This window comes from Candidatus Eisenbacteria bacterium (assembly GCA_005893305.1).
Lineage (GTDB): Bacteria > Eisenbacteria > RBG-16-71-46 > SZUA-252 > SZUA-252 > WS-9.
Window position 1 is genome coordinate 76,040 of record VBOZ01000033.1, and the last position, 57,671, is coordinate 133,710.

46 protein-coding genes and 1 pseudogene (2 of these 47 running past the window's edge) are annotated in these 57,671 nt (G+C 66.6%); 29 read left to right on the forward strand and 18 right to left on the reverse strand.

Going from position 1 to position 57,671, the window contains the following annotated elements; genetic code table 11:
* Positions 1–137: pseudogene (locus E6K79_10815) on the reverse strand (PadR family transcriptional regulator); it reaches 469 nt to the left of the window's first position.
* 153 nt (positions 138–290) lie between these two features.
* Here E6K79_10815 and E6K79_10820 point away from each other — a divergent pair.
* The 5 genes from E6K79_10820 to E6K79_10840 all read left to right on the forward strand — a co-directional run bounded on the left by E6K79_10820 (position 291) and on the right by E6K79_10840 (position 4,654).
* The gene (locus E6K79_10820) at positions 291–713 is read left to right on the forward strand and encodes a GNAT family N-acetyltransferase (GenBank protein TMQ63130.1); all 423 of its coding nucleotides are present in this window, start codon (positions 291–293) and stop codon (positions 711–713) included.
* A gap of 58 nt (positions 714–771) precedes the next feature.
* Entirely contained in the window at positions 772–2,058 is a 1,287-nt protein-coding gene (locus E6K79_10825; GenBank protein TMQ63131.1) for a glutamine synthetase, read from the forward strand.
* Positions 2,027–2,575, forward strand: coding sequence for a TlpA family protein disulfide reductase (locus E6K79_10830; protein ID TMQ63132.1), 549 nt, complete (start codon positions 2,027–2,029; stop codon positions 2,573–2,575). The genes E6K79_10825 and E6K79_10830 overlap by 32 nt, the downstream gene beginning before the upstream one ends.
* Before the next feature lie 28 nt (positions 2,576–2,603).
* Positions 2,604–3,344 carry a cytochrome c biogenesis protein CcdA gene (locus E6K79_10835; protein TMQ63133.1) on the forward strand — a complete coding sequence of 247 codons (741 nt, stop codon included), beginning with the start codon at positions 2,604–2,606 and terminating at the stop codon, positions 3,342–3,344.
* Between the two features lie 140 nt (positions 3,345–3,484).
* Positions 3,485–4,654 carry an HD-GYP domain-containing protein gene (locus E6K79_10840; protein ID TMQ63134.1) on the forward strand — a complete coding sequence of 390 codons (1,170 nt, stop codon included), beginning with the start codon at positions 3,485–3,487 and terminating at the stop codon, positions 4,652–4,654.
* Here E6K79_10840 and E6K79_10845 read toward each other — a convergent pair.
* The 5 genes from E6K79_10845 to E6K79_10865 all read right to left on the reverse strand — a co-directional run bounded on the left by E6K79_10845 (position 4,638) and on the right by E6K79_10865 (position 12,893).
* Positions 4,638–5,096, reverse strand: coding sequence for an ATP-binding protein (locus tag E6K79_10845; GenBank protein ID TMQ63135.1), 459 nt, complete (start codon positions 5,094–5,096; stop codon positions 4,638–4,640). The two genes, E6K79_10840 and E6K79_10845, sit on opposite strands and share 17 nt — an antisense overlap.
* 87 nt (positions 5,097–5,183) lie before the next feature.
* Positions 5,184–7,421, reverse strand: coding sequence for a hypothetical protein (locus E6K79_10850; protein TMQ63136.1), 2,238 nt, complete (start codon positions 7,419–7,421; stop codon positions 5,184–5,186).
* On the reverse strand, positions 7,418–9,934 hold the full coding sequence (locus E6K79_10855) for a hypothetical protein (protein ID TMQ63137.1): 2,517 nt from the start codon (positions 9,932–9,934) through the stop codon (positions 7,418–7,420). The genes E6K79_10850 and E6K79_10855 overlap by 4 nt, the downstream gene beginning before the upstream one ends.
* Positions 9,931–10,662 (reverse strand): hypothetical protein, encoded by a 732-nt coding sequence (locus tag E6K79_10860; GenBank protein TMQ63138.1) that lies wholly within the window; start codon positions 10,660–10,662, stop codon positions 9,931–9,933. Before E6K79_10860 ends, E6K79_10855 begins: the two co-directional genes overlap by 4 nt.
* A gap of 95 nt (positions 10,663–10,757) precedes the next feature.
* Positions 10,758–12,893, reverse strand: coding sequence for a glycosyltransferase family 1 protein (locus tag E6K79_10865; GenBank protein TMQ63187.1), 2,136 nt, complete (start codon positions 12,891–12,893; stop codon positions 10,758–10,760).
* Positions 12,894–12,945: 52 nt separating this feature from the next.
* Between E6K79_10865 and malQ the strand changes: the two genes are divergently transcribed.
* On the forward strand, positions 12,946–14,454 hold the full coding sequence (gene malQ / locus E6K79_10870; protein TMQ63139.1) for a 4-alpha-glucanotransferase: 1,509 nt from the start codon (positions 12,946–12,948) through the stop codon (positions 14,452–14,454).
* Positions 14,455–14,789: 335 nt separating this feature from the next.
* A complete protein-coding gene (locus E6K79_10875) occupies positions 14,790–16,175 on the forward strand; it encodes an HNH endonuclease (GenBank protein ID TMQ63140.1) in 1,386 nt (461 codons plus the stop codon).
* A gap of 1 nt (position 16,176) precedes the next feature.
* Here E6K79_10875 and E6K79_10880 read toward each other — a convergent pair whose 3' ends face one another.
* The 4 genes from E6K79_10880 to E6K79_10895 all read right to left on the reverse strand — a co-directional run bounded on the left by E6K79_10880 (position 16,177) and on the right by E6K79_10895 (position 21,078).
* Complete coding sequence (locus tag E6K79_10880; GenBank protein TMQ63141.1) at positions 16,177–17,241, reverse strand: ABC transporter permease; 1,065 nt, start codon at positions 17,239–17,241, stop codon at positions 16,177–16,179.
* Complete coding sequence (locus E6K79_10885) at positions 17,241–18,176, reverse strand: ABC transporter permease (protein TMQ63188.1); 936 nt, start codon at positions 18,174–18,176, stop codon at positions 17,241–17,243. The genes E6K79_10880 and E6K79_10885 overlap by 1 nt, the downstream gene beginning before the upstream one ends.
* A gap of 135 nt (positions 18,177–18,311) precedes the next feature.
* On the reverse strand, positions 18,312–19,922 hold the full coding sequence (locus E6K79_10890) for a sugar ABC transporter ATP-binding protein (protein ID TMQ63142.1): 1,611 nt from the start codon (positions 19,920–19,922) through the stop codon (positions 18,312–18,314).
* Complete coding sequence (locus E6K79_10895; GenBank protein TMQ63143.1) at positions 19,900–21,078, reverse strand: DUF3798 domain-containing protein; 1,179 nt, start codon at positions 21,076–21,078, stop codon at positions 19,900–19,902. The genes E6K79_10890 and E6K79_10895 overlap by 23 nt, the downstream gene beginning before the upstream one ends.
* Positions 21,079–21,111: 33 nt before the next feature.
* On the opposite strand from E6K79_10895, the gene E6K79_10900 reads away from it, so the two are divergent.
* From E6K79_10900 to E6K79_10910, 3 genes are all read left to right on the forward strand, one after another.
* The gene (locus tag E6K79_10900; GenBank protein TMQ63144.1) at positions 21,112–22,431 is read left to right on the forward strand and encodes an MFS transporter; all 1,320 of its coding nucleotides are present in this window, start codon (positions 21,112–21,114) and stop codon (positions 22,429–22,431) included.
* A 93-nt stretch (positions 22,432–22,524) separates the two neighbouring features.
* Positions 22,525–23,082: a DUF255 domain-containing protein gene (locus tag E6K79_10905; GenBank protein ID TMQ63145.1), complete on the forward strand. Its 558-nt coding sequence runs from the start codon at positions 22,525–22,527 to the stop codon at positions 23,080–23,082.
* 87 nt (positions 23,083–23,169) lie between these two features.
* Positions 23,170–24,105 carry an FAD-dependent thymidylate synthase gene (locus E6K79_10910; protein TMQ63189.1) on the forward strand — a complete coding sequence of 312 codons (936 nt, stop codon included), beginning with the start codon at positions 23,170–23,172 and terminating at the stop codon, positions 24,103–24,105.
* Positions 24,106–24,150: 45 nt separating this feature from the next.
* Here the strand turns inward: E6K79_10910 and E6K79_10915 are convergent, their stop codons facing one another.
* Positions 24,151–24,951 (reverse strand): HAD family hydrolase, encoded by an 801-nt coding sequence (locus tag E6K79_10915; protein ID TMQ63146.1) that lies wholly within the window; start codon positions 24,949–24,951, stop codon positions 24,151–24,153.
* A 24-nt stretch (positions 24,952–24,975) separates the two neighbouring features.
* Entirely contained in the window at positions 24,976–26,544 is a 1,569-nt protein-coding gene (murJ, locus tag E6K79_10920) for a murein biosynthesis integral membrane protein MurJ (protein ID TMQ63147.1), read from the reverse strand.
* 140 nt (positions 26,545–26,684) lie between these two features.
* On the opposite strand from murJ, the gene E6K79_10925 reads away from it, so the two are divergent.
* The 7 genes from E6K79_10925 (at position 26,685) to E6K79_10955 (ending at position 35,982) form a co-directional block, all read left to right on the forward strand.
* A complete protein-coding gene (locus tag E6K79_10925) occupies positions 26,685–26,945 on the forward strand; it encodes a hypothetical protein (protein TMQ63148.1) in 261 nt (86 codons plus the stop codon).
* A 210-nt stretch (positions 26,946–27,155) separates the two neighbouring features.
* On the forward strand, positions 27,156–27,767 hold the full coding sequence (locus tag E6K79_10930) for an NUDIX domain-containing protein (GenBank protein ID TMQ63149.1): 612 nt from the start codon (positions 27,156–27,158) through the stop codon (positions 27,765–27,767).
* Positions 27,764–28,909: a DNA repair exonuclease gene (locus tag E6K79_10935; GenBank protein TMQ63150.1), complete on the forward strand. Its 1,146-nt coding sequence runs from the start codon at positions 27,764–27,766 to the stop codon at positions 28,907–28,909. The genes E6K79_10930 and E6K79_10935 overlap by 4 nt, the downstream gene beginning before the upstream one ends.
* Positions 28,899–31,118: a hypothetical protein gene (locus tag E6K79_10940; protein ID TMQ63151.1), complete on the forward strand. Its 2,220-nt coding sequence runs from the start codon at positions 28,899–28,901 to the stop codon at positions 31,116–31,118. The genes E6K79_10935 and E6K79_10940 overlap by 11 nt, the downstream gene beginning before the upstream one ends.
* Before the next feature lie 47 nt (positions 31,119–31,165).
* On the forward strand, positions 31,166–33,001 hold the full coding sequence (locus E6K79_10945) for a HEAT repeat domain-containing protein (GenBank protein TMQ63152.1): 1,836 nt from the start codon (positions 31,166–31,168) through the stop codon (positions 32,999–33,001).
* Positions 32,998–34,464, forward strand: coding sequence for an HD-GYP domain-containing protein (locus E6K79_10950; GenBank protein ID TMQ63153.1), 1,467 nt, complete (start codon positions 32,998–33,000; stop codon positions 34,462–34,464). The genes E6K79_10945 and E6K79_10950 overlap by 4 nt, the downstream gene beginning before the upstream one ends.
* Positions 34,465–34,575: 111 nt before the next feature.
* Positions 34,576–35,982, forward strand: a complete 1,407-nt coding sequence (locus tag E6K79_10955) for a sigma-54-dependent Fis family transcriptional regulator (protein TMQ63154.1) — start codon at positions 34,576–34,578, stop codon at positions 35,980–35,982.
* Between the two features lie 25 nt (positions 35,983–36,007).
* On the opposite strand, the gene E6K79_10960 is transcribed toward E6K79_10955, so the two are convergent.
* Positions 36,008–38,353, reverse strand: a complete 2,346-nt coding sequence (locus E6K79_10960) for a hypothetical protein (protein TMQ63155.1) — start codon at positions 38,351–38,353, stop codon at positions 36,008–36,010.
* Positions 38,354–38,661: 308 nt separating this feature from the next.
* On the opposite strand from E6K79_10960, the gene E6K79_10965 reads away from it, so the two are divergent.
* Positions 38,662–38,955: a co-chaperone GroES gene (locus E6K79_10965; protein TMQ63156.1), complete on the forward strand. Its 294-nt coding sequence runs from the start codon at positions 38,662–38,664 to the stop codon at positions 38,953–38,955.
* Between the two features lie 36 nt (positions 38,956–38,991).
* The gene (gene groL, locus E6K79_10970) at positions 38,992–40,629 is read left to right on the forward strand and encodes a chaperonin GroEL (protein ID TMQ63157.1); all 1,638 of its coding nucleotides are present in this window, start codon (positions 38,992–38,994) and stop codon (positions 40,627–40,629) included.
* A gap of 130 nt (positions 40,630–40,759) precedes the next feature.
* Here groL and E6K79_10975 read toward each other — a convergent pair whose 3' ends face one another.
* The 4 genes from E6K79_10975 to E6K79_10990 are packed head-to-tail and all read right to left on the reverse strand — an operon-like array spanning position 40,760 to position 44,551.
* Complete coding sequence (locus E6K79_10975; protein TMQ63158.1) at positions 40,760–41,854, reverse strand: Rieske 2Fe-2S domain-containing protein; 1,095 nt, start codon at positions 41,852–41,854, stop codon at positions 40,760–40,762.
* On the reverse strand, positions 41,841–42,749 hold the full coding sequence (locus E6K79_10980; protein ID TMQ63159.1) for a histone deacetylase: 909 nt from the start codon (positions 42,747–42,749) through the stop codon (positions 41,841–41,843). Before E6K79_10980 ends, E6K79_10975 begins: the two co-directional genes overlap by 14 nt.
* Positions 42,746–43,609, reverse strand: a complete 864-nt coding sequence (locus E6K79_10985; protein TMQ63160.1) for a hypothetical protein — start codon at positions 43,607–43,609, stop codon at positions 42,746–42,748. The genes E6K79_10980 and E6K79_10985 overlap by 4 nt, the downstream gene beginning before the upstream one ends.
* 6 nt (positions 43,610–43,615) lie before the next feature.
* The gene (locus E6K79_10990; GenBank protein TMQ63161.1) at positions 43,616–44,551 is read right to left on the reverse strand and encodes a hypothetical protein; all 936 of its coding nucleotides are present in this window, start codon (positions 44,549–44,551) and stop codon (positions 43,616–43,618) included.
* Positions 44,552–44,616: 65 nt separating this feature from the next.
* Here E6K79_10990 and E6K79_10995 point away from each other — a divergent pair, with 65 nt between their 5' ends.
* Positions 44,617–47,520, forward strand: coding sequence for an ATP-dependent helicase (locus E6K79_10995; protein ID TMQ63162.1), 2,904 nt, complete (start codon positions 44,617–44,619; stop codon positions 47,518–47,520).
* A 121-nt stretch (positions 47,521–47,641) separates the two neighbouring features.
* Positions 47,642–48,844 (forward strand): hypothetical protein, encoded by a 1,203-nt coding sequence (locus E6K79_11000; protein TMQ63163.1) that lies wholly within the window; start codon positions 47,642–47,644, stop codon positions 48,842–48,844.
* 36 nt (positions 48,845–48,880) lie between these two features.
* Here E6K79_11000 and trxA read toward each other — a convergent pair whose 3' ends face one another.
* Complete coding sequence (gene trxA, locus E6K79_11005) at positions 48,881–49,213, reverse strand: thioredoxin (protein TMQ63164.1); 333 nt, start codon at positions 49,211–49,213, stop codon at positions 48,881–48,883.
* 259 nt (positions 49,214–49,472) lie between these two features.
* On the opposite strand from trxA, the gene E6K79_11010 reads away from it, so the two are divergent.
* The 8 genes from E6K79_11010 to E6K79_11045 form a co-directional block, all read left to right on the forward strand.
* Complete coding sequence (locus tag E6K79_11010; GenBank protein ID TMQ63165.1) at positions 49,473–50,219, forward strand: ATP-binding cassette domain-containing protein; 747 nt, start codon at positions 49,473–49,475, stop codon at positions 50,217–50,219.
* On the forward strand, positions 50,209–51,399 hold the full coding sequence (locus tag E6K79_11015) for an ABC transporter permease (protein ID TMQ63166.1): 1,191 nt from the start codon (positions 50,209–50,211) through the stop codon (positions 51,397–51,399). Before E6K79_11010 ends, E6K79_11015 begins: the two co-directional genes overlap by 11 nt.
* Positions 51,400–51,441: 42 nt before the next feature.
* Entirely contained in the window at positions 51,442–52,677 is a 1,236-nt protein-coding gene (locus E6K79_11020) for an aminopeptidase P family protein (protein TMQ63167.1), read from the forward strand.
* Positions 52,678–52,711: 34 nt separating this feature from the next.
* On the forward strand, positions 52,712–53,851 hold the full coding sequence (gene hflX / locus E6K79_11025) for a GTPase HflX (protein TMQ63168.1): 1,140 nt from the start codon (positions 52,712–52,714) through the stop codon (positions 53,849–53,851).
* Positions 53,851–55,077 (forward strand): M24 family metallopeptidase, encoded by a 1,227-nt coding sequence (locus tag E6K79_11030; GenBank protein TMQ63169.1) that lies wholly within the window; start codon positions 53,851–53,853, stop codon positions 55,075–55,077. The genes hflX and E6K79_11030 overlap by 1 nt, the downstream gene beginning before the upstream one ends.
* Before the next feature lie 9 nt (positions 55,078–55,086).
* Positions 55,087–55,500, forward strand: coding sequence for an aminoacyl-tRNA hydrolase (locus tag E6K79_11035; GenBank protein ID TMQ63170.1), 414 nt, complete (start codon positions 55,087–55,089; stop codon positions 55,498–55,500).
* Between the two features lie 230 nt (positions 55,501–55,730).
* The gene (locus E6K79_11040; protein ID TMQ63171.1) at positions 55,731–57,452 is read left to right on the forward strand and encodes an ABC transporter substrate-binding protein; all 1,722 of its coding nucleotides are present in this window, start codon (positions 55,731–55,733) and stop codon (positions 57,450–57,452) included.
* Positions 57,424–57,671 carry the 5' end (the start) of a response regulator gene (locus tag E6K79_11045; protein TMQ63172.1) on the forward strand. 2,128 nt of this gene lie beyond the right edge of the window, so 248 of the gene's 2,376 nt are visible here — the first part of the coding sequence; it begins with the start codon at positions 57,424–57,426; the stop codon falls past the right edge of the window. Before E6K79_11040 ends, E6K79_11045 begins: the two co-directional genes overlap by 29 nt.

Here is a 57,671-nt window from a genome sequence, read left to right on the forward strand (position 1 = left end):
GGATAGATCTGACCGTAGCTCTCGCTCCAGAAATATTCCGCGTCGGACGCCAGCTGCTTCCGGATCTCGTATCCCGACATCGGCGCCATGCGAAGGAGCCCGAGGATCGCGTAGGGCGTGGATCGGTGTCCCGGCATTGCCTCGGGAGTATATATCTTTCAGATATATAGCCCGCGCGCCGCGCCCCCTGGGTCGCCCACTGCCCTCCGGCGAACCCGCTGCCCGCCAGCACGTTAGGGCATCCCCTTTGTTTCGTTGACGCGGCGCTCGATCGCCACCTATCGTTCCGCATGCCCTCCGCCAACCCATTGTCCTCTCCCATCGAGTGCACGGATGATCCCGCCCGCGTGGACCTCGCACAGCTCCTCGATCTCTACCGGATCACGTGGTTGGCGCAGGATCGAACGAGAGACCAGGTCCGCCGGGCGCTCGAGCATTCGCGCCCGGTGATCTCGGCCTGGGAGGGGAAGCGGATGGTCGGGTTCGCCCGCGTGATCTCCGATCTGACCTACCGCGCCACGATCTGGGACGTGATCGTCCTGCCGTCGCACCAGGGCAGGGGCATCGGAAAGCTCATGATGCATCGAGTGCTCGAGCACCCGGATTTGCGGACGGTGACCAATTTCGTCCTGCTCACCAAGGACCGGCACGCATTTTACGAGCGGCTGGGCTTTCGGAAGGAACGGGACATGGCGATGACATTCCGGCGTTAGCGCCCGGGAGCGGGACTAGAAATCCCCGCGGACCTCTAGACGGAAGGAGAAGAACGGAATGGAAAGCTTGAAGACGGCCAAGGATGTGGTGAAGTTCTGTGAGGAGCGCGGTGTCGAGATGATCCACATGTGGTTCGTCGATATCCTGGGCCAGCTCAAGGCGGTCGCGATCACACTCCGCGAGCTGAGCGTGGCGCTTGCCGAGGGGATCGGCATCGACGGCTCCTCGGTGGAAGGGTTCGCCCGAATCTATGAGAGCGACCTCGTCGCCATGCCCGACATCTCGACGTTCCAGCTCCTTCCGTGGAAGGTGAACGGCGAGAATGTCGGCCGGGTCATCTGCGACGTCCACAACCCCGACGGCTCCCCGTACCTGGGCGACACCCGGGGCGTCCTCAAGCGGATGGCGAAGAAGCTCGAGAAGGAAGGCTATACCGCCTACATGGGGCCCGAGCTCGAATACTTCTACTTCAAGAGCCTTAAAGAACGCACGCTCCTCGACGCCGCGGGATACTTCGACCAGGTCCCGGACGATCTCGGCACGGAGCTCCGCTCGCGGACAGTCGAGGCGCTCCAAGCGATGGAGATCTCCGTGGAGGCCTCCCATCACGAGGTGGCGCACAGCCAACACGAGATCGACCTCCGCTACTCGGAAGCGCTCAAGATGGCCGACCAGACCATCACCTATCGCTACGTCGTGAAGGAGATCGCCCGTCAGGGCGGCTACTACGCCACCTTCATGCCGAAGCCCATCTTCGGCCAGAACGGGAGCGGGATGCACGTCCACCAGTCGCTCTTCAAGGCCGGCAAGAACGTCTTCTTCGACGCGAAGGACAAGCATCACCTTTCCAAGAACGGCCGCGCGTACCTTGCGGGACTCCTGACGCACATGCGCGAGATCACGTCGATCACGAATCAGTGGGTGAATTCATACAAGCGCCTGGTGCCGGGGTTCGAGGCGCCGGTCTACATCGCGTGGGGCCAGCGGAACCGCTCCGCCCTCGTGCGGGTTCCCATGTACAAGCCGGGCAAGGAGAAGGCGACGCGGATCGAGCTCCGCTGCCCGGATCCCGCCTGTAACCCGTATCTGGCGTTCTCGGTGTGTCTTGCGGCCGGCCTGAAGGGGATCGACGCCGGCTACACGTTGAGGCCCCCTACCGAGGACGACATCTACGAGATGGACGCGCACGAGCGCAAGCAGTTGGACATTGAGAGCCTACCCGGTAGTCTCATCGAGGCGGTGGAGTTGACGAGCAAGTCGAAGCTCGTCAAAGAGACGCTTGGGGATCACGTCTATACGAAGTTTCTCGAGAATGAGCTCAATGAGTACTACCCGATTCTCTAGAGCCCTCGTTTCAGCGCTCGCGGTCGCGCTCACCCTGTCCGCCGGCTGTGGCAAGGGCGGACAGGGGGGCCACGCCGCAGGGGGCCGTGCCGCTATAGGCACGGAGGCGCCGGAATTCGCGCTTCCGGATCTCGACGGGAAGGTCGTGAAAACCAGCGACCTGCGGGGCAAGGTCGTGATTCTCGATTTCTGGGCCACCTGGTGCCCGCCCTGCCGCCAAGAGGTACCGCACTTCGTCGCGCTTCAATCGAAATACCGCGACCAAGGGCTCGAGATCGTCGGGCTCTCACTCGACAAGAGCGGCGCGTCGGTGGTCAAGCCGTTCGCGGAGGAATACAACGTCAACTACAGGATGTTGCTCGCGAACGACGAGACGGCGTCGAGCTACGGCGGCATCACCGGCATCCCGACCACGTTCGTGCTCGACAAGAACGGCAAGGTCGTGAAGCGCTTCATGGGCTACACGGACCCCGAGGTCTTCGAGGAGACGATCAAGCCCCTCCTCACGGCCGGCTAGAGCCGTCCGCGCGGCCCGGGTCCTCGCCATGTTCGACGCACAGCTCAATCAGGTTTCTCTCGTCGCGGCGTTCCTGGCTGGCGTGGTTTCCTTCGTCTCGCCGTGCGTTCTCCCGCTGGTCCCGTCCTACGTCACCTTCATCACGGGGCTCTCGTTCGATGAGCTGACGGCCGCGGACCAGGGGCCCCGCGTCCGCCGGCTCACCCTGATCCACTCGCTCGCCTTCATCCTGGGCTTCTCGATGGTGTTCATCGCGCTGGGGGCGACCGCTACCGCGGCCGGGCAGTTCCTCCGCGAGCATCAAGACACGCTCCGCATCGCCGGCGGGATCCTGATCGTCTTCTTTGGAATTTACCTGACCGGGATCATCCAGATCCCGTTCCTCTCGCGCGAGCGGAAGGTCCACTTGAGCGGGAAGCCTCTCGGCGTCCTCGGCTCGATCCTCGTCGGGATCACGTTCGCCGCGGGATGGACCCCGTGCATCGGCCCGATTCTCGCGTCGATCCTCCTCTATGCGAGCACGGCCAAGACCGTGGGGACCGGAATTCTCCTGCTCAGCGTCTACTCGCTGGGGCTGGGCGTTCCGTTCCTGCTCGCCTCCCTCGGAATGAACTCGTTTTTGGCCGCATCCAGCCGCCTCCGTCGTTCACTTCGCACGATCGAGGTCGTGAGCGGTGCAATTTTAATTGTCTTTGGACTCGCCCTCGTCACAAACCTCTTCTCGAACTTCGTGGCCTTCCTCGCCCGCTTTCTTCCCGCGCTCGGCTGACGCTCAGCTCTAAACATTCGCTTCAAAAAACCGATAGCTACCTCATCGGGGGGACCTGGGGGGGCTCCCTTCGATCGACAACGAAGGAACGTCCCACATCTCCCTGCGGCGGGCTCAAGCCCCGACGCACGACTGAGGCAATGGCGACAAAAACGCGGGCAACCAACCGTCCAACCGTCGCACACGCCGCCGAAACCCTTCCGGGCGCTCTCGCGCTCCTGAACGGATTGGACCAGGTCGCGCGGTCCCTCGTTCCCTTCGAAGCGGGCGGCACCTCGCTCGCCCAAGTCGTTGAGGGAGCGCGCCGGCTCCTGAATCCGGACGGCGTCGCGATCCTGATCCGAGACAAAGACGGGGAATACACATTCATGGCGGCCGAAGGGGTGCTCGCCGAGTGGAGGCAATTCGTCCTCGCGGGGAGCGGCGTCGAGCTGCTCGACGAGTTCCTGAAGCGCGACACCGTCACGCTCTTCCAGCGGAAGCAGCGGACCGCGTGGGCGCGTGAATTCTTGTTCGCGGCCGGGATGAACTGGGGGGCGCTCGCCCCGATTCGCGGACAGGGCGAGATGATCGGCGCCCTGCTCGTGAACCACTCGGCGGCGTTGCCGTTCCATGCCGAGCACGTCGCCGCGTTCCGGGGGCTCGCCACGCTGGCCGGGGTCGCGGCGCGCGAGGACAGCCACCGGGCGCACCTGGAAGAGCTTTTCATGAGCGTCATCGTCTCGCTCACGATGGCGCTGGAAGCGAAGGATTCGGCGACCGAGGGCCACTCGGTCCGGGTGGCCGCCTACTCCGAGGCGATCGGCAAGGAGCTGGGCCTGGGCGCGAAGGCGCTCGACGTCATCCACCGGGCCTGCCTCGTCCACGACATCGGGAAGATCGCGGTCGACGAGAACATCCTCTCGAAGCGCGACCGGCTGAACACGATGGAGCGGGAGAAGATGGACATGCATCCGCTGATCGGGGAGAGCATCCTGAGCCCCATCGAGATGCTCCGGCCGCTTCTCCCCGGCGTTCGGTCGCACCACGAACACTACGACGGGTCAGGCTATCCGGACGGGCTGGCCGGCGACGCGATTCCGATCGAGGCGCGCATCATGGCGGTCGCGGACGCGTTCGACGCGATGACCTCGAACCGGCCCTATCGGCAGGCCCTCCCCGAGGAGGAAGCGCTGGTCGAGCTGCGGCGGAACGCGGGAACCCACTTCGACCCGAAGGTCGTCGCCGCGTTCGAGCAGATCTACCCCGCCGTGAAGCGGACGCTCGAGCACATGCGGCCCCGCGCGGAGCGCGTCAGCGAGCGGGGGTGAGGCGGGCCTTGCGGAGAATGACCGTGGTGCCGTGGTCGGGGCGGGTGCGGAACGTGACCTCGTCCATGAGGGACCGCATCAGGTAGAGCCCGCGGCCGTGCGGATTCAAGAGGTGCGATTCGTCGGTCGGATTCGCCACCTTCCTCGGATCGAACCCCTCCCCGAAATCATCCACCTGAACGATGATGTCGCTGGGATGCACCGTGAAGTCGAAGGTGACCGACTTGTCGTCGGCAAAGACGTTGCCGTGCTGGATGGCGTTCGTGCCGGCCTCGATCACGGCGATCATGAGGGCGTTCTCGGCCTCGTCGCCCAATTCGTACTGCTGGGCGAGCCCCGCGATCAGGGCATGGACCATGGAGAGCTGTTCGAGACGGCTTCCGATCGTGAGGCGGATGGTGTCGCCCGAATCGCCGGATGAGTTCATGGGGGCGGCGCCCATGTCAATACTGTAACAGAACGGCGCGGCGCGCGGGCATCGGTTTGGGGCGCCTGGTCAGGTCTCCGGCCGGATGCGGCGCGCGGGCACTCACGAATTCGCCTTCAGGGCGACCAACGTGATGTCGTCCATCTGGTCCGCGCCGTCGCTGAACCGCGTCACCTCATCCGCGATGGCGCGGATGATCTCGTCGGCGGTCAGGCGCTCGGGCAGCCGCTCCACCAGCTCTAAGAGCCGCCCCTCCCCGAAGTCCTCGCCCAGGCGATTCCGCGCGTCGGTGATCCCGTCCGTATACATGATGAGCGCGTCCCCCGGGAGAAGCGTCGTTCGCGTCTGGGCATACTGGACGCCCGGCTGAACCCCCAAGGGGATTCCCCCTTCATCGAGCGACCTGCAAATTCCGTTCGCCGAGCGGAGGATGGGGTAGTTGTGGCCCGCGTTCGAGAGGGAGACTCCGAGCCCGTCGGCTTCCACCTCCGCCAGGATGCACGTCGCGAACCGGTCGTCCGTCGTGGCGTCGTGCACGAGGCGGTTCAGGCGCCCCATCAGCTCGCCGACCGGCTTCCGGTCCAGCGCGGAGGTGCGGATCGCGGCCTGGACCATCGACGCGAGGAGCGCCGCGGGGACCCCTTTGCCGGCCACGTCGGCGATCGCGACCAGGTAATCCCCCCGTCCCAGATCGACCGTGTCGTAGTAGTCGCCCCCCACCGCCTTGCTCGGCGCGTTGAGGCCGGCCAGCGTGAAGCCCGGGGACAGCGGAAGGCTGCTCGGGAGAAACTGCCGCTGGATTCGCCGCGCGACCGCGAGCTCTTCCTCGAGGATCTTCTTCTCCAGGCTGTCCCGATAGAGGAACGTGGTCGTGACCGCGACGCTCGTCTGGTTCGTCAAGGTCGCGAGGAGCGAGGTCTCGGCGGCCGTGTAGCGCGTCTCCGTGATCTTCCGGCCCAGGGCCACGAGCCCGAGGAAATTTCCTCCGTACCGAAGCGGAAGGATCAGATACGGCTCGGTCTCGAAGAGCGGCGCCAAGGGACCTTGAAGCGCGCGATCCTCGGCTAGGGAACGGGCCTCCTTGCCGCGGAGCAGGTCCGTATCGTCGAGAAGCCTCAAGAGCGCCTCACGCGGGATCGCGCCGATCGCCTCCAGATCCACCCGGCCCCCAAAGCCCCAGGCCGAGTGCTGCCTCCGGTCGGGCGCGACCAGGAGCACGGTCGTGCGCGCGGGCAACCCCTCGCGGAGAGCGTTCAGGAGCTTTTCGGCCAGGGTGTCCAGGTCGAGCACCGTGAGCATCTCGCCGCTCATCCTCCGGACGATCGTCCGAAAGTCGCCCTTGTCGCGCAGGAAGTAGCGATCGAGCGCCTCCTCCAGCCAGGAGAAGAGCGGCTGGAACAGGACCAGCGCGAGCATGAGGAACGCCGTTTGAAAGATCGTGGTGTCGACGCCCGCGACCGTCTCGATCAGCGCGTCGAGGCGGCGGACGATGAGCATGTACACGCTCAGAAGAAAGGCGAGGGTGACGGAGTAGAGAATCGATTTTCGCGCGATCAGGTTCGCGTCGAGGAAGCGGTAGCGCACCATCGAGTAGGCGATCGCGACGGATCCCACGACGAGCGCCACCACGATCAGGGTCGAGCGCACGACGGGGGGCCAGAACGTGTTGAAGAGCGCGGGGATCGGCACCGCGACGGCGTAGAGTCCGGCGCACGCGGAGAGCCCGTAGAAGATCGTGCGGACCTGCGCCCGGATTCTCGGGTTCTCGCTCCGGCGCCAGCTGTTCCAGAGAATGGTGAGCGCCGCCGCGATGTAGGCCAGGTTCACCAGCGAGAAGAGGATCTGGTGGAACCGGAAGATCAGCTCGAACGGGAGCCGGCCGTACTCGATCGCCTTGGCTCCGGCGGGATTCTGCGCGAGCTTCGCGGCAACCTGCCCCCAGAGCGCCCCCTGTCCCTGGAGGATCATGAGAATCAGGTGGAACAGGTGCGGGGCGAAAATCCAGAGCGACGCGAACGGGATCCGCCGGAAGAGCCGGTTCTCCTTGGGGAAGACGCACGCGAAAAAGAGGAGCGAGGGGAAGAAGAACTCCCAGATGTAATTGAACGAGCGGAGAATGTCGTTCGACCCGGCCTTGTTCGGTCCCATGCTGTTCAGCACGATCCCGATCGCGCCGAGCACCGAGCCGACCCCGCCCGAGAAGAGCATCAGCGCCGTGGCGCGATTGGCCCGCTCGCGCGGCGCCTCGCGGAGGATGATGATTCCCAGGAATAGGACCAGGGCGCCGACCACGAGGTAGGCCAGTGCGATCGGCGCGTTGCCTAAGGCGCCCACGTTCATGGGACAGCTTCAAGCTCCGAGGGAAGTACCGAGCCCGGGATCAGGAGGAGCGGCCGGCCCGGCTGGTCCAGGATCGCCTGCAGTACCCGCGCCTCGTAGCTAAGACCCGGGGCGCTGAGCGGCAAGGTGCCGGCGGCGGCGTTCGCCCTAGCCGCGGGGCCGAGTACGCCTCTCAGGAACATCGGGAGCCGGAAGAGCGGCGCCTTCGGGTACTCGACGACTTGCACGTTCCGCTTCTCCGGAATTCCCGCCGCGCGCTTCGCGGCCTCGATCGTCTCATCGAGCGTGGCGACGCGATCCACCAGGCGATTCTCGACCGCCGGGCGCCCCAGGTAGATCCGCCCCTCGCCGAGCTCGCGCACGCGCGCGACGTCGAGCCTCCGCGCGGACGCCACCTTCTGGGTGAAATCGTCATAGAGCTCCGCGAACGAGCGCTCGATCTGCTTTCGCTCGGCCGCGTCGAGGTTTCGCTCCGGGAGGGTCGCGCCGAGAATCGGGAGCCGGATGCCGCCCAGGAGGTCCGCGCTCTTTCCGACTTGGACGCGATCCGATGAGAAGCCGGTTTTCTCTCCAAAGCCCTCGTTCCAGGCCCAGCCGCCGATCACCCCGATCGAGCCGGTGACGGTGAACGGCGTGGTGGTGATCGTATCGGCGTCCATGCTGATCCAGTAGCCGCCGCTCCCGGCCACGCGGCCCTGGCTGACAAAGACCGGTTTCCTCGCCGCCTTGAGCGCGCGAATCTCCCCCGCGACGAGATCGGACGCGAGAGGATCGCCGCCGGGGGAATCGGCGCGCATGACCACGGCCTTCACGTCGCGGTTCTCGCGGAGCTGCCGGATCGCCTTGGAGCTCGCGCGCGCCTTGATGCCGTCGTCCATGGCGCACTCGCCGATCGCATAGACGAGCGCGAGCGTGGGCTTGGGCCCCCACTCCTCGTCGGGGCGCCACCTGCGCTCCAGAAGGGTCGGGTAGGAGGCGAGCCTGGCCCGCCGCCCGCCCACCATCTTCACGACCGCCTTCACGCTGTCCGCGCGGCCCAGCGCATCCACCCACTTGAGCTCGAGGAGGCGGCTCGCATAGAGAAACGGCTCCTCGTTCACGACCCGATCGAAGTCCTCGCGCGTGGCGCGCCCCGATTGGGCGACCCCGTTCGCGAGCTCGGCATAGGCGTCGTCGGCTACCGCTTGGAGCTGCTCTCGATCCGCCGCGGACATGTTGTCGCGGGAGAACGCCTCCAGCGCCGACTTGTATTTGTAGAAGCGCCATTCGTCGAAACCCACTCCCAGCTTGGCGAGTAGTCCCTTCATGTAGGTGCGGGAGATCTGGATTCCCGGCATCAGGAGGGATCCGCGCGGATCCATCACCAGACGGTCCGCGACCGAGGCCAGGTAGAGCTTCCCGAGGTTCAGATTGTCGGCGTAGACGATCACCTTCTTTCCACGCTGCTTGAGGGCGAGAAGTTTCTCCCGGATTTCCCAGAGCATGGCCGGGTTCGCCTCGAGGCCGGAGAGATTGAGGACGACGCCCCCGACCGTCGGGTCGTCGATCGCGAACTCGATCCGCTCGGTCAAGCCGCGGAGGGAGATCGTGCCGGGGTCCCAGTAGCGGTACGCCTGGTAGGCCACCCGGCCCTTGAGATCAATCTCCACGAAGCGCCGCTTGCTATTTCGCTTCCCGTCGAGGTCGAAACCCTTGATGGGCGGATTCAGCCGGATCGCGTAGCGCGTCGCGCCGAGGTTCGCGTCCTTGTCGAAGTGGGGCGTGGCCCGGAACCCGGCCCGATCGAGCACGACGCCTACGGTCACCTGGAATCGATCCTGGTCGCCGTATCGAATGGCCGCCTGGAGGCCGGGAATCGGGCGCACCTCGATCCCGCCCGCGAGCGGCCCGTCGTCCCACCGCTCGCCGCGGCTCAGCGAATAGTCGCCGAAGATCGTGATCCTCGCGTCGCTGAGGGGACGAATTCCGACGTCGACCCCGGCGTCGTGATCGCCGCCCTGAAGCGCGATCCGCCCCGTGGTGCCGAAGGAGAGCCATCGTGTGGGGCGCGCGATATCGCCGGCCGCGAAGTAGTTCTGCCGCGCGAACGCGCCCTTGCCGGGACCCGAGAACCCGAGGGCCATGCCCTCGAAATGCCTGCCCGATCCGCTCCCGAATCCGATCTGATAGTCGGTCACGTTCCGCGCGCCGCCGGGGAATTGCCGGTCGTGGCGCCGGAGCGTGAAGCCGAGTCCCGCTCCCGCGGTGACGCCCCACTGGTCCATGTGATTCGGCCGGACGTTTTCATCCGACCAGAAGAAGGAAAGCTCCGGCTTCTCGAGGACTCCCCACTGCGCCGGGTTGAACATCGCCCCGATCGCGCCGTCGTCGGTCGAGGGAGAAGTCGAGAGAACGTCGGACTCCTCCGCGTAGGGGGCGAGCCCCTCCCAGGCGGCAGCGCGACCGGTGGTGGCGAGGAATAGGATCGCCGTGGCGACGACGGCGCGGGCGAACGCTGAGCGTGGTCTCATCATTCCACCATGTCCTGTGCCTTTCCTGCCGAGTGCTTGACTCCCGGCTTGGCCCGCTTCGCGTAGATCGCGCTCGCCCCGAACAACACGAGCATGACGGTGATCGAGAGCCACCGCGGAATCTCCCAGCCGATGACGTGAATGCCGTGGAGGTACTCGATCAGGAGCTTGACGCCGACCCACGCGACGATGACGTAGGCGCCGTCGACGATCGACGGGAACGATCGGACGATCCCAAGGAGCTGTCCGATCAGGACGCGCATCGCGATGATCCCGAGAACGCCGCCGCTGATGATGACCCATATCTTGCGCGACATCGCGATCGCGACGAGGATCGAATCGATCGCGAAGACGATGTCGGTCAGCTCGACCCGCACGACCGTGCTCCAGAACGCGGTGAGGCCGAGAATCGTCGCGATCGCCTTCGGCGTTCCCCGTTTCGATTCGTCGGGATGGTGCCAGAAATGCCTCGCCGGCAGATAGAGCAGGTAGGCCGCGCCCACCAGCTTCACCCACTCCCAATGGATGATGTAAACGGCGAACAACGTTGCCACGATCCGGAAGCCAACCGCCCCCACGATCCCGTACCGGAGCGCCCGCTTCTGCTTCTCGACCGGGAGCGGGAGGACGAGGACCGCCAGGACCAGGGCGTTGTCGGCGCTCAGCGCGGCCTCGAGGAGGACAAGGAGGCCGATCGTGAGGAAATCGGTGGGCTCGACGTTGAAATGCATGGAGAGGGGACTCTACCCCAAACCGTAGAGGTCCGGCGACCCTGGTGCTAGGGTTTGGCGACCCCGCTGCTAGGGCTTGGCGCCGTTCGGTGCCGCTAGGACTTACGACTGCCGATGGCGCCGAGCGCGGCGGGGATGTACATCAGCTCGACGTACTCTTTCATCATTCGCCGGCCCGAAAAGGCGGGCGTGACGGTCCGGATCGCCTGCCGTACCACCTCGAGCCATCCGCGCGGGATGTCGCCGGAATCTCGATCGTAGTAGAGCGGCACGATCGTCTCCTCGATCAGCCTGTATAGCTCGGCGGCATCGCGGGCGTCGGCATCCGGCGCCTCGGCGTCGCCGCCGAAAGCCCAGCCGTTCGCGCGTCCCGCGGCCTCTGCCCACCAGCCATCCAAGATGCTCACGCTGGGAACGCCGTTGATTCCCGCCTTCATCCCGCTTGTCCCGGATGCCTCCTGCGGGGCGCGCGGATTATTGAGCCAGAGATCGACGCCCTGCGTGAGCCAATGCGCAGCGTGCATGTCGTAGTCCTCGAGGAACGCCACGCGGCCGGCCGCGGCCGGATCGCGCGCGGCCCGATAGACCGATTGAAGAATCTCCTTCCCCTGCTCGTCGGCCGGGTGCGCCTTCCCGGCGAAGATGATCTGGACCGGCCTCCGCTCATTCGTGAGGATCGCGTGGAGCCTGGCGGGATCGCGGAGGATCAAGCCCGCGCGCTTGTACGTGGCGAAGCGCCGGGCGAAGCCGATCGTCAGCGCCCCGGGATCGAGGAGCGACCCGAGCGCGACGGCCTGACCGGGATCGGCGTGGCTCGCGGCCCATCGTTGGCGGACTCGATCGCGCAGGAAGCGAAAAAGGCCGGCCTTGAGCCTCCGCCTGACCTCCCAGAGCGCCTCGTCCGGGATCGCCGACACGCGCTCCCATAGGGCCGGATCGTCGTGCCGCTCGATCCAGTCCTCGGCAACGTGGCGCTTGTGGAGGCGATCGATGTCGCCCGCGATCCAGGTCGGCACGTGCACGCCGTTGGTGATCGACGCGATCGGTACCTGATCCACGGGGAGCCCCGGCCAGAGGTCCTGCCACATCGCGCGCGCGACCTCGCCGTGCTTCCGGCTCACCGCGTTCACGCGCCCGCTCAGCCGGAGCGCGAGTGCGGTCATGTTGAACGCGGGACCCCACGCCGCCGGGTGGGTGGCCATGCTGTAGAGCCGCTCGCGGTATGCGTCGATGACGGCGCCGTATTCTCCGAGGCGCGAGACGTAGTTCTCGACGAGCGGGAAGGGGAAGGCGTCGTTGCCCGCGGGAACGGGCGTGTGCGTCGTGAAGATCGTGGTGGCGCGCACCTCCTCCACAGCGCGGTCGAAGTCGACCCCGGCGCGGAGCCGCTCGCGGAGTCGCTCCACCATCATGAGCGCCGTGTGGCCTTCGTTCCCGTGCCAGACCGTGGGTTTCACGCCGAGCGCGCGCAGCATCCGCACTCCGCCGACGCCGAGCACGATCTCTTGAAGGAATCGCGCGTTTTGGTCCCCACCGTAAAGCCGCCCGGTCAGCTCCCGATCCCAGGGTGCGTTGCCGTCGAGGTCGGTGTCGAGCAGGTAGAGGACGCTCCTACCGATCAGGACCTTCCACGCCGCCACCTGAAGCATGCGGTCGGGCAGCGTCAGGCTGACCCGGATCGGCTTGCCGTCGGCGGTGGTCACGGGGGCGACGGGAACCTGTCCGCGATCGATTTGCTCGTAGACCTCCTCCTGCCTGCCTTCCGGGTTCACGTACTGGCGGAAGTATCCCTGCGGGTACATGAAGCCGATTCCGACGAGGGGAATTCCGAGGTCGCTCGCCTCTTTGGTGATATCGCCGGCCAGGACACCAAGCCCGCCCGCATAGAGCGGGAGCGAGTTGTGGATGCCGTACTCCGCGGAGAAGAACGCGAGCGTGCATCCCGAGACCGCGGGGTGACGCTCGGCGCACCAGTTTTTGTCGCCGCGGATCGCTGCGTCGAACGCTTTCATCACCGTTTCGTAGCGGCGCAGGATCTCCGGGTCGGCCGCGGCGAGGACCAGGCGCTCGGCGGCGATCTCGTGGAGGAAGCGCACCGGGTTGTGCCGGGTCTCCCGCCAAAGCGTCTCGTCGAGCGCGCGAAAGAAGTCTCGCGCCTCGAGGTGCCAGGACCACCACAGGTTCTGGGCCAGCTCGGGGAGTCGTTCCAAGGCTGTCGGCATCGTTCGCATAGCGCGAAAGAGTGCCACAGAAGAGGGCCGCGGCGCTAGACTTCCGGCCCCTATGGTCCGAAACGCCGGCCTTCTCCTTCATCCCACCTCCTTGCCCGGCCCCTACGGCATCGGCGACATCGGCCCCCGGGCCATCCGATTCCTCGATTGGGCCGCCTCGGCCGGTTTGTCGGTGTGGCAGGTGCTGCCTTTAGGGCCCACCGGACTCGGAAATTCCCCCTACAGCGCGCTCTCGGTCTTCGCGGGGAGCCCGCTCCTGATCTCCCCCGAATGGTTGGTGGAGGAGGGGCTCCTGGACGCGGAGGCGCTGGAGGAGGTCCCCGAGTTTTTGGAAGGGCCGGTCGACTACGAGCGGGCCAGAATGTGGAAGGAGCGGATGCTTCGCGCGGCGTGGGAGAACGTGCGGCGCGGAGGCGATGCGGGGTCGCGCGCGGCGAGGGAGGATCTGAAGGGGTTTCTGGAGTCGCCCGGGAACGCCGCGTGGCTGGCGGATTGGACCCTCTATGCGGCGGTCAAGGATCGCCAGGAGGGCGGCCCCTGGACGGAATGGTATAAGCCGGTCGCCGGTCGAAAGCCTGCGGCGCTCGAGGCGGCGGAGCGAACGGTCACGGTCGAGCGGGAGTACCATGCGTTCGTCCAGTGGATCTTCGCGCGGCAGTGGAAGCGGCTTCGTGAAGCGGCGCGTGAGCGGGGGATCGAGATCTTAGGCGACATGCCGATCTACCCCGCGCTCGACTCCGCCGAGGTTTGGGCCAATCAGCGGCTGTTTACTTTAGGCGAGGACGGAATGCCCGAGGACGTGGCTGGCGTTCCCCCCGACTACTTCAGCGAGACGGGGCAGCTCTGGGGGAATCCTTTGTACCGGTGGGATCGGATGGAGGCGGAAGGGTTCAAGTGGTGGGTGGTAAGGGTGCGGGCCGCGCTGGCGATGTTTGATAGGGTGCGGATCGATCATTTTCGGGCGTTCGCGTCGTATTGGGCTATCCCTGCAGCGGCACAGACGGCAATGGAGGGGCGATGGGTTCGCGGCCCAGGGATGAAGCTGTTCGAGGCGCTCCGACGGGAACTGGGGGAGTTGAAGCTGGTGGCGGAGGACCTCGGCATTATCGACGAGCCTGTGCGGGATCTGCTCCGCGCGTCGGGATTTCCCGGAATGCGCGTGCTCCAGTTCGGGCTCACCGATCCGAGGAGCACGCACCATCCGAGGAATCACGTCGAGAACGCGATCGTCTACACCGGCACACACGACAACGACACGTCGCGGGGATGGTTCGAGGGACTCGATGAGAGCGAGCGGGCGCAGGTGCTGGGTACCGTGGGCGGCGACGGACGCGAGATCGAGTGGGACATGATCCGCGTCGCGCTGGATTCGCCCGCGCGGACGGCGATCATTCCCATGCAGGATGTGCTCGGCCTGGGAAGCGAGGCACGAATGAACATGCCGTCGGAGCCCGACGGGAATTGGGAGTGGAGGATGGCGGAGGGGGCGTTGACGACGGAGCGTGCGGCGCGGATGAGAGGGCTGGCGGAAGGGGCGGGGAGAGCCTTCAGCGTTACCTGACCCCCGGCTGCTTGATGTTTGAGCCCAACATGGCTAACGCGGACATGAAGTCGGCCCGGCGTGCGATAGTTTTCCAAGATTTTTCTTGACGAGTTTCGCTGGCCAAATCGCTGACTCTCCGCGTGTCCTCACCACCGCGTCACCAGGCCTCCTTGCATACCGCGAACAATCCGATCGAGCGCATTGGATCTCAAAAGACTCCCTGCCCTCCAACGTGTGCGCTGCGAGCCTCTGCGGCCGACGAAATGGCTCGTGATATAAGAGAAGCACCCCCATTGAAGCCTGGTTGTGATCCAGGCAACTTCAGAGGAGATGCCCCGTGAGCAGGTGTTCTCATGCGCCACTTCTCGTTGACCCATCTCAGCGATGCTGTTCTCATTCGCGATCTGGCTGCGCTTATCGCCCACGATCGCGTGACTACGGCCGCGATCCTCGCCCACATCGCCGAGGTCGATGCACGGCGGCTGTACGCCCCGACCGGCTATCCGTCCATGCATGCGTACTGTGTGGGGGAGCTGCGCTTGTCCGAGGACGCGGCCTCAAAGCGGATCCAGGCGGCCCGGATCGCTCGGCAGTTCCCGGCCCTGCTCGACGCGCTGGCTGACGGGCGGCTACACCTGACAGCTGTGTGCTTGTTGGCGCCCCATCTCACGGTGGAGAACGCTGAGAGCCTCATGGAGGCAGCGACCCGGCGGCGGAAGGCCGAGATCGAGGAACTGCTGGCCCGCCTCTTTCCGAAGCCGGGACTGCCGGCGATGGTGAGCGCGATCCCGGCGATGGTGGGTTCAATCCCGGCGATGATCCCGGAACATGCGCCAGCGCATGTAGGAGATGTCCTACATCAACATGCCCCGGGGCATGTTGAAGATGTGCGACCTGACTGTAAGGCAGCGCCCGAGAGCTTCCTCCTCAACCTCACGATCGGGAAGAGCACGCGCGACAAGCTCCGCTACGCCCAGGACCTGCTGAGCCATGCTGTTCCCTCGGGGGATGTCGCTCAGGTGCTCGACCGGGCGCTTGATGCCCTGATCGTTGAGCTCGAGAAACGAAAGCTGGGCGCCGGCACTCGCCTGCGGCCTAAGCTCGGACCCGCCAGCCCCTCGGGGCGTCGACTCCACACCCCACCGGTGGGTGAGCGCTCGGTCGTGACGTCGATGGTGGCACGCTCACGCCCGACTACCCGAAACCGCTACGTCCCGGCACGCGTCCGCCGTGCCGTTTGGGAGCGGGACGGGGGTCAATGCACCTTCGTCGGCGCATCAGGCCACCGCTGTGAATCGCGACGATTCCTGGAGTTCGACCATGTCGACCCGGTGGCGCGAGGGGGACGGGCAACCGTAGAGGGGATGCGGCTCCGGTGTCGGGCGCACAACCAGTACGAAGCGGAGCGCATGTTCGGTGCGGGGTTCATGAGCCACAAGCGTCAAGAGGCGCGACGCGCTGCGGCGGAATCACGGGCGCGGAACGTGGCGGAAGCACGGGCGCGGGTCTCCCACAACATGCCCCGGGGCATGTTGGAAGGGACCGATGTCAGGGAGCGCGCAGCGTTGGAGAAGGAGTGCGCTGCCCGGGAGCAGGTCCGCGACGTGTTGGCTGGATTACAAGACCTCGGATGCCGAGCCGACCAGGCACGTCGCGCAGCGGCGATCGCAGCGAACCTTCATGGCGCCACGCTGGAGGAGCGGATGCGAGCAGCCTTGACGTCTCTCGGCCGACGATGATCTACCGTCGCGCCCTCGCCTTCGCCGCGGCCTGCCAAGCATGTAGCACCAGCGCCACCGTGATCACCGCGTAGGCCACGAAGACACGGAAGTACTCGCCGATCTGCGCGTCGCCCGCCAGCGCCTTGCCCGCAAGGGGCGAAACCACGAATAACGTGTGAAATAGGATCGTACCCAGAAGCGCCTGCCCCACCGTCGCGCGCGAGACCGTCGCGCCCGACACCAAGAGTGCGGCGATCGCGAACATTCCGACCTGCTCGTGCGAGTTATAGGTGTTGAGCGTCCCGATGTTCTGCAAGAACAGCAACTGACCCCAGGATGCGAATACAGTCGACAGCACCGTCGCGATCACACGATTTCGCTCCACGGGAATCCCGGCGATCGCGGCCACGTGGGCATCCTGCCCCATCGCTCGGAGCTGCTGCCCGAGGCGCGTGCGCATGAAGAACAGCGTGAACGCGCAGAAGGCCGCCACCACCGCATAGGACACGACCGGGACGCGGAGCTGGCGCCCCTCGACGGGCAGATGCACGGCCACCAGGTCGTCGACCGCGTACTGGATCGTCGTGAGGTCGACCGTGTTCCGGAGGCCGTAGCCCTGGGGCAGAACCATCCCGGGATCGTGGAACGGGATGATCGAGCCGAGCGCGAACAGGAACAGGAGCTGATAGACCCCGTTCGCGAAATATCCCGCGATGAGACCGGAGACCATCTCCCGCCCCTTCGCCTTGTTGAACAACGCGCCGGTTGCGAGCCCGAACAAGATCGCGAGCGGCGTCGCGAGGAGCCACGCGGCCGCGAATCCCGCGATCCCCGGAATCTTCCAATGGGTCACGAGGATCGCCGCGGCCTGGCCCGCCATGGCGCCGATCACGATGCCGAAGTTGAGCCCCAGGCCCGCGAGGATCGGGATCAAGAGCGCGAGGACGAGGACCGAGTTTCGGCCGACACGGATCAGCATCTCGCCCAGGAGAAACGAGGGCGTGATCTTGGCGACCCAGATCCCCGCGATGCAGAGGGCGGCGAACAGGATCGGGACCGCGTGACGCAGGAGCGCGCGGCGCATCAGCTCTTTCCCACGCGCGTCAGGGCATAGAGGATCATCCCGTTCTGGATGATGAGCCGGGCGGTCTCGCTGATATCTCCTTCGATCACCTGGCTCGTGACAGGGAGCGCGATCGTGAGGATCGATTGGAAGAGGAGCGTCCCGATCACGACGTTTCCGATCGTGGCGCGCGTCACGGTCGCGCCGCCGATCAGGATGCAGGCGATTGCGGGGAAGGCCATCAAGAGCGGGGCGGTGTAGAGCTGCACGAAGCCGAACGACTGCGAGTAGACGACGATCCCGATCGCGCCGAGCACGGTCGTGAGGACCGAAGCCTGGATCCGCGTCCGTTGATCCGAGATTCCGGCGGCCAGCGCGAAGCGCGGATTCGAGCGGGCGGCGGCGATCGAGATCCCCATCTGTGTGCGGAAGAATAGCCAGACCAGGAAGCAGAGCCCGCCGAACACCAAGAGCGCGCCGGTGGGGATCGCGACGCCCGCCACGGAAAACGCGAGCCACCGGTCGAGAATCTTGTCGTAGATCCCGGTCAAGGCGAGCGTGGTGCGAAGTCCTTTTCCGCCGATCGCCCAGACCAACGTCGGATTCTTGAACGGCGCGAGCAGCCAGAAGATCGACATCCCCGAGACGATCGCGAAGCCGAGATAGGTCCCGACCATCATCTCCTGACCGCGCGTCCGGTTGAGGAGCCATCCGTAAGCGACGCCGGCCGGGATCGCGAGGACGAGCCCGATCCCGGTCGCGTAGGCGAGGCCGGCGACGCCCAGGACGCCCGCGTTCAGCGAGACGACGCAGCCGATCAAGCCGCAGATGATCCCGATGGGGAGCCCGAAATTGAGCCCGAGCCCGCCCTGAACCGCCGGCAGAAGCGCCAGGACGAGTATTCCATTCCGCGCGACGCGGGTGATCGAATCGGAGATCAGGGAGCGGAGATCCATGTGGGTGGCGACCGCGACCGCGAAGAGGGCGAGCAAAAATCCCGCGATGAGGAGGCGCGGGAGGCCGATTTCCTTGATCGTCGCGCGGATCTGCTCGTTCACGCCGCGGCCTTCACCGACGCCCAACGCCCGCGTTCACGCCGCGGCGGCCGTCTCGCCGGCCATCGCGAGGCCGAAGGCGGCGTCCGGAGCCCCGGGCGGGAGAATCGTCTCGATTCGGCCGCGATAGACGATCGCGATCCGGTCGCAGAGGGAGCGAAGCTCGGCCAGCTCCGAGGAGGTCATCACCACGGTCACGCCTTGGTCGCGGTTCAATCCCACCAAGATCTGCAGCACCCGCTCCTTCGCTCCCACGTCGATGCCGCGCGTCGGCTCGGAAACGAAGAGGAGCTTCGGCTCCAACGTCATCGCTCGCGCCAAGCAGACCTTCTGCTGGTTTCCCCCGGAGAGGCGCCGGACCTGCTGCGTCGGCCCCTGGGTTCGGATGTCCAAACGCTCGATCATGTCGAGCGCGTGGCGGCGAAGCGCCCCTTGATCCAGAGGGCGAAGCGCCGGAATCGGAAACCGCCGCAAAAAGCGGCCCTGCGCCTCCAGCGCGGCGAGCGCGATGTTGAGCTCCACGCTCTCCTCGCCCAGGAGCCCGACGCCGCGGCGATCCTCCGAGACGAACGCGAGACCTCGCTCGAGCGCCTTCCGAGGCTCGTTCAAAGGAAACGGCTCGCCATGCAGGAGGACTTCGCCCGAGGCGGGATAAAGACCCATGATCCCGTTCGCGATCCCGATCTTGCCCTGGCCCGCCAGGCCGCCGATCCCCAGAATCTCGCCCCGCTTCACGGTGAGCGAAACGTCGTGGACCGGCTCGCCCGGCATGTCGACCATCAGCTTCGTGATCGTGAGCGCGGCATCGCCCGCCGCGTCGAAGGCACGCCGCCCGGCCGCGGCGGCCGCGGGGCGCCCGACCATGAGCTCGGCGATCCGCACGACCGACGTCGTCTTCGGGTCGACCTGTCCGACGATCTCGCCGTCGCGCAGCACGGTGACACGGTCCGCGGCCGCGCGCACCTCGTCCAGCCGGTGGGTGATGAAGAGGACGGCCACGCCGCGCGCCGCGAAATCGCGCATCGCTTCGAGCAGACGGTCGGCCTCGGTCTCGGTCAAAACCGCCGTCGGCTCGTCGAAGATGAGGAGCTTGAGCCGCTCCTTGTCCATCTCGCGGGCGATCTCGACGAACTGCATGTGGCCGACGGGAAGGCCGGCGACCGGGAGCCACTCGTCGATCCCGAGCCCGACGCGGTCGAGCGCCTGCCTCGCATCCCGGCGCATCCGCGGGACGTCGAGGGCATCGAGGCCGTGGCCAAAGAGAGGAGTGAGCGGGGTGGGGTGCGCGGGCTCGCGGTTCAGCTTGATGTTCTCGGCGACGCGGAACCCGGGGAGGAGCATGAACTCCTGGTGGACCATCCCGATCCCTGCGGCCATCGCTTCGGCGGGGCTCTTGAAGCGGACCGCCTCGCCTCCAAGCAGGGCCTGCCCTCCGTAGCCGCCGGTCTCGTGGATGACCGGCATGCCGAAGAGGATGTTCATGAGGGTCGACTTGCCGGCGCCGTTCTCGCCGACGAGGGCGTGGATCTCCCCGGCGGAGACCGTCAGGGAAACACCCTTTAAGACACGATTGCCCTCGAACTCCTTTACGACGTCGCGGAGCTCGAGGGCAGCTGCGTTTCCGCTAGTAGTAGATGTTGCTGACAAGGAACAGGTACGAGTTGCCCTTGGCTTCGTCGTACTTGGTCAGCGTGATCGGGACCTTGGCCAGCTTCTCCATGTAGGCCTTCACCTGCGCCGGATCCTTGTAGTCGGCTTTTCCTTCGACGGAGTCGACCATCAGATCGGTCATCGCCCGGATCGATAGCATCACCTCGGGCACCGGCCACGTCGCGAAGTGCCCCGTCATATGGTGATCGGCGATCACGCGCTTGTTCTCCGCGTTGATGTACGCCATGTCGCCCGCCTTGTCGGCCGGGATCGCGATGCCCAGCGCCGTCGGATAGCCGTGGGTCGGACTGGGGCAGCACTGCTCGGGAATGTACCCGCCGTTTGTCACCACGGCCTTGATCATCGGGTCCATCATCCCGCAGTTGGTCGAGAAGAACGCGGTCTTGGGACCGTAGGTCTTGAGCTCCCGAGGAACGTCCTCGAGCACGAACTGCTGGGTCGCGTTCAAGCCTCCCTCGCCCATCGGGTCGGGCGCGGTCACGAAGTGGAACCGGATCCCATTAGCCGCCGCGGCCGTCTTCATGATGTCGCGCCGCCGCGAGATGAGCTCCTGCGACATGTGGCGCGGGAAGGAATAGTGGATCAGGTCGGTGACGCCCATCATCTTCGCGACGCCCACGATCGTCTTTCCGCGGGCGAGCTGGTCGGGCTGGATCGACAGATCGACCGTGGAGTTCACCATGGCGGGGTCTTCGTGCGCTTCGATAAACGCGATCTTGATGTCGGGGCGCTTCTCACGGATCTTTCGGACCGCCGGGATCGAGCCCGGGATCGCCTGGCCCGCGATGATGACCTTGACGGCAGGATCGTCGGAGAGCCCGACGAGCTGCGCGATCACCGTCTCCTGCTCGTTCATGAAGTTGTCGGGGTAGGTCACGTGCTTCACGTGGTCGGCGCCGTACTTCTTGATGATCATCTGGGCGGCGCGGAACTCGTCCTCACCCTGTGAGACGGTGCCGGTCATGATGCCGATCTTGAAATCGATCGCGCGCTCCAGCGGGGCGGAGGCTTGGTCGGCCTCCGTCTTCGCAGCTCCGCTCTTGCCGCAGCCCTGAAGGGAGAAGACGAGAAATGGGATCGCCGCGCTCGCGACGATCGCCGAGGCGGCGCGAAACAGACGTTGGCTCTTCATTCTGAGATTGCCTCCACCCGCGGGAGCGGGGATATGCGTTCCGGCCAAACGGTTCGGAAGGCGTCGGGGCCGCGGGCCCCACAAAGCAATACTACCAAACGCCGCAAAAGGTCACCAGAAATGGTACTTTCGGCCTCCCCTATGCCGCCGCTGATTCTTGCCGCCGCGCTCCTCGAAGGCCTCTCCCTCACCCTGATTCAGGGCTATTTGCCCCTATACGTGCGTCGCGCGCTGGACGGCTCGTCGTACGTCACCGTGGCGCTCCTGGTCGCGGTACCGGCGCTCGGGACGATGGTCGCAAGCAACCTCTGGGGCGGGCTTTCGGACGTCACGGGGAGGCTCAAGCCGATGATCCTCGTGGGGATCTTCGGCTATGCCGCGGCGGCCGGATTGATCCCCGCGTTCCACCAAGGGTTCGGGATCATGGCCTACGTCGGAGCCGCCTCGCTCTGTTATGGGACGCTCGCGCCTTCCCTCAAAACCTACGTGACGCTCTGGCGTTCGGACCGGAAGGAACAGTCGATCGCCTACGTGTTGATGGCCCAGAGCGCGGGATGGTGCCTCGGAAGCTTCGGGGGTGGGTGGCTTCTCGAAGGGGGCATCGAGTCAGGCATGCGCGCGGCCCTCTGGACCTGCGCGGCGCTCCTGGCGGCGCACGGGCTCCTTTGCGCGGTCGCGCTCCCCGATCAGAGACGAGAGGCGCTGGCGCCGAAAGGACGGCGCGGATGGCTGGCCGGGCTGGCCCAGGACCTCGCCTCTCTCTACGAGAACCCCCGGCTCCTCTCGCTCTGCTTTCTCGCGTTCCTGTTCGTATCGGGGAACTACGCGGCGTGGGGCTTCTTCTCCGTCTACATGTTCGAGCGGTTGGGCGCCGACATCCGGACGATCCGCTACGCGCTTGCCGCCTCGAGCGTCCTGGGCGTCGTATCGTTTCTCTACGTGGGGCCGCTCATCCGGCGATTCGGCGGCCAGCTCGTGCTCGCGGTCGGGGTCACGCTGTACGTCGGGATGTACATGGGGATGGCGCTCACCCGCGACCCGGCGGTCTTCGGGGCGTTCTACGCGCTCCCTTTGTTCAGCCTGGTGAACGTCAGCGCGAACGCGCTCGCGAGCGAGTACTCGATGGCGGCGCAGCGCGGCGGTGGGCTGGGTGTCCTGAACGGGACCTACGCGCTCGCGACGATCGTTGGTCCCGTGACCGCCGGTCTCCTGGCCGATCGCTTTGGATTGGGCGCGATTCCGTGGCTCTCGTTCACGTTTCTGCTCTCGTCGGTGCCGATCGCGTGGCTCCAGGTGGCCGCGACGAGGCGTCGGCGGGCGGAATCGGAAGAAATGCGCGTTGATGCGGGGTAGATCGCGATGATATCCTCATGTGCTGGATGTTGGACTCCTCCTCCGGCGGGGCAAGGCATCCAATGCTAACAACACCAAGGACTTAGGCTCCCAATGAGAAAGCAGCTCGCCCTCCTCGCAGCGCTGAGCCTTTTGACCGCACCCGGCCCTTCTCCGGCGGCCGCGATGCCGCCCGATGCCGCCAAGTCCGGCGCCGAAGAGGAGGGCGTCAAGCCCGCGGAGAAGCTCGAGTGGCTCGCGTTTGATGCCGCGACCGCCCGTGCGAAGAACCAGAAGAAACACATGATCGTCGACATCTACACGACCTGGTGCGGGTGGTGCCGCGTGATGGAGCAGCAGACCTACGGCGATCCCGAGGTCGCCGCCTACCTGCGCGAGAACTTCGTCCTGGCGAAGGTGAACGGCGAATCTTCCGCGAAGCTAAAATGGATGGGGAAGGATCTGACCGAACGCCAGTTCGCGCGCGCCGTCGGGGTCACCGGATACCCCGCGACCTATTTCCTGAAGCCCGACGCGGAGATGCTGGGCGGAATGGGCGGATTCCTCAGGCCTCCCGAGTTCATGATCTACGCCCGCTACGTGAGCACGCGCTGGTACGAGAAGGGAAAGTTCAACGACTACATCGACTCGCTTCGAGCCGCGGTCAAGTAGCAGCAGCACGGAGGCCAGGACCCGCGCGTGAAGCTCCCACCCAAGCTCTCCGGCTCAGAGCCCGTATCGACGGGCGAATCCCCGGTCGTGCCTGAAAATCCGCAGGAGGTTCCCGACCGCTTGCCGCGGGCGGCCGTTCCCGCGCTCGACGCGATCCTCGGACTGCCGTTCCGCGTGCTCGATGACGGGTTTGTCCGCGTCGTCGATTACATGGGGGACGACACGGCGGTCGTGCGCGCCGCGCGGATTTCATACGGCGTCGGCACCAAGCGCGTGCAGGAAGACCGCGGTCTCGTTCGATATCTCATGCGTCACCTGCACACCACGCCGTTCGAGATGTGCGAGATCAAGTTTCACGTGCGCGTGCCCATGGATACGTGGCGGCAGTGGATCCGGCACAGAAGCGCAAATGTGAATGAATATTCGACGAGATATTCCGTCGCCATCGATGCTGCCCAGCGGACGGCGCCCGACGAGTGGCGGATGCAGTCGACCGGGAATCGACAGGGAAGCGCGGGATTCCTACCCACCGACGTCGGCGCGCAGCTATCGGCCGAGGAGCGGGAAATACAAGAGAAGGCGCGGGCGGCGTACGAAGCGCGTCTCGCGGCCGGAGTCGCCCGCGAGCAGGCGAGGAAGGATCTTCCCCTCTCCACGTACACCGAGGCTTACTGGAAGATCGACCTACACAACCTCCTCCATTTCCTGAATCTCCGCATGGACGATCACGCTCAGGACGAGATTCGCGCCTACTCGAAGGTCATCGGCGAGGAGATCGTGGCCAAGTGGGTGCCGGTCGTCTGGGAGGCATTCCTCGACTACCGTCGGCACGCGCTTCCGCTCTCGCGGATCGAATTCGAGATCATCAGCGCCATCACGTCCGGCTCCCCGGATCGCGCCCGCAGCATCGCGGCCGAGCGGGGCCTTCTCAATCCGAGCGCTGAAGGGACCTTGACTCCCAATCGCGAGCGGAGAGAAATCGAGGCGAAGCTGAAAGCGTTCGGGCTGACACCGCCCTGGTAGTCTCGCGGGGCGGCTCGAAGGGGAGCCCCTCCGCACCCCGCCCCTCTAATCGATCCCCAACCACCGCGGAAGCTCGCTCACGCTCTCCAGCACCGCCGTCGGCGGGGGTTGGACACTCTTCTCATCGCCAGGTCGATACTTCCCGGTCTTCACCAGCACGCCCTGCATCCCCAACGCGACGCTCGCGGCCACGTCGAACTCCGCGTCATCCCCGACCATGACGATCTCCGAGCGGGACACCCCGGCCTGCGCCGCGACGGCGTCGTAGAGGAGCGGAGACGGCTTTCCGAGCGTCATGGCCTCACGCCCCGAGGCGTAGGTGAGGAATGCCGCCAAGGGCCCGATGTCGGTCACGAGCTCGGCGCCCTTCTTGAAGTAGCGATTACGCTGGAGCGCGTACAGGGCCGCGCCGTCCAGGAGCCTCCGGAACGCGGGCTGGAGATCGGCCACCCGATAACCGTGCGCTTCGGTGGCCAGGACGACCGCGGGGCCCGAGGGATCTTCACGAAACCACGAATAATCGCCGCGAGCCGCCTCCTCCACGAGGAGAATCCCGCTGTCGTGTCCCTTCTCGGGCAGCACCCGGCGGGCCACCGATACGGGGGTCCAGAGCGATTCGGCGACGTCCAGGAGCTTGAGCCCGATCAGGTGCCGCGCGATGGTGCCGTGCGGCACGCTCGCGGTGTTGGTCACCAGGCGGACCGGCAATGCCGCCCGAAGCCGCGCCATGACGGCGGCCGCGCCGGGAAGAGCGGGGCCGGCCACTCCGTCGGTCAGCGTTCCATCCACATCGAGGCAGACCAGGGCGATTCGCCGTTTCACGCCGCATACCCTCCCGCCGGGCACACCGTCCCGTCAATCGCTCGCGCTCTACGCTCCGCGAAGACGGCCCAGCAGCCGCTGTAGCTCCTCCACGCGGAGGATCGTCGCCGCGCCGAGGAAGACGAGGGCGGCGGCGGCAAACCCCGCCCCCACAACGGCCAGCCGCGCGCCAAGGCTCTCGAGACCGGCGACGCCTTCGACCGCGCCGGCCGTGCACCAGGCCGCGCCCCCGGCGAGGGCCGCTGCCAGCAAGATCTTCGCGGCGGAGAACGCCAGCGCCCGTCCCCCGATCCCGCCGATCCGCGACCGAAGCATCCAGAACAAGAGCGCGAAGTTGAGCACCGATCCGATCGAGGTCGCGAGCGCGAGCCCCGCGTGCCGCATCGGACCCATCAGGAGAAAGTTGAGGCCGACCGTGATGCCGATCGAGATGAATGAGACCGTGACCGGAATCCGCGCCATGCCCAGGGAGTAGAAGGCCGGAACCATCACCCGGACCGCCGAGAACGCCGCGAGGCCCGCGGCGTAGGCCCAGAGCGCCTTCGCGGTCTCGACCGTGTCCGACGCGCCGAATTTGCCGTGCTGGTAGAGGAGCGCCACGATCGGTCTCGCGAGCGCGATCAAGACCAAGGTCGCCGGCAGCGTGAGCAGGAAGACCAGGCGGAGCGAGGACGAGAGCGTCTCCTTCAGGCCCGCGATGTTCTTCTGGGCGGCGTGGCGCGCGACCTCCGCCAGCGTCACCGTGGCGATGGCGACCCCGAAGAGGCCGATCGGGAGCTGCATCAGGCGGTAGGCATAGTTGAGCCAGGAGACGCTCCCCTCCTGAAGCGAGGATGCGAGGAACGTGCTCACGAAGTTGTTCACCTGAACGGCCGCGATGCCGACCGCGGCCGGCGTCATCAGCGAAACCATGTGGAGGACGTCGGGATCCCGAAAGGAGACCTCGGGCCGCCATCGATAGCCCTGCGCCCGGAGCGCCGGCACCTGGATCAAGAGCTGGCCGAGCCCACCCAGCAGCGCGCCGAACGCCATGCCCACGATCGGCTCCAGACCGAAGCGTGGGCAGAGGGGCGCGATCAGGAAGCCCGCGGCGATGAGCGCCAAATTCAGCATCGCGGGCGCCACGGCGGGGATGAAGAAGACGCGCCGCGTGTTGAGGAATCCCATCACGGCGGCCGCGGTCGAGACCAGGACCAGGAACGGGGTCATGATGCGCGTCATGAGCGTGGTCAGCTCGAGCTTCCCCGGCACGGCGGCGAATCCCGGCGCGAGCGTGCGCACGATCCACGGTGCGGCGAGGATCCCGACGAGGCAGATCGCGGAGACGACGACGAGGAGGAAGTTGATCACGAGGTTGGCCAGCCGAAGGGCCGCCTCCGGACCGCTTCGCTCCTGCGCCCGCGACAGCGTCGGGACGAAGGCGGCGCTCATGGCCCCCTCGGCGAACAGGTCCCGGAGCAGGTTGGGGATCCGGAAGGCGACCTGGAACGCGTCGACCGCGAACCCGGCACCGAATTGGGCCGCGAACACCTGCTCGCGGACGAGCCCCAGGACGCGGCTCAGGAACGTGGCGGCGGAGATGACCCCGGCCGATCGCGCTACGTTATTCTGGCTCACGGGGCCGGATCGTCGGCGGTGGGCCTTCCCTTGTCAAGCGCGGCCCCAGGTTTGATATAATGTGTGTGTCCGGGGGCATCGGCGTCAGGCCCGCGGTCCTCGTCTCGACTGCGGGGGCCCATCCATCAGGAGCGACTTCCATGAGCCCGAACGACCAGGATAAGGAAATCGTCGAACGCCTCATCGCGGAGACCAATCTATCGGCCCGGATGGACGCCTTGATCGGGGAGATCTGCGACAAGCTCCGCGAGTACGGAGTGGCGTCGCCCCACAAGGCCTTCAACGATCTGGTGGATCCCTTTCGTGAATACTTCATGTTGGAGTATGAAGAGGAGCGAGGGCTGGAGGACGCTGGCGAAGAGGTGGAGGACGACGAGGAGGAGGACGAGCGCAGCTACTGAATTCTCGGCGGAGGCGTGATCCATTGCCACGCCTTCCCGCCCTCTTGGTGTCTCCAAGATCCTCGCGACCGGATGTCGCGACCCCTTCCCGCATTCCCGCCGCATCCTCGAAGCGCCCGCCCGCGGCCCCTTTTCCCAAGGCTATTTCCGCTTGAGTACGGTGTCCCTAGGGCCGATGGCTCGTAGGACGGGAGTCTCCCCGTCTCGCGAATGCGTTGGGGGAGCCTCATGATCGCGAAGCGCAAGGGGCAAGGCGCAGCGCGGGGTAAGGCCAGGGACGGTGTAGCGCCCATAGGAACGCGACCCAGCCGGCCGAAGCCACGGTACTGCATCGTCTGCGGCACCAAGCTTCGGCCGATTCGCGAGCACGGAGTCCGGAGAATGGCGTGTCCCCGGTGCGGCTTCATCGCGTACCGGAATCCGGTCCCGGCTTGCGGGGTGATCGTGATGCGAAGCGGCGAGGTCCTGCTCGCGAAGCGGGCGCACGAGCCGCGCCGCGGCTCGTGGGGGATTCCCGCGGGCTTCATGGAGTACGGCGAGCACCCGGAGCGCACGGCCGTTCGAGAGGCCAAGGAAGAGACGGGCCTCATCGTCCGCCTCTCGGGTCTCTTTGGAGTCTACGCGGGGCGGGACGACCCGCGCACGCGCGCGGTCCTGATCCTCTACCGGGCGAAGATCGTCCGCGGCCGGCTCAAGGCCGGCGACGATGCGAGCGAGGTGGGGTTCTTCGCGCTGGACCGGCTCCCAAAGCCGATCGCGTTTCGGGCGCACCGCGAGGCGCTCGGGGATTTACGTCGCATGGAGCGGAGGAAGAGTCGATGAGCATTCGCATCCTGCATCTGGCCGATCTCCACATCGGCGCCTCGTTCCCCTCGATGGGGGAGCGGAGTGAAGAGCGCGGACGCGATTTTCTATCGGCGTTCCTCCGGGCGGTCGAGTACGCAGCGACGAACCCGAAGCCGGTGGACCTGGTCGCGATCGCGGGCGACCTGTTCGACAACCACGATCCGGACGAGGGCCTGGTCTTCCAGATCGAGGCCGCCTTCGATCGACTCGACAAGGCGGGGCTGCCGGTCCTGATCGTTCCGGGGACGCACGACTCGCCTTCGTACCGGCGATCGATCTTCCGGCGCCTCCGGCTTCCGAAGAGCGCGCACCTCTTCCTGTCGCCGACGCTCGAGGCGGGGCCGCATCTCACGATCGGCGGCGAGTCCATTCAGACGTACGGGATCGCCTACGATCCCGCCGTTTCCCAGCGTCCGCTCGGGGAGTTCCGGCCGGCCGGTCTCGCGGATTACCACGTGGGCATCCTCCACGCCGCCCTTCAGGACAACCCGGCGTGGAAGATTCGGCCGACGGACCTGCCGATCAGCCGCACGGAGATCGCCGCGTCCGGCCTTCACTATCTCGCCCTGGGCCACTTCCACAACTTCGCCGAGATCCGCGAAGGCGGGTCGGTGGCGGTCTATCCGGGCACGCTCGAAGGGAAGAAATTCGGAGAAAACGGTCCTCGCTATCTGGTCACGGCCACGCTGAGCCGGGACTCGATCTCGCTCGAGCGCACCCCGTGGAACGTGCGGACCGTGCACGATACGACGGTCGACCTGAGCTCGACCGAGGTCCGCGACGAATCGCAGCTCGAGGGCCGCATCATGGCCTTCGCCGGCGACCGCGAGATCGCGCGCGTGCGCCTGGAAGGCCCTGCGGACTTCGTCTTCGATCCGGAGCGCCTTCAGAAACGGGTCGCCCCGCGCTTCTTCCACGTCGAGATCGAGGACGCGACCTACGTCCTGAACGCTTCGCTACTCGAACGATATCGCGAGGAGGCCACCGTCCGCGGCGTCTTCGTTCGCAGCATGCTCGAGCGGATCGACAAGGCCCCCGACGCGCCGGCGCGTGAGACGGCCGCGCTCGCCCTTCGACTCGGCCTCGCCGAATTCCAGAATCCACGCCATGCGCATTGAGCGGGTGACGGTCGAGGGCTTCGGCCCCCTGGTGAACTTCGACGCGAACCTCGAGCCGAAGCGGCTCAACCTGTTCATCGGACCGAACGAATCCGGGAAGTCGTCGCTCGCCGCCGCCCTGGTTTCCACACTCTTCGGTTTCCCATCACTCGAATCGGAGGAGCTCGCCCGTCCGTGGAACGGGGCCAAGCACAAGGCCTCCGTTACGTTCTCTGCCGTCACCGGCCGGTATCGCGTCACGAGGGAATTCGACTCCCACGAGGTCCAGGTCGACCGGCTCCGCGACGGCTCCGCCGAAGTCGAGTCCTCCGTATTTCGCGGCGCGGCGAACCCGCGCGGGCGGAGCGCCGAGCAGCTCCAGTACGAGGAGCTCCTCCGCGGCTGGTTCGGCTTCACCGAGGCGCGGCTGTTCCGAGAATCGTCCTTCGTCCACGAGAGCGCGCTCGAGACCCAGGTCAGCCCCGAGCTCCGGCATCTGGTCTCCGGCGCGGTCGAGGCGGACTACCAGCAGATCCAGGACGCGCTGATGGAGCGGCTCGACTCGCTCACCAAGGATCACCCCTTCGACGCCCGCGCCCGGAAGCGCTCGAATCGCTCGATCGAGAATCGGATCGAGCGCATCCAGGGGCTTCGCGACCGGCGGAGCCGCTCGGAATACGTGCTGACCGAGCTCAAGACCCGGAGCAAGGAGCGGGAAGAGATCGAGGGACGTCTCCTCGACCTCCGCGCAGATCTCGCGGCCAAGGAGCAGCTCCGCGCCGACCTGGAATCGTGGCTCTCGCTCCGCGAGGAGCAGCGCAAGCTCCTGAAGCGCGCGCCCGCCATCGGGCAGGAGCTGGTCACCGCCCGCCGCGCGCGCACCCAAGTCCAGGACATGGATCGGAAGATCGCCGAGACGCTCGGTTATCTGGCGAACGCGCCGGAGGAGGTCGAGACGGACCTCATGCGGCTCGGGATGCTCCGCGCCCAGCGCGCCCGCCATCAGAAATCGACCGAGGACGAGAGGCGGATGCTCGATGCCCCGGCCCGGAAATCGAGCGCGGGCGCCGTCGGGGTCGGGGTGCTCTTGGCGGCTCTGTTCGGCGCCGGCGCGTGGTTCGCGATCCACCAGCCGTTCGCGGTGGGAGGAGCCGCCGCGGTCGGCTTCGGCCTGGGGCTCCTGATCGGGCGTCGCCGGGGGAGCAGCAAGGGCCAGCGGTCCCGCGAGCTCGGCGAAGCCCACATCCGCGTGCTCGAGGAGAATATCCGCACGGTGGGCCAGGAGATCGACGGGGTCGAGATCCGGGTGAATCCATACCTCGCGGGGCGGACGGTGGAGGTGGTGCTGGAGGACGTCAAGCGCCACCGCGCCGCGATCCAGGAGCGGCGCGAAGCCGCCGCGGTGCTCCACTCGCTCCCGACCCCCGAGCGGCTGGAGGCGGAGTCGAAGGAGATCGACGAAGCCGTGGCGAGCCTGCGATCCAAGGAGAAGCTCCTGCTCCAGCAGTCCCCGTTCCTGGCGCCGCTGCGCGAGGATCCCGTCAGGGCCGCGGAGGCCGCGGAGAAGCTGAAGCGGGAGGCCACGGCGCTTCGCACCAAGCTCGAGGCCGAGCAGGAATCGCTCGACGCGTTCCTGAGACGGGCCGGAGGCGGGGAGGGCGACGCGGAGAACCTCGAGTCCCTGGATGAGATGATCGTGACCGAAGAGGAAGTGCTCGGTCGCGAGGAGCGTCAGCGGGCCGCCCTCCTCCTGGCCCTCGAGGTGCTCCGCGACTCGGTGCAGGCCTATCAGCGGGAGCACGTCGGCCGGTTGGCGAGCCAGGCGGAAGCGACCTTCCGCCGGCTGACCAACGGCAAATACACGAAAGTGGCCCTGAACGCCGACTTTCAACCCACGCTGGCGACCGCCGACCACGAAAACGTCCCGCTCGAGTCGTTGAGCCGGGGCGCACGGGACGCTTTCTACCTCTCCCTCCGGGCCGCGCTCGCACGGGAGCTCGCCGCGCGGGAGCCACTTCCGCTGTTGCTCGACGACCCCATCGCCCACTTCGACGAGGAGCGCCGCGGGTTCCTTCTGGGCGTACTCGAGGAGCTCGCGAGCGAGATCCAGGTCGTCCTCCTGACCCACGACCGCCGGGTCCTCAACAACGTCCGGGAAGCCCACGTCCTGGGCGTCGGAACTTCGTCACCCACCAAGGATTCCGGCCGAAAGATCGAGATCCGGCGCTGACATAAAGCGCTCAAGGTGTGGCTGGAAAAAGCCGACGTTCAAGCTGTATGACTACCCCTACGCCTGCCGCGAAGCCGGCCACACCCGCGAAGCCGGGAACCCCTGAGCAACGGTCCGACCTGATCCGCGATCAGGTGCTCGCGCTCGACGTGAAGCGCGTCGCCGACTGGATCGCGGCGCTCATCCGGACGATCAAGGCGGGCCGCACCTATCCGGCGAACAGCCCGACCCTCCATAAATTCCAGGTCGAGCTGGAGTCGCGGACGTGGTCGTGCCTCAAGGAAGTCGGCGACATCACGCTCGTCGTGCAGCAGTTCGATCTCCTCTACGAGAACTACTCCGTCTATCACAACGCGGACCGGAACGATTCCCTCGCGTTTCGCTTCTACGGAGACGGCGTTCGCGAGATCACGTTCCGCGAAGGCCTCGAGCCGCACGAGCTGCGCGGATTCCTCGACGTATTGAAGCGCGCGGTCGAGACGGCCCAGGTACAGGACGACGTCGTCACGCTCCTCTGGGAGCGGGATTTCCGGCACATCGATTACCTCTTCATCTCTCTCGAAGACCTCACGGAGGAGTCGGGCCAGGTTTCGCTCGAGCCACTGGACGAGGGGCAAGAGGGCGGGATTCCGTGGCCGACCCGCGGCCTTGAGGACGAGGAGCCACCCCCTGGCGACGCGGCGCCCGAGCGTTCGGACGATTGGGTCCCGAAGGTCGAAATGTCGCCGACGTGGGACGAGTCGATCGGAGTCCAGTTCGCGCTCAGCGAGGAAGAGAACGCCGCTTTGGAAGAGGAAATCCGCAAGGAGGAGCAGCGGGGGCTCACCAGCGAGGTCCTCGAGATCGTGGCCACGATTCTGGCGGCCGAGGAGACCCCAGCCGGATTCCTGGATTCCGCCTCCGCCTTCCAGCGCTTCATCGAGCTCGCGATCGAGGAGGGCGCGATCGGACGCGCGAACGAGCTGACCGCCCGTCTTCGCGCCATCGCGGCGAAGAAGGCCGAGACGGAGGCCGAGTTCCAGGGCATCGCAGAGCAAGTAATCCGAGAAATCGGACGACCCAGCTTCCTCGGGCAGATGGCCCCCACCCTCAATTCCCACGCTGAAATCGACCCTGGCGTATTGACCAACTTCCTTGTGCAGCTCGGCTCCTCGGCCGCCCCGGCGATCTGCGACCTGCTCGGACAGGTCAACCAAGTGCGGTACCGGCGCGCCCTCTGCGAGTCGCTCGCCATCTCCTGCCGGGACGACGTGGAGGTGTTGATCGAACGGCTGAACGACACCCGCTGGTACGTGATCCGGAACATCGTCTACATCCTGGGCCGGATCGCGCATCAGGGCGTCGAGCGCGCGCTGGACCGGACGCTCCACCACGAGGACGTGCGCGTCCGGAAGGAAGCGGTCCGGGCCCTCGGCAATATCGAGAGCTCGACGAGCCGCGCGTACCTGGTCTCCGCGTTCAAGGACCCCGACGCGGGCGTCCGAATTCAGGCGGCGATGACGTTGGCGGCGAAGCGGGACGACCGGGCGGCGCAGAGCATCCTGGGCATGATCCAGGGGCCCGATTTCATGCGGCGCGACTCGAACGAGCGCGAGGCGTTCTTCGAGGCGCTCGGGCGCTGCGGGTCCGACACGCTCGTGCCGAAGCTGGAGGCGATCCTCACCAAGGGCGGCCTCTTCGGGCCCGGCAACGAGGAGGAACGGCTGCACGCGGCGCTCGCGATGGCGTGGCTGGGGACGCCGGCGGCCCTCGCGATTTTAAATCGAGAGATCCAGAGCAAGCGTGATCCAGTGCGTCGGGCGGTCGAGACCGCCCTGGCGGCGGTGCGAAAGGCGGCGCTCGCCCGTCCCGAGACCAGGCGCGGCCCCGGGGAGGGAGAATGACCGAAGCCAGGCCTGCGTCCGCGCCGCGTCCCCAAGACGAGATTTCTTCGCGCGTCATCCTGGCGGGGCGGAACCTCTCGATCCAGCTCTGCGTCCTCATCAAGACGGCGCGGATCCACGATGTCGGGAACATCGCCTTCCAGGGGCCGCTCACGAATTTCATCGAGACCGTCGATCAGATGTGGACGGCCGAGAAGGATTTCAAGCTCCAGGCGGTCGGGGATTTCCTCTATCTCGGCCAGCACCGTCTCCGGGTCGACGCGTCGTCCTATCCGAGCTATCAGTTCCTCATCGACGAATTCCGCGTGCGGGACCTGAGCGGCTTCTCGTTCGCCGGAAAGCTCACGCCGCCCGAGGTGAAGAAGTTCGTCCGCCTGTTCCTGGACGTGGACGTGAAGGCGGCGGATCCGTTCGAGGAGTTCAGCACCGCCCTGACCAAGCTCTCGGTCCAGCGCATCATCCCGATCCGGACCGTCGTCCCGCAGCACGGCATGGTCAGCCAGGAAGAGGTGCGGGACAGCCGGAAGGCCGCCAAGCGGTCGTTCTACCGGGCCATCGAGTCCGCGCGGACCGTGATGTTGAGCGCGCGCGACCACCGGCCCGTCGATCTCAGGAAAGCGAAGCGCGCCGTGCAGGGGATCGTCGACCTGATCCTCGACGAGGAGTTTTCACTCATCGGGCTCACGGCGATCAAGAATCACGACGAATACACGTTCCAGCACTGCGTCAACGTGTCGATCCTCTCGATCGCATTAGGCCAGCGGCTCGGTCTCTCGAAGAAACTGCTCGGAGAACTGGGCGTGGCCGCTATGCTCCACGACCTCGGCAAAGCCTCCATCCCGCCCTGGGTGCTCAACAAGCCCGGCAAGCTCACGCAGGAGGAGTGGAAGCTCATGCTCGACCACCCCATCCAGGGTGTGAAGATGATCGCGCGCATGCGGGGCCTGAACGAGCTCGCGCTTCGCTCGATGATCGTGGCGTACGAGCACCACATCAACTACGACAGGAGCGGCTATCCGAGCTTGAAGGGGCATATGGAGCAGTGCCTCTTCAGCAAGATCGTCGCGATCGCGGACTGCTTCGACGCGATGACCGCGCACAGGGCGTACCGGAAGACCCCGTTCCCGCCGTTTGCCGCGCTCCATCAGATCATTTCCCAGAACCAGGAGAAGTTCGACCCGCTCCTGCTCAAGGCCTTCATCAACACGGTCGGCATGTACCCGGCCGGCACGGTCGTCCTGCTCGACACCAACGAGATCGCGGTCGTGACCACGCACAACGCGCATGACATCTTCCGGCCCAAGGTGCAGGTCGTCGCCGACAAGGACCGGAAGCCGGTTCAGGGCGGTGCCGCGATCGACCTGAGCACCCGCGAGGAGGAGAGCGGCGCGTACGCTGTCACGATCGTCTCCGCCCTCGACCCCGACGAGTACGGGATCAACATCGCCGACGTCTTGAACTAGGCTCGAGCCGCTCCGTCGCTGACTCCGCGGCGCCTGCGCGCACGCTCCGCCCCGCCTTGACGCCCGCCGTCCTTCCGCGTAAACTCGCGTCGTTGCTAGACTTTCCCCTTATTGGGAGACCCACCGTTGTCGTTGCGCCGCCCGCGCGCCCTCATCGTGGACAAGGATTCGTCCGAGACCGCCGAGCTCCAGGCCTTCCTCACGGCCGGGGGCTTCGACGTGCATTGGGCCAAGGACGGCGAGCAGGCCTATAACGTCCTCGACGGCGCCTGGCCCCAAGCGGCCGGCGAGCCGGGCCGAGGGCCCGAGGTCGTCATCGCGGAGCTCAAGGCGCACCGCGTCGACGGGTTGCGCCTCCTCCAGGTGGCCAAACAGCGGAATCCCGAGGTCTGCGTCATCCTGATCGCCGACCAGGGGACCGTGGAGCTCGCCACCGAGGCGATGCGGGAGGGGGCCTACGACTTCCAGCTCCGTCCGCTCAACCTCACCAAGATGCTCGCCGTGATCCGGCGCGCGATATCGCACCAGGAGCTGGTTCACCGCGCGGAGGATCTGGCGGTCCAACTCGACGAGCGCCTCCGCGTTCCGACCCTGACCGGGCACTCGCGGGTCATGCAGGAGCTGCAGGACAAGATTCTCCAGATCGCGCCGACGCGCGCGACCGTCTTGATCTACGGCGAGACCGGCACGGGCAAGGAGCTGATCGCACAGGCCATCCACCGGCTCTCGCCCCGGAAGGACGAGCGGTTCGTGAAGCTCCACTGCGCCGAGCTGTCCGAGAACATCATCGAAAGCGAGCTCTTCGGCCACGAGCGCGGTTCGTTCACCGGCGCCGACCAGCAGCGGAAGGGGCGGTTCGAGCTGGCGGACCAGGGGACGCTCTTCATCGACGAGATCTCGGACATTCCGGCGCCCGTACAGACGAAGCTGCTGCGCGTTCTTCAAGACCGCCAATTCGAGCGCGTCGGCGGGAACGACACGGTCCAGGTCGACGTGCGGATCATCGCCGCCACGAACCGGCGGCTCGAGATCATGGCGGCCCGGGGCCAGTTCCGCGAGGACCTCTACTATCGCCTGCGCGTCCTCCTCCTCGAGGTGCCGCCGCTCCGGGAGCGCCGCGAGGACATTCCGGCGCTCCTCGAGACGTTCATCAAGGAATTCAATCGGGAGCACGGGCGAAAGGTGACCGGCGTGACGCGCGGGGTCGTGGACCGGCTGATGCAGTACGAGTGGCCGGGCAACGTCCGCGAGCTTCGGAACACGGTCGAGGAGATGGTGATCTTCGCCCAGGGGAAACGCCTCCTCGACGTCTCGGACCTTCCGATTTCGCTCCGGCACCAACGGACCCCGACCGCCGCGGACATGAACCTCTCGGTCGGGATGTCGATGCCGGAGATCGAGCGGGCGGTGCTCGAGGCGACGCTCCGTTCCGTGGGCCACGACAAGCAGCGCGCGGCGAAGATCCTCGGCATCGGGCTTCGGACCCTCTACCGAAAGCAGAAGGAGTACGGGCTGTGAGCGCCGCTCGGCGGGACTCGACCGGCTAGGGGCGGGCGCCCGTCGTCGATCCGCGCCCCTTCCGCATGTTCGCCTCGATCCGCGCGATCTCGTCCTGGAGGAGTCTCACCTGCCCGGGATCCTGCGCGAGGCCCGCCGCCTCCCGCAGCGCGGCCAGACCGTCCGCGGGACGCTGCAGATGGTTCAGGTAAATGACGGCCATGTCCCGCCGGGCGTTTCCCCGGTCCGGGTGGCCTTCGGGCACCATCTGCAGGGCCTGGACCGCGTCCTCGTACCGCCCCAGGTCGCTCAACGCCGCGCCTAAGTTCACGAGAATCTTCGGATCGTTGGAGATCTCGTAGGCGGCCGTGAATTCCTTGAGGCACTCCTCCTTGCGGCCCAGCTCGTGCAGCGCCATCGCGTGGTAGACGTGAATCATGGGATCCCTCGGCGCCGCGAGGAGGCCCGCGGCCGCGGCCGATTCCGCCGCGGCGAACCGGCGCAGATTCAGGAGCGCGTAAGCCTGGACCAAGTGGAGCCTTCCGTTCAGCCGCGTCGCGTCGACCCGAAGCCCCCGACTCGACCACTCTAGAACCCTGTCGAACCGGCCCAGCCGTCCGAAGAGGTTCGCGTAGTCGAAGCACCAGAGGCCGACGCGGCTGATGCCGCTCGGCCCGGGCATGGCCGCGGCGAAGACGCTGTCGCGCCGGGCCACCGTGCTGATTCCCGACGGCACGCGCCGGATCTCGATCGCGGGGCCCGAGGATGAGACCGCCTCGCTCCGCCAAACGACGGTCGTGTTCGCGCGGATCCACCGGTAATACGCCGACTCGACCGGGTAGCTCGCCGAGTCCGCGTCGAAGCGCCGCGTGACCTCGTGCGAGAGGACGTAGTAGTCGAGCCCGTCGAGGAACTCGGGGTGATAGGCGGGCCGGACGAGCGGGACCTGCGTGGCGAAGAACGGCCAGATCAGCATCGTCCGCTCATCGGGCTGAAAGACCGGGCCGTAGAGCTCGACCGCCATGGGCCGGTCGGTCGGGATGTTCGTGTTGATCCACTTGCGCGCGAGGTGGCGCGTGTCGGGAAGGCCCAGCGTATGCCGTGCGACGAAGAACTCCGGGAGCGGCCACGCCACCGCGAGAAGACCCGCGAGCGCCGGCCCCGCCAGCGCGGCGCGGGACGGGACGCCGGGCCTCGCCCGCAGCCACGTCGCGATCTCCAAAATGGCGATCGCCGCCGCGACGAAGAGGATCGGAAGGGCGACCAGCATGTAGCGCTCCTGGGCGGCCTTGAGCGCGCCGTTGGCCAGCACCATCACGAGGGGAATCAGGGCCACCGGACGCGCGATAGGACCGCGGCGCCACAAGAAAACCATCCCGGCGATCGAGAGCAGGTAGGCGGGCCACCCCATGGCGTGCGGGAGGGAGACGGCGAGGTAGGTCGGTAGCGAGAACGGAAACGCGGTCTGGCCGACCCAGTCCGAGAACAGGGACCGTCGCTGCGACCCGATGTCCGCGAGCGTCATCTTCCAGTCGAGGAACGTGAAGGGCGAGGCCGCGAGCATCCCCACGAAAACGGCAAGGAGCGCTAGATAGAAATCGCGCTTTCGGAAACAGTCGCGGCCGTGGGCCGCGGCGAGCGGGACGACGAGAACGAGCGGCACGTACTTGCACGCTCCCGCGAGACCGATCATCGTCCCTGCCAGGAGCGCGTCGCCCGTGCCTCCGCCCTCGGCGACGCGGACCATCGCGAGCGCCGCGAGGAGGACGAAGAGCAGCGCGAGCAGATTGGGGTCGGCTACGTGCTGCGACGTCATGATGTGGAGCGGGTTTAACGCCAGGAACAAGGCGGCGAGGAACCCGGCGATGCGCCCCCCGAAGCGGGATCCGAGGCGAAACGCGAGGAACACGGTCCACGCGCCGATCAGCACGCCCAGTAGCCGCCCGTAGAGGAACATGTGGTTCGATCCCGACGCGACGTGGGAAACGAAGTCCGCCACCGTCGAGCCGGGATGCGACATCGAATAGTAGACCTTGTACGTCGTCTGAATGCCCAGACCGACGTAGAAGCTGAACGCGGGCCATCCGCCGGTGTGAGGATTCAGGTCGAGCTTCGACCCGCCGTCCCACATCAGCCACGCCCGGCCCATCGTCGTGCGGTCGGTTTCCTCGACGGCGGAGTCGTCGAGGACGTTGATCCCAAGGCTGGGATCGGGGAGACGGTCGCCGATTCCCCAGATTCGAATCGCGATGGAAAGGGCGACGAGGGCGACGGCGAGGGCATCGAGTCGGGGCAGGAAGCGCGTGCGCCGGCCGGCCCTGGGGCCCCGCCTGGCCTCGGCTCTCGCCTTGCCTCGATTGGAAGTCTGGGTGGTGTGGCGCTTTTTGGCCATGAAGGGTCTTAACCCGTGCGAATTATAGGGATTGAACGGCCCGTCCCACAAGCCGGCTGGCAGTCGTTTCCAGTTCCGTTCTGCCGTTTGGACAAAGTGGCCGAGGACTCCGCCGGCCCGGCGCGCTCGGGGGCCTTCCGTTGGCAATCCGTAACTTAGCCCTCCGCATTTGCTTGCTGCTCGCTTCGGGCGGGCGCGATCGGGGACGGCACGCCGATTGCCGCATCTAACCCTCGAAGCGTGGCGGAGGCTCGGGCCTCTGCCCAATTGTCACGGATCACACACGATACGAAGGGAGTCGAACCATCATGAACGTGAAGCCACTGTCTGATCGCCTTCTTGTCCGCCGCCTCGAGGAAGCCGAAACGAAGCGCGGGGGCATCATCATTCCCGACACCGCCAAGGAAAAGCCGCAGCAGGCCGAGGTCGTGGCGGTGGGACCGGGTCGCTTTGAAGACGGAAAGCGGATCCCGCTCGACGTGAAGAAGGGCGACAAGATCCTGATGGGCAAGTACTCCGGGACCGAGGTCAAGATCGACGGGACCGAGTATCTCATTATGCGTGAGGACGACGTCCTCGCCATCGTCGCCGACGCGAAGTAACGGCCGAGACCACAACCAATCAAGGAGTGATAAAGAATGGCTGCTAAGGAAATCATTTTTGACGAAAAGGCGCGCCAGGCGATCCTGAGCGGCGTGCAGACGCTCGCCAAGGCGGTCAAGGTGACGCTGGGGCCGCGCGGGCGGAATGTCGTTCTCGACAAGAAGTGGGGCTCGCCCACGATCACCAAGGACGGCGTGACCGTCGCGAAGGAGATCGAGCTCGAGGACCGCTACGAAAACATGGGCGCCCAGATGGTACGCGAGGTCGCGACGAAGACTTCCGACGTCGCGGGCGACGGAACCACGACGGCCACCGTGCTCGCGGAGGCGATCTTCCGCGAAGGTCTCCGCAACGTGACGGCCGGATCGAACCCGATGGGCATCAAGCGCGGGATCGACAAGGCGGTGAAGGCGGTCGTGGAGGATCTGAAGAAGCTCTCCAAGAGCGTCAAGGATCCCAAGGAGATCATGCAGGTCGCGACCATCTCGGCGAACGGCGACGAGGAGATCGGCAAGATCATCGCCGACGCGATGGAGAAGGTCGGCAAGGACGGCACGATCACGGTCGAGGAAGCGAAGTCGATGGACACGACGCTCGACCTGGTCGAGGGAATGCAGTTCGACAAGGGCTACATCTCGCCCTATTTCGTTACCGATAAAGAGGGCATGGAGGCGGTGCTCGAGGACGCCTACATCCTCATTTACGAGAAGAAGCTCTCGAACATGAAGGATCTTCTCCCGCTTCTCGAGAAGGTGGCCCAGAAGGGCAAGCCGTTGCTCGTCATCGCCGAGGATGTCGAGGGCGAGGCGCTGGCGACGCTTGTGGTCAACAAGCTCCGCGGCACGCTGCAGGCCGCCGCGGTGAAGGCCCCAGGGTTCGGCGACCGCCGCAAGGCAATGCTCGAGGACATCGCGATCCTGACGGGCGGCAAGCTGATCACCGAGGATCTCGGAATCAAGCTCGAGAACGTGAAGATCGAGGATCTGGGCCGCGCGAAGCGGATGACGATCGATAAGGAAAACACGACCATCGTCGAGGGCGCGGGCAAGCAGACGGACATCCAGGGCCGGATCAACCTCATCAAGAAGCAGATCGAGGACACGACCTCGGACTACGACAAGGAGAAGCTCCAGGAGCGTCTCGCGAAGCTGGCCGGCGGCGTCGCGGTCATCAACGTGGGTGCCGCGACCGAGACCGAGATGAAGGAAAAGAAGGCTCGGGTCGAGGACGCGCTCCACGCGACGCGCGCGGCGGTCGAGGAAGGAATCGTACCGGGTGGAGGCGTGGCCCTCATCCGCGCGATCCCCGCGGTGGACAAGCTGGAGCTCACGGGCGACGAGCTGATCGGCGCGAACATCGTCAAGCGCTCCATGGAGGAGCCGCTTCGCCAGATCGTCAACAACGCCGGGCTTGAGGGCTCGGTGATCGTCGAGCACGTGAAGAAGGAGAAGAAGGCGGTCGGCTTCAACGTCGCGACCGAGAAGTACGAGGACCTCTACGAAGCCGGCGTGGTCGATCCGACCAAGGTGACGCGCACGGCGCTGCAGAACGCGGCGTCGGTGGCGAGCCTGCTCCTCACGACCGAGGCGCTGGTCACCGAGATTCCGGAGAAGAAGAAGTCGCCTGCGATGCCTCCCGGTGGTGGTGGCGGCGGCTACGACGACATGTACTAGACCTTCGCTCCAGGCGAGGGTGAAGTGAAATGGGGGCGGGATCGCGAGATCCCGCCCCCTTCGTATCTCGCGCCCTGCGACGCGGCGGATTTCGGGAGCGAGGCCGGACGAAGGCGGGATAACCGAACCTTCAGCGCGCGCGCAGCTCGATGTGATGGGCTTTCCGGCCGCCGCGCGCCGTGCGGTCGACGATCCTGCCGCGATCGACGAGCTGACGGGCGGCGTCGACCGCGCGCCCCGCCAGCTCCATCGCCCCCGTCCGCAGCTCCTCGCTCCTCATCACGTACTCCACGTTCTTCTCCATGTCCTCGGCCGACCAGCCGCGCGAGTGCGCGACGAAGGGGAACTGGGGGAAATAGAATCCGAGCTCCGAGAAGAAGAGGAGCAGGTGCCCCGCGACCGCCTGCACGTTGTCCTGCCCGCCCGTGACGATGAACGCGGCCACCTTGTTCCGGATCAGGACGCGATCCTTGATGGTGATCTGGTTCTGCACGCAGTTGAGCCGCTCCGCCATCTTGAAAAAGAGAGAAGAGGCAGCGCCCCAGCGGATCGGCGTCGCCACCAGCGCGACGTCGCTCCAGTGGACGAGCGCCTCGTAGACCTCGGCCATCTCGTCGGCGTCGTCCATCTCGGTGATGGAGCAGGGCCACGTGCAGGCGTGCGCGTTCTTGGAGTAGTAGCCCTCGCAGGCTCGGAACTTGAGATCGCGGAGCCGGATGATCCGCGTCTCGCAGGCGAGCGTGGTCCGCGAGTGCTCGAGCGCGACCTCGAGGAGCGCTTCCGAGGTCGAATAGCGAGGATTCCCCGGGTCCATGTTGGTCGTCGAGATGCCCACCACGCGGATCGGCCCTTCCTTCCGGACCGGGGTTCGCGCGAGCGGATGTGGGGCGTGAGGCTTTTTTCTTCGGGGCGTGATCGGCTCGGCGGTCACGTAGAGATGGCCGTGCTCCACCTTCACGTCGTGCCGCGGCACCTTGTCGTCCTCGAAACCGGGCTCCCCCTCCCCCGTCAGGCGGTGGAACTTGTAGCCGTGCCACGGACACTGGATGAATTCGCCGTCCAGGCGCCCCTGCCCCAAGGGTCCGCCGGCGTGGTTGCAGACGCCCGAGACCGCGCCGAACGCGCCGTCCTTCCAGGTGACCGCGAGGAGCGTTCGGCCCGCGCGCGCTTCGGTCACCGCCGTCTTCTGGAGCTCCTCGATGGGACCCAGGTCATGCCACTGCATGAAATGCCTCCTCCACCATGTCGGCGTGGATTCCTACCGTGTCCTCGACGCGGCGCGCGTAGCCTCCGGCCAGGAAGCAGACGACGGGGATCGATTCCTTCATTGCCGCACCAAAGACCAGCCGGTCCCGCTTGCGCATGTCCTCGCGCGTGAGCCGGAGCCGCCCCAGCTGATCCTCCTCGAACGGGTCGGCCCCCGCGACGTAGGCGACGAGCTCGGGCCGGTGCTGGGCCAGGATCTTCGGCACCCAGTGATCGAGCGCGGCCAGGTACGTCGCGCCGTCGACGCCGGCGTCGAGACCGATGTCCTGGTCGCTCGGCGGCTTCACGGCCGGATAGTTGTCCTCTTCATGGATCGAGAACGTGAATACCGAGGGGTCGTGGCGGAAGATCGCCGCGGTCCCGTTCCCCTGATGCACGTCGACGTCGATGACCGCGGCGCGCCGGATCCGCTTCTCGTGCTGCAGGTCGCGAATCGCGATCGCGATGTCATTGAAGACGCAAAAACCTTCTCCGTGGTCGGGGAACGCGTGATGAAAACCGCCGGCAAGGTTGATTCCGATCTTCCGCTCCAGCGCCAGGCGAGCGGCTTGGATGCTCCCTCCCGCGCAGAGGAACGACGCCTCGACGAGCGACTCCGAATAGGGGAGCTCCAGCACCATCTCCTCGAGCACCGAGAGGTTCCCGGAAACCATCTTGTCGACATAGGCACGGTCGTGCACGCGGAGCACCTGGTCCATGCTGGCCCGCTTTGGCACGACGATCTCCTCGTCGCGCAGAAGGCCCCGCCGCACGATCTCTTCCCGGGTCAGCTGGAACTTCCGCATCGGAAAGACATGAAGGCCGATCTCGGCGAAGTACGCGTTCGAGTGGACGATGCCGGGGCGGGTACTCATGGCCCCACGGGTACCAGCCGTCGGAAGAGCACCACGAGCCCCGCGGTCCCGTACGCGAGCGCCAGGGTGGTGGAAACCGCCGTCCACGTCGCCGGCAGGACGGAGCGTAGGAAGCTCCACCTGGGGAGGTGGGCGAGCGCTCGGAGAATCTCCGATTCGGGGAGTACGACCGCCACGTAGAGGAAGCCCCATAGGAAAGCGATCGAGAGGAATCGAGGCCATTCGGGGATGACGCGTCTCAGGAACAGCGCCGCGCTCAGACCGATCGAGCGCAACGGTCCTCTGTTCTCGAGCAACAGGAAGGGTGCGGCGAAGAGGACGAGGGCGTTCGTGACCGCGAGCCAGGAGCAGCACGCCACCAGCGAGCCGCGGAGCACGGCCGCTTGCAGCGTTAACAGCGTCTCGGCGTCAAGGGTGCCCCCCGTCGCGAGCACCGCCCGCACCTCACGCATGGTCAGGGTGACGAAGAGGACCGCGGGCGGGCCGAGCACGACCGCCGCCTGGACCAACCCCGATATCGCGAGGGGGCCTGTTCTCCGGAAGACGACCTGCGCTGCCGTTCGCTCGTTCGCCGGCTCCCCGAGCTCGAGGGAATCTTGGAGCGGGATGAGGAGGAGGAAACCGATGCTCAGCAGGGAGAACACGACGGCCGTCAGAAGCATCGAGGTCAGCCCCGGGATCGGCCCGGCAGCTTCGGTGAGCGGTACGGGACCGCGGAAGAATTCCTCCGCCAGGCCGGCCCGCACGAAGCTGACGATCGCCACCGAGAGGAGAATCCCCGACGCGGGTCGGAGCGACCGGCGGCCGAGCGAGATGGCCGCGCTCAGAGCTTCGGCCGCGCGCAGGAGGGCCCCCTCCACGCCGATCTACTCGAAGCGGTAGGGGTTCGCGGCCGGGCGACCTTCCGGCTCGCCGGACGCGTCCGGGTCCGCCACACCCGTGCGCGCCGGGACGGCGGCGCGATAGAGCACCATCAGCGCGGCCACCGAGAAGGGGAACAGAAACGCCGACACCGCCGCCTCCCAGATCGCGCCCGCGATCTTGAAAGCGGGGTGATCGACCGAGGCCGCGGCGCTCACTGCATCCAAGATCCCCGCCGGCAGCGATCCGGCCACGCCCGCGATCACGAGGAGCAGGAGCGCGACGAGGAGCCTGCCCAGGATGCCCCCGAAATGGCGCCCGACGATCCCGAAGCTCTGGCGAATGCCCGCGAACGGGCCTCGTCCGTCGAGCACCACCAGCGGGATCGTGAAGAGGAGAAAGAGCAGGATCACGATCAAGTAGAGGAAGGACGGAGCGAGCGACGCGAGCACCAGCAAGCGGACGAGCTCCTCGGGCTTCGACGGCAGCGCGCCGAGCAGGAGCGCGGCGCCGGTGAAGAAGAGCGCGGGCGGTCCGACGACGAGAACCGCCTGCGTGATCACCGAGATGACGAGGGGCACGAGCCGCTCCAAGACCAACCGGACGGCAGCGCCGAACGACCGGGGCTCGCCCCGGAGAATCGAGTCTTGAAGAGGCAGAAACGGCGTGGTGATGAGGACGAGCATCGGAAGGTAGGCGACGATGTACATCGCCGCGGTCAGGACGAGCGTCCTCTCGTCGTAAACGCCGAACGGGGTCGACGAGTCGCGCGATAGGGCGAGGTAGAGCCCCATTCCGAGCCGGTAGAAATAGAGAAATCCGAGCGCGGGGAGGCCACGGCGCAGCGAGGCGAAGCCCAGCGCGATTACCGCGCGCAGGTAGGTGTCGATGGGTGGGAGCGAGGAGCGGCCCGCAGGGGCCGCCGTTCCCTGGAGGACCATGGCGGCGGATTGTACTCCCCGGCGGGTTGGTCCCCAAGGGGAGTTAGGGTAGAGTCGCGGGCGCCATGAACCCCGACACGCTCTCACTAGAGTCCCGCGAGGACCTCGAGCTCGATTCCGAGCAGCGCGCCGCCGTCGAGCACGGAGGCGGACCCCTCCTGATCGTGGCCGGCGCCGGGACCGGGAAAACCATGGTGATCGCGCGCCGGATCGCCCGCCTGATCGAGACCAAGAGGGCCCGCCCGTCGCAGATCCTGGCCCTCGCGTTCAACGACAAAGCGGTCGCCGAGATGCAGGAACGGGTCGACCTCCTCGTCCCCTACGGCCACGCCGACGTGACGATTCGCACCTTCCACTCCTTCGGAGAGGAGGTGCTGGCCGGGCACGGGCTGGAGATCGGGATCGCGCCCGGATTCACCGTCCTCGACAAGACGGCGCAGGCGCTTTTCCTGGCCGAGCGGCTCGAGGAGCTCGGCCTGTCCCACTACGCGCCACTCTCGGACCCGACCAAATATCTGGCTGAGCTCGCGACCTACTTCGGCCGCGCGAAGGACGAGCCGCTCTGGCCCGACGAGCTGAGGCGCGCCGCAGATGCGATGGAACCGGACGAGCGGGACCGCGCGCTCGAGCTGGCCGAGGCGTACGAACGGTACAACCGGCTGCTCTGGAAGGGTGGGTTCCTGGACTTCGGCGATCTGCTCGCGCTCACGCTCCGGGTTTTCGACGAAAGCCCCGGCACCCTCCGCCGGTTTCAGGGGCGCTTCCTACACGTTCTGGTCGACGAGTTCCAGGACACGAACCCGGTCCAATTCAGGATCGTGTCTCGCCTCACGGCGACCCATCGGAACCTCGTCGTCGTGGGCGACGACGACCAGTCGATCTATCGATTCCGGGGCGCGCACTTGAAAAACATCCTCGAGTTCCGCGAGCGCTTTCCCGACACGGCCGAGATCGTGCTGCGACGGAATTACCGGAGCACGCGGCAGATCCTCGAGCTCTCCCGCCGGCTCATCCAGGTGAACCAGGAACGCCTCGAGACGCGATACGGCATCGTGAAGGATCTGACGACCGAGAAAACTGGGCCCGCGCCGCGGTATCGCGAGTTCGCAAGCGAGAGCGAGGAGGCCGAATGGGTCGCGGGCGAGATCGCGTCGGCGGTCGGGGAGGGCCGGCGGCGGTGGCGGGATTTTGCCATCCTCGTGCGCACGAACTTGCACGCGGAGCCGTTTCTGAGGGCCCTCGACGAGCGCGGCGCGCCCTACTACTTCTCGGGAAGCCGCGGTCTCTTCCAGCGCCCCGAGGTGAAGGAGCTGGTCGCGCTCCTCCATTCGATCTTCCAGGAGACCCGGCCGGAGTACCTCTATCTCCTCGCCTCGGAAGGGTACGCGGTGCCGGAGGACGACCTCTCTCGCCTCATGCACCGGCTGCGCGTCGAGCCGGGGAGCTTCCGCAGCCTCCTCGAGCGCGCGTCCCGCGGCGCCGCTGTGGTCCCGATCTCGGAGGAAGGACGCGAGCGGCTTCAGCGGATGATCGAGGATCTCCGGATGCTCCAAGAGTTCGCGCGCGGGAGGCGAACCGGAGAGGTCCTCTATCGATACCTCGAACGCCGCGGAGTCCTGCGCGACCTGGTCGCCTCGGAGCGCTTCGAGGACGAGGCCCGCGCCCGGAACATCGTCAAATTTTTCTCGATCGTCCGATCGTTCGAGAAGGTGGCCCTCTCAGACCGGGTCGCCCTGTTCCTGCGCCATCTCGATGCGATCCAGGAGTACGGGGAGGACCCCGCCGTGGCGGAAATTGATGCCGCGTCGGACGTCGTCCAGGTGCTCACGATCCACAAGGCGAAGGGCCTCGAATTCCCCGCGGTCTACCTCGTGCAGCTCGCGGCCGACCGGTTTCCGACCCGATACCGGAGCCAGGCGCTCGCCCTCCCCACCGAGCGCTCGCCCGAGGACGGATCGGAGAGCGCGTCGCATCGCGAGGAAGAGCGGCGGCTCTGCTACGTCGCGCTCACCCGGGCCCGCGAGGAAGTAACGATGACCTACGCGCGCGACTACGGCGGGATAAGCGACCGCGAGCGAAAGCCGAGTCTCTTCCTGCTCGAAGCCTTCGATCTCGGGAAGCCGGTTCCGTCCCGGCGTCGCCGTCGCGCGCTGGAGGAATTGGAGGAGCACCGGCCCGTGGACGGCGAGGGCGCGCCGCCGCCCGGCCCGCCCACGCCGCGGGAGCCGCTCCAGCTCAGCTTCCGCCGACTCGAGGATTACGAGACCTGCCCGCTCAAGTACCGCTTCCTGCACGAGATCTCCGTGGAGCCGATCCTGACCAGCGACCACCGCGTGAACTTTGGGAATGCGATCCACCAGGCGGTTGCGTTCGCGCTGGGACAGCGGATGCGCGGGGAGGTCCCGACCGCCGACCAGATGGTCGATGTGCTACGGCGGGCGTGGCGGAGCGAGGGCTACCGGTCGGAGGAGCACGAGCGGCGGAGGTTCGAGCAGGGGGAGGAGGCGCTCCGCGCGTTTCTCGCGAGGGAGATCGCTTCGGGGCCGCCGCCCACGGACGTGGAGCGGCACTTTCGCGTGAAGCTGGACGACGTCATTGTGACCGGGAGCATCGATCGCGTGGAAGAGGGTCCCGACGGGGTCGTCCTGATCGATTACAAGACCTCCGAGATCGACGACCCGGAGAAGGCCGACGAGAAGGCGAAGGAAAGCCTCCAGCTACACGTCTACGCGCTGGCTTACAGGGAGATGACTGGCCAAACGCCGGTCCGTCTCGAGCTGCGGTACGTGCTTACCGGGGAGGTTGGAAGCACCGTTCCGACGGAGGATCGCCTGGAGAGGACTCGAGGTCGAATCGCGGCGATCGCCGATTCGATCCGGGCGGGGAAATTTGAAGCGCGGCCGAGCGAGCGGACCTGCTCGATCTGTGCCTGCCGGCCGATCTGCAAAGACTCGGCCGTGCCGATCTAGGCGGCCGTGAAGCCCCTTCGAGTCTAAACGACAATTTGATATCGTTATGGCCCAATCCCCCCCAGCCCCCTGCCGCCGCGTGCGAGAAGGCACAGCCCGGAACGCAACTCGTGGGACGTAGATGATTCGCGCCATAATCACTTTGTGCCACTTGGGTACCGGAGTTGCTCTCCTCACGTCATTGTTGGCTAGCAGCGCCTCGGCATCACAGGCGACGTCGAAGCAATCGCTGGCGACTGCGGCAGAACCCTGGGCGATCTATTTCCCGACTGGTGTTTCGGACGTATCCGATGGAATTCGTTTCGACCTACCCGACTCCCTCAATTCGTTTGCGGTTGCTCGAAGGACACCATACCTGCTGCGACCGAGCAACCCTCCGGGAAAGCCCATGCCGCTGAAGGGGTGGATGACAGGTGGTTGGGGGTCTCGACCGCCTCGCGCATCTCATCGCCTGGGAATGTTCACCGTCGAGGGCGACAGTTGTTGGCAAGAAGTCTTCCCTTGGCCATGGACTCAAACGTGCGGCGCACAGTCCGCTCGCTTGGACAGCCTAGAAGAGCACCCGTGCGTCCCGTGCGTTGCGCTCTACGACACCTCAGGAAATTGTCGCGCGACATTCGTCGGTGCACGCGACCCCGCTTGGTCGCCCGACGGCACCCGACTCGCGTTCCGGACCGTTCGGAACGCAACGGTCTTCGCCGAAGGCGGTCTGAGAGAATTCCCAGAATCGCCTGAGAGTGTTGTCGTATTCACGCCCTCGACCGGCCTCCACAAGGCTTATCCCGCACCGACTGATGCCGTCTCGTGGCTGGACGACGAGGCTCTCCTTCTCGAGTTTCAGGGTCTCCGCTACGGGTTAACTCTCGAGAGTGGATACGTCGGTCGCGACCCGAATCAGAAGCACGTGTTCATGGCGGGCGCCGTGTCTCCCGATGGGAACTACGTCGTCCAGACCGGTCACTGGGGAGACGGAATCTGGGATTTCCAATCGTCGAGGGCCGGAATCTGGGATGTCCATGGCAAGAAGGACTACTTGCCGGACATCGCGCGAATCGTGGATGCGAGATACGCTAGGCTCTCGCAGAATTCTTTTTGGCTTCGCGGGAAGGACTACCCCCACCACCTATGCATCGGGGTGGGCCGTCTCACGGTGGGCCCGCAGCACAACATGATCGCCAGGTACCGAGACTGCGAGACGCTGGTCATCGACGTCGAGAAGCTCATCGTGATCCGGCGGATCGGCGGGGCATTTATCGGGCCGACGGTCGGCGAGCAACACGTCTTGGTGTGGCAGGAAGGTCGGCTGAAATACTTTCGGCTTTAAGGGCCGGAAATGGGCCTCAAAGCGCGCGGTTGGTCTTTAGGCGGCTAGCACCGTGTCCAAAAGCGACGTGATCTGGTGCTTGGGGACGGCGCCCACGATCTGCTCGACGAGCTTGCCGTTCTTGAAGATATAGAGGCTGGGGATGCTCTGGATCCGGTACTGCGAGGCGATCCGCTGGTTGGCATCCACGTCGACCTTCGCCACCTTGATCTTCCCCTGGTACTGCCGGGCGACCTCTTCGACGACCGGGGCGACCATGCGACAGGGGCCGCACCATTCCGCCCAGAAGTCCACCAGGACCGGAATGTTTGACTTCAGTACTTCCGCGTCAAATGTGCTGTCGCTCACCTGAAGGACGGCGTCGGACATGGACCATGCTCCTTTATATCGGGTGCTCCGAGTTCGCTCGAACGAGGCGAACGATGGGGCACTCAGGTTATCCACTTTGATGCCGCCGATCAAGGCCGGATTCCGCGTCCCGACCGTCTCCGTGGGCCGCGGGAGCGGGGTCGGGGCTAGTGGATTTCTCCCGTGGCACCCGTCGCGTTGACAGCCCTTCCCGACCTTCCTACACTAAGGGGCTCGTGATCCTAAGCCTACCCCACCCCTCCACGGTCCCGGGGACTGCTTGATCGAGGTCCAGAAGCTCCTCAAGACATTTCACGATCGGAAGCGGGGCGAGGTCGCCGCCGTCCAGGACGTCTCCTTCGTCTGCCCGCCCGGCAAGGTCTTCGGGCTCCTGGGCCGGAACGGCGCGGGCAAAACCACGACGCTCCGCATGCTCGCCACCATTCTCGTTCCCACTTCGGGCACCGCCAAGGTCGCCGGACACGACATTCTAGAGAAGCCGGCCGAAGTGCGCCGCTCGATCGGCTACCTGTCGGGAGAGACGAAGCTCTACGATCGCTTGACCGGCCGCGAGCTCTTGACCTATTTCGGCACGCTCGCTTCGATGACCTCCTCGTCGATCGTCGCGCGGATCGAGGAGCTGCGGGGCCCGTTCGGCCTCAGCGATTTCCTCGATAAGCGTATCGGAAAAATGTCGACGGGCATGAAGCAGCGCCTGTCGATCTCCAGGGTCGTCTTCCACGATCCCCAAGTCCTCATCTTCGATGAGCCGACGGCGGGGCTCGACGTGATCGGCGCCCGAGCCGTCCTGAGCCTGATCCAGGATCTGAAGAAGAAAGGACGGACGGTGATCTTCTCGACGCACATCATGACCGAGGCGGAGCGGATCTGCGACGAGATCGCGATCATCGAGCGCGGGCGAATCCTCGCGCAGGGGTCCGTGGAGTCGCTGCGGCAGAAATCCAATCAGAGCTCGCTCGAAGACGTCTTCGTCGAGATCGTGGGGAGCGTCGACGGTGAGCGGTAAAATGCTCGCGGTGTTCCGGAAAGAGGTGATCGACACGCTCAGGGACGGGCGGTCGATCTTCGCGATATTCGTCTTCCCGTTTCTTCTCTACCCGGCGATGCTCTTCTTCATCTCCTGGATGCACATGAAAGAGGGCGAGGAGGCGAAGGCCCTCGAGGTGCGCGTGGGCGTGGTCGGTGGGGCCACGCTGCCGTTCCTCGCCGACAGCCTCGCGGCGATGCCCGGCGTGACCGCGGTGCCGCTCGAAGCGGCGCCCGCCTCGATGGATGACGCCCACGTGAACGCGGTGCTGGTCGTGCCCGCCGGGATTCTCGGGTCGATCGCGCGGGGGGACAGCGCGCGGGTCGAGCTTCTGTACAAGGAGGCGGACAACAAGTCGTCCGCGGCAGCCGCGCGGATCGAGCGGATCCTGGACCCGGTACGCCAAGCGCTCACTGTCTCGTGGGCGCAGAGCCACGGCGCGCATACCGACACGCCGCCGCTGTTGGTCGTCGAGAAGAAGGACGTCTCTCTCAAGAGCGAGATGGGCCGCTACATCGCCGCGCTCCTCATTCCGTACCTCCTCATGGTCATGATGGCGGCCGGCTCGATGCAGACGGCGATCGACGCGACGACCGGCGAGAAGGAGCGGAGTACGCTCGAGACCCTGCTTGCGACCTCGGCCTCGCGCGCCGAGCTCCTGCTGGGGAAGTGCGCCGCCGTGATCGCCGCGGCCGTGACGGGCGCGGTCACCGGTATCACCGGGCTCTGGTTCACGTTCGCGGTCGTCGCGAAGGCGTTCCCGGCCATGGGGACCAGCGAGCTCGAGCTCTCGATCGGGCCCGACAAGCTGATCCTGATCTTCCTGACCCTGCTGCCGACGGCCGTCTTCCTGAGCGCGGTCCTGGTCGCGATAGGCTGCTTCGCGCGGAGCATGCGGGAGGGCCAGACCTATGCGTCGTACGTCTACATGGTCGCCATCTTCATGGGACTGGGAAGCCTTGGCCAGCAGACGCCTTCGATGTCTCGATTCTTCATCCCGTTTCTGAATACGGCCCTTCTCCAGCGCGAGATACTCACCAATTCCGTGCAGCTGCTACATGCCGTCGCGGCCGTGGGCGTGACGACGGCCGCGGCCGCGGTCATGCTCACGATCGCGGTCCGACTATTCTCGAACGAAGCCGTCCTCTTCCGGACCTGAGGACGAAAAGCCGGGGCCGATGGGCGCCCGACCGGAGGAACCATGAAGAGCGACGTCGACAGACTTCTCGAAGAGCGCGGGCTCTCGGCCGCGATCATCCTGCGCGGCGAGACCCCGAACCCGACGTTCCGCTACCTCGCCGGGCCCGCGGCCGCCCACATCAGCGCGGCGATTCTCGTCTGGCGCCCGGGCCAGCGGCCGCACTTGGTGCACGCCGCGATGGAGCGGGACAGCGCCGCCGCGACTGGATTCGAGCTGAGCGAATATGGGTCGCACGGCTATCGGAAGATTCTCGAAGACGAAGGATCGCGGGAGCGCGCCAACGCCCGGCTTCTGGTCAAGGTGCTTGGGGAGCTGGGGGTGAAGGGCCCCGTTCTGATTCACGGCTACGGCGAGGTCGGCCGGAACTACCACGTCTTGAATCGCCTCCGGGAATGGGCGCCGGGGATCGAGATCGCCGAGGACGAGGATCTCGGCCTCTTCGACCGGGCTCGGCTCAGCAAGGAGCCGGACGAGGTCGACGCGGTCCGGACGGTCGCGGGAGCTTGTGGAAGGGCCTACGAGCGGATCCGCAAGGTCATCGGCCGCGGCCGTCTCGAGGGAAAGCGGCTCAAGGATTCCGAAGGGTGGGTCACCATCGGCAGGCTGCGACGTGAGGTGAGGAAGGTGTTCTTCGACGCCGACCTCGAGGAGCCGCACGGGAACATCATCGCGATGGGGCGGGACGCGGGCGTCCCCCACAACGTGGGGAACGACAGCGATGTGATCGAGGAGGGGCGACCGATCGTGGTCGACCTCTACCCGGTCCAGTCGGGCGGAGGCTACTACTTCGACGTGACCCGCACGCTCTGCGTCGGGCGCGCGCCGGCCGAGCTCAAGGAGCTCCACGCGCTCGTGCGCGAGGCCGTCGAGCGGACGGTCAACTCGCTGGCGACGGAGACCCCCGCGCGCATGTACCAGGAGAAGGTCTGCGATCTCTTCGAGCAGCGCGGACACAAGACGATCCGACAGGACGAGCGGCTTCAAGAGGGCTACATCCACGGCCTGGGGCACGGGATCGGCCTCGAGGTCCACGAGCGGCCGCACCTGGGCGGCCCGTCCCAGAATCGCGACCGCATCGCGCCGGGCTCGCTCTTCACCGTGGAGCCGGGTCTCTATTACCCCTCGCGCAACCTGGGCGTTCGGATCGAGGATGTGGTCTACGCTCGCCCGGACGGATCCTTCCAGAACCTGACCCAGATTCCCTACGAGCTCGAGGTCGCGCCCGCGTCCTCCTGATGACGCGCATGACGCCCGCCCGGGAGCGAGCCCGATGAGCCGCGTTGCCGCGTCGACCCGCCGCCGCCGCGAGCGGGCAATCCTCGCGGGCCGGGCTCCCGCGCGCTTTGCCAACGGGGCCGACCCCTTCACCGAGCTTCGCCTCCTCGCGGAAACCGCGGGGGCCGAGGTGCTGGGCGAGGTCCTCCAGCGGCGCGCCTCCGTCCGCTCTTCGACGTTTCTGAGCAAGGGCAAGATCGAGGAGGTTCGTTTGCTATCCGAGGAGCAGGACGCCACCCTCTTGCTCATGGACGACGACCTCTCGCCCGCGCAGAGCCGCAATCTCGAGGAGGAACTGGATCTGCGCGTCGTGGACCGGAGCGGTCTCATCCTCGACATCTTCGCGCGGCGGGCACGGACGCGGGAGGCGCGGCTTCAGGTCGAGCTGGCGCAGCTCGAGTACGTTTTGCCGCGGCTGACCCGCATGTGGGAGCACCTCTCGCGTCTCGGAGGCGGAATCGGCACGAGGGGGCCCGGCGAGACCCAGCTCGAAGTCGACCGCCGGCGGATCCGCGAGCGGATCGCGAAGCTCAAGCGGGAGCTGGAGGGCGTGGTGCGCGAGCGGCGCGTCCAGCGGAAGGGGCGCCTGGGCTGCTACAAGGTCTCGCTGGTCGGCTACACCAACGCCGGGAAATCGACCCTCTTCAACGCCCTCACGCGGGCGCGCGTCTTCGTGGAGGACCAGCTCTTCGCGACCCTCGACCCGACGACGCGCGTCTATGCCACGAGCGGGCGCACGCGCGCGCTGCTCACCGACACCGTGGGATTCATCCGGAAGCTCCCGGCGCATTTGGTCGCCTCGTTCCGCGCGACCCTCGAGGAGGTGACCGAGGCCGATCTCCTCCTTCACGTGGTCGATGCCGCCGAGCCGAGCCCGCAGGTCCACATCGACGCGGTCGAATCGGTCCTGGAAGAGATCGGCGCGCTGGGCCGGCCGCGCCTCCTCGTGTTCAACAAGATCGACGCGCTGGCCGACGAGGTCGGCCTCATCGGCCTGCGCGCGCAGCATCCCGGCGCGGTCTTCGTCTCCGCGGTGACGCGGGAAGGGATTCCGGAGCTGCGCGAGGAGTCGATTCGGAGGCTCCGCGCGGAGGACGGCTCTCTCAGGCAGCAGGAATCGCCGAACGGGGAGTGATGGATCGGGATCGGATCGCCCGGATTCAGGAGGCGCTCCGGGAGGAGGGGCTCCTCGGCTGGCTCCTCTTCGATTTCCACGGCGTGAACCCGATCGCGCGGTCCGTCCTCGAAATGGCGGACGGGCCGACGGCCCCCAAGACCACGCGGCGTTGGTTTTATTTGGTCCCCGCGCGCGGCGAGCCTCAAAGGGTGGTCCACCGCCTGGAGCCGCGCTCCCTCGATCATCTCCCCGGCGAGTCCCGGATCTACCTCACGTGGCAGGAGCTGGATCGCGCGCTTGCCGACGTCATCGGGCGGCTCCTCGCGTCCGGCAGCTCGGGCCCCGCGGGCGCCAAGATCGCAATGGAGTACTCGCCGCTCGCGCGGCTCCCCTACGTCTCGCGGGTCGACGCCGGGACGGTCGAGCTGGTGCGGGGAGCGGGAGCCGAGGTCGTCTCCTCCGCCGACTTGGCGCAGCGCTTCGGCGGAGTGCTTCCGCCGGCAGCGCGGGAGGATCACCGTCGCACCGGGGCCATCTTGCACGGCGTCATCCAAGGCGCGCTCGAGCGGGCGCGGGAGCTCGCGCGCTCCGGCGCGCGGCTCACCGAGGTGTCGCTCCAGGCCTGGATCCAGGAACGATTCGCCGAGGCCGGCCTCGTCTCGAGTGACCCGCCCACGGTCGCCGTGAACGCGCACTCGGGCGACCCGCACTTCACGCCCGCGCCGGACCACGATGCCCCCATCGTCCCCGGCGATTTCATCCTCATCGACGCGTGGGCCAAGGCCGCGCGGGCAGGAGCCGTGTACGCCGACTACACGCAGGTGGCGTTCTTGGGCCCGTCGGCGCCCGAGCGGCATCGGGAGGTGTTCGCCGCAGTCCGCGACGCCCGCGACGCCGCGATCGCGGCGGTGGGTGACGCGCTCCGCGCCGGCCGCGCGATTCGCGGCTGCGACGTGGACGACGCGGCCCGCGGCGTGATCCGCGAGCGGGGCTTCGGCGAGCGATTTGTGCACCGGACCGGGCATTCGATCGGAACGGAGGTGCACGCGAACGGAGTCCACCTGGACAACCTCGAGACACGGGACGAACGCCGGCTCATCGAGGGAACGCTCGTGTCCGTGGAGCCGGGAGTCTACCTCGACGACTTCGGCGTCCGGAGCGAGGTGAACCTCCTGATCGACGGAGGGGAGGCCATCGTGACGACCCAGCCGATCCAGCGCGAGCTCCCCGCGCTCCTCCCGTAGCCGGCGATCATGGCGACCGCGACGGTGCCGCTCCGCGAGATCCGCTTCCGCACCTCCCGCTCCGGAGGTCCTGGCGGACAGAACGTGAACAAGGTGGAGACCAGGGTCGAGCTTTGGTGGGGCCTCGAGGAATCGCCGTCGTTCACGCCCGCGGAAAAGGTCCGCCTCCGCGCGTCGCTGGGCCGGCGCCTGGGCGCGGACGGTGGGGTCCGCGTCGTGAGCCAGAAATTCCGGAGCCAGTCCCGAAATCGCGAAGCCGCGGTGGAGCGGCTGCGCGAGCTGGTGGCCGACGCGCTCCGGCCCCGCAAGTCGAGGCGCGCGACGCGACCGACAGGGTCCTCCCGGGAAGCCCGGCTCGAAGCGAAGAAACGCCGGGCGGCCACGAAGCGACTCCGAATCAGGGGGCCTCACTTCGACGGCTGAGAAGCCGGGTCCGACCGATCGCTCCATGCAAGTGATTTACTGGTAATCAGTTATAGCGCGAGCCCACTCTCCGCGTCTCCGCCAACCTCCCAGAATCCCCTCAATAAGATCGCCCCAGAAGTCGATATGTAACGGGGACTAACGGTCGCCGGTGCGCGGGGGCCGTTTAGTTCCGCCGCCTGCTCCAGAACCGGAATTCAGACCGCGGCACCCGGAGAGAGATCCGTCCGATGAAATCGTTTCCGATCAAGCCCGGGCCAGCGGTAATCGCGGTTTCCGCGCTGGCGCTCGTCGCCCTCGCCGTCGCGATCCCCATCGTCTGGAAGCCAGCGGCGTTTCGTCCCGCCGGCACCGACGGCTCCACCCCGCCCGGTGCGCACGGCACCGCGCGGCCGCCCGAGCCGAAACCAGGGCCGACGGTATTCCGATTCTTCCAGGAGAACCCGACGAACCTCGACGCGGCGCTGGCATCGGACGCGTACTCGTCGACGGTCATCGCACAGATCTACAGCCCCCTCGTGGGCCTCACCTCGAGCCTCGAGCCGACGCCCCAAGCGGCGGACAGCTGGACGATCTCGCGCGACGGCCTGACCTATGTTTTTCACATCCGCGAAGGCGTGCGCTTCCACAACGGGCGCGCCGTGACCGCCGGCGATTTCGCCTTCAGCCTCACGCGCGTGTTCACCGAGCCCTTTCTCTCGGAAGGCCTCGCGGCCGGATACTTGGACGCGATCGAGGGCGTGCCGGAGTTCATCGGGGGGAAGGCGAAGGCGGTGCGGGGCATCCAGGTTCTCGACGACCGCCGACTCCGGATCCACTTGAGCCGGCCGTACCGTCCGCTCTTGACCGCGCTGGCGCTCGATCAGACCTCGGCCGTGCCCCGCGAGGTGCTGGAGGCGCGCGGCAAGCAGGCCCTTGAAGTCACGCCCGTGGGCTGCGGCCCGTTCCGCTTCGTGCGCCGCGAGGGGGCTCAGGGCGTCGTGCTCGCCGCGAACCCCGACTACTTCATGGGACGCCCCGCCATCGACACCCTGATCTTCCACGCGCCGCAGGGCGACGTGACCTCGCTGGGAGCCGACGCGCTCCTCGACGGGCGGGCGACGCTGAGCGCCCTTCCCGCCGATCGGATCGAGGAATTTCGCGCGCGCCGCGGCATCACGATGCTCCGGTGGCAGGATCTGAGCCTCGCCTTCCTCGGCATGAACGCGACCATCAAGCCGCTCGACGACCCGCGTGTCCGCCGCGCGATCGCGCTCGCGGTCGACCGTCAGGCCATGCTCGACCTCCAGCCCGAGGGGAAGACACTCGCGCAGGGGATTCTCCCTCCCGGCCTTCCCGGGTACACGCCGATCCAGAAGACCTATCCGCACGATGTCGCGCGGGCCCGCGCGTTGCTGACCGAGGCCGGATTTGGTCCGGAAAACCCGCTGCCGAAGCTCCGGCTCTACCGTCGGAGCACGACCAACGCCAAGACCCTTCAGGTCGATTCGCTCATGGTCCGCTCGCTTGCCGCGGCCGGCATCCCCGTGGAAACCCGCTACGTGACGTGGGCGGTCCTCGACCGCCTCATCACCGCGCGAAAAGCCCCGATGTTCGCGCTGTCCTGGGTGGCCGACATCCCCGACCCCGATACGTTCCTTCGGGCGCTCTTTTACTCGTCCAGCGGAACGAACTACTTCCGCTACTCGAACTCGACGGTCGACTCGCTCCTGGACGTGGCGCGAGGCGCGGACGATCCCACCCTGCGCCAGAGCGCCTACGAGCACGCCGAGGAGCTGATTCTTCGCGAGGCCCCCTTCGTCCCGCTTCACAACCCGGCCAGCTTCATCGGCCTGCGCGACGAGGTCGTGGGACTGGAAATGAACCCGTTGGGAATCTCCACGCTGGCCATGGAGAAGCTCCGCTTCGCGGGGCCGAGGCACGATGAGGAACGGCGAAGCGCCGGTCGCTGACGGTCCGCGGCGGCCCCGCGCCGGCCTTCAGGCCCGTATCTTCATCACCTTCGGGGTGATCGTGGTCGGGCTCGTCTCGGCCGCCGTCACCTTCTTCGTGCGGAGCGAGACGGACTCGCTCCTCCGCGAGACCCGGAAGCGCGGCTTCGCGGTGGCGCGCAGCATCGCGTGGCTCTCCACGCCCTCGCTTCTCTCCTACAACTACATCGCGCTGAACCA

Bases quoted from the DNA above. Each gene is read 5' to 3' on its own strand.
- E6K79_10945 (TMQ63152.1), top strand. From the start codon at position 31,166: ATGACTACCCCTACGCCTGCCGCGAAGCCGGCCACACCCGCGAAGCCG.
- E6K79_10935 (TMQ63150.1), top strand. From the start codon at position 27,764: ATGAGCATTCGCATCCTGCATCTGGCCGATCTCCACATCGGCGCCTCG.
- E6K79_10940 (TMQ63151.1), top strand. From the start codon at position 28,899: ATGCGCATTGAGCGGGTGACGGTCGAGGGCTTCGGCCCCCTGGTGAAC.
- E6K79_10865 (TMQ63187.1), bottom strand. From the start codon at position 12,893: ATGCGAACGATGCCGACAGCCTTGGAACGACTCCCCGAGCTGGCCCAG.
- E6K79_10990 (TMQ63161.1), bottom strand. From the start codon at position 44,551: ATGGTCCTCCAGGGAACGGCGGCCCCTGCGGGCCGCTCCTCGCTCCCA.
- E6K79_10965 (TMQ63156.1), top strand. From the start codon at position 38,662: ATGAACGTGAAGCCACTGTCTGATCGCCTTCTTGTCCGCCGCCTCGAG.
- E6K79_11020 (TMQ63167.1), top strand. From the start codon at position 51,442: ATGAAGAGCGACGTCGACAGACTTCTCGAAGAGCGCGGGCTCTCGGCC.
- E6K79_10975 (TMQ63158.1), bottom strand. From the start codon at position 41,854: ATGCAGTGGCATGACCTGGGTCCCATCGAGGAGCTCCAGAAGACGGCG.
- E6K79_10855 (TMQ63137.1), bottom strand. From the start codon at position 9,934: ATGATGAGACCACGCTCAGCGTTCGCCCGCGCCGTCGTCGCCACGGCG.
- E6K79_10880 (TMQ63141.1), bottom strand. From the start codon at position 17,241: ATGCGCCGCGCGCTCCTGCGTCACGCGGTCCCGATCCTGTTCGCCGCC.
- trxA (TMQ63164.1), bottom strand. From the start codon at position 49,213: ATGTCCGACGCCGTCCTTCAGGTGAGCGACAGCACATTTGACGCGGAA.
- E6K79_10995 (TMQ63162.1), top strand. From the start codon at position 44,617: ATGAACCCCGACACGCTCTCACTAGAGTCCCGCGAGGACCTCGAGCTC.
- E6K79_10850 (TMQ63136.1), bottom strand. From the start codon at position 7,421: ATGAACGTGGGCGCCTTAGGCAACGCGCCGATCGCACTGGCCTACCTC.
- E6K79_11040 (TMQ63171.1), top strand. From the start codon at position 55,731: ATGAAATCGTTTCCGATCAAGCCCGGGCCAGCGGTAATCGCGGTTTCC.
- E6K79_11035 (TMQ63170.1), top strand. From the start codon at position 55,087: ATGGCGACCGCGACGGTGCCGCTCCGCGAGATCCGCTTCCGCACCTCC.
- E6K79_10885 (TMQ63188.1), bottom strand. From the start codon at position 18,176: ATGGATCTCCGCTCCCTGATCTCCGATTCGATCACCCGCGTCGCGCGG.
- hflX (TMQ63168.1), top strand. From the start codon at position 52,712: ATGAGCCGCGTTGCCGCGTCGACCCGCCGCCGCCGCGAGCGGGCAATC.
- malQ (TMQ63139.1), top strand. From the start codon at position 12,946: ATGGTCCGAAACGCCGGCCTTCTCCTTCATCCCACCTCCTTGCCCGGC.
- E6K79_10860 (TMQ63138.1), bottom strand. From the start codon at position 10,662: ATGCATTTCAACGTCGAGCCCACCGATTTCCTCACGATCGGCCTCCTT.
- E6K79_10930 (TMQ63149.1), top strand. From the start codon at position 27,156: ATGCGTTGGGGGAGCCTCATGATCGCGAAGCGCAAGGGGCAAGGCGCA.
- E6K79_10980 (TMQ63159.1), bottom strand. From the start codon at position 42,749: ATGAGTACCCGCCCCGGCATCGTCCACTCGAACGCGTACTTCGCCGAG.
- E6K79_10950 (TMQ63153.1), top strand. From the start codon at position 32,998: ATGACCGAAGCCAGGCCTGCGTCCGCGCCGCGTCCCCAAGACGAGATT.
- E6K79_10840 (TMQ63134.1), top strand. From the start codon at position 3,485: ATGGCGACAAAAACGCGGGCAACCAACCGTCCAACCGTCGCACACGCC.
- E6K79_11030 (TMQ63169.1), top strand. From the start codon at position 53,851: ATGGATCGGGATCGGATCGCCCGGATTCAGGAGGCGCTCCGGGAGGAG.
- E6K79_10875 (TMQ63140.1), top strand. From the start codon at position 14,790: ATGCGCCACTTCTCGTTGACCCATCTCAGCGATGCTGTTCTCATTCGC.
- E6K79_10830 (TMQ63132.1), top strand. From the start codon at position 2,027: ATGAGCTCAATGAGTACTACCCGATTCTCTAGAGCCCTCGTTTCAGCG.
- E6K79_10900 (TMQ63144.1), top strand. From the start codon at position 21,112: ATGCGTTCCGGCCAAACGGTTCGGAAGGCGTCGGGGCCGCGGGCCCCA.
- E6K79_10905 (TMQ63145.1), top strand. From the start codon at position 22,525: ATGAGAAAGCAGCTCGCCCTCCTCGCAGCGCTGAGCCTTTTGACCGCA.
- groL (TMQ63157.1), top strand. From the start codon at position 38,992: ATGGCTGCTAAGGAAATCATTTTTGACGAAAAGGCGCGCCAGGCGATC.
- E6K79_10845 (TMQ63135.1), bottom strand. From the start codon at position 5,096: ATGGGCGCCGCCCCCATGAACTCATCCGGCGATTCGGGCGACACCATC.
- E6K79_10925 (TMQ63148.1), top strand. From the start codon at position 26,685: ATGAGCCCGAACGACCAGGATAAGGAAATCGTCGAACGCCTCATCGCG.
- E6K79_10895 (TMQ63143.1), bottom strand. From the start codon at position 21,078: ATGAAGAGCCAACGTCTGTTTCGCGCCGCCTCGGCGATCGTCGCGAGC.
- E6K79_10835 (TMQ63133.1), top strand. From the start codon at position 2,604: ATGTTCGACGCACAGCTCAATCAGGTTTCTCTCGTCGCGGCGTTCCTG.
- E6K79_10960 (TMQ63155.1), bottom strand. From the start codon at position 38,353: ATGGCCAAAAAGCGCCACACCACCCAGACTTCCAATCGAGGCAAGGCG.
- E6K79_10825 (TMQ63131.1), top strand. From the start codon at position 772: ATGGAAAGCTTGAAGACGGCCAAGGATGTGGTGAAGTTCTGTGAGGAG.
- E6K79_11000 (TMQ63163.1), top strand. From the start codon at position 47,642: ATGATTCGCGCCATAATCACTTTGTGCCACTTGGGTACCGGAGTTGCT.
- E6K79_10820 (TMQ63130.1), top strand. From the start codon at position 291: ATGCCCTCCGCCAACCCATTGTCCTCTCCCATCGAGTGCACGGATGAT.